The organism is Myroides sp. C15-4, from assembly GCF_050522745.1.
Lineage (GTDB): Bacteria > Bacteroidota > Bacteroidia > Flavobacteriales > Flavobacteriaceae > Flavobacterium.
The window spans coordinates 1-40796 of the sequence record NZ_JBMVQX010000036.1 but is presented as its reverse complement, the minus strand read 5'-3'; the positions used below and the strand labels follow the sequence as shown (position 1 = coordinate 40796).

Genomic DNA, 40796 nt, shown 5'->3' with positions numbered 1-40796 from the left:
GCGATGAGGGATTCGAACCCCCGACCCCCTCGGTGTAAACGAGGTGCTCTGAACCAGCTGAGCTAATCGCCCGAATTGACGTTAATCTAATATTGTGGGCGATGAGGGATTCGAACCCCCGACCCCCTCGGTGTAAACGAGGTGCTCTGAACCAGCTGAGCTAATCGCCCGAATTAACTTTTATTTAAAATATTGTGGGCGATGAGGGATTCGAACCCCCGACCCTCTCGGTGTAAACGAGATGCTCTGAACCAGCTGAGCTAATCGCCCTAATTAATATTTCTATAAATTCGGAATATTTTCAATATGTGTAAGAATGGTGGGCGATGAGGGATTCGAACCCCCGACCCTCTCGGTGTAAACGAGATGCTCTGAACCAGCTGAGCTAATCGCCCTTTCTTTATGAACGTGTAATCATGTGTTGATTACGGGTGCAAATATACGACGGGATTTTATGTTTGCAAGCTTTTTGGAACTTTTTTTTATAAAATTTCTGCTACAACAAAGGTACTTCCTCCTATATAAATCAAGTCTTCCGCCTTCGCTTCTCTCTTCGCTTTTGCATAAGCTTCTGGTATTGAATCACAAACAACACCATCTAATCCAAATTCCCTTGCTTTTTCTGCTAAAATCCTTGCATCAAGTCCACGAAAAATAGTTGGCTTCGCAAAGAAATATTTTGCTTCTTTTGGTAAAAGAGGAAGCACTCCTTGCAAATCTTTATCGTTTACGACCCCAAAAACAAGGTATAATTGATTGTATTTTTCTGTTTTCAATTGCTCCATGACAATCGACAGTCCATGTTCATTGTGTGCCGTATCTGCAATTACCTTCGGATTTTCTTGTAAAATTTGCCAACGTCCTTGCAAATTAGTAGTAGCTACGACCTGATTTAATCCCTTTTTTTCCTCTTCCTCAGTGATCACAAAATCTCTACGCAACAATTCGATCGTTTGACGAACGGTGCGTATATTCTTTTGCTGATAGCTTCCTTTTAAATCTGATGTATAGGCATTCGACGCATAGGTATCTTGAGCAAAATAAATCGGACTTCCCATTTGTTCTGCTTTGGATACAAATACCTGTTTGGTTTCGTCCACATACTCACCTACAACGACGGGTACTCCTTTTTTTATAATTCCCGCTTTCTCTCCCGCAATAGCCGCTAACGTATCACCTAAAAATGCAACGTGATCTTTTCCTATATTCGTAATCACGGATACCAAAGGCGTGATAATATTCGTTGCGTCTAATCGTCCTCCCATACCTACTTCGATCACGGCAATATCTACCTGCTCCTCTTTGAAATATGCAAAGGCCATGCCTACGGTCATTTCGAAAAAACTAAGCGACTCCCTTTCAAAAAATGCTCGATTTGCAGCAATAAAATCAACAACAAAGGCTTCTGTAATTTCTACTCCATTAATCTTAATACGCTCTCTAAAATCTTTTAAATGAGGGGAAGTGTACAATCCCACCTTATATCCTGCTTCTTGCAGAATGGATGCCAACATAGACGACGTTGATCCTTTTCCATTTGTTCCTGCTATATGCAAGGTTTTTAGTTGCTTTTCTGGATGATTCAAATGGGCACTTAGTTTCTCTATATTCGATAAATCTGCTTTATATGCCACAGCTCCTTGTTGTTGATACATGGGCAATTGTTCGAACATCCACGAAACGGTTTCTTGATAGGTCATAGGTCAAAAGAGGATCGCAATCCGGTATTGTTGTTACTACTTATTTTACTGTATGGTTGTTTTCTTGCTACAGCAGCACATTTTAGGTCCACTATACCAGTAAAACGCACCAAATATAGGGTGTTTTCAAAGTGTCACGCAAATGGATTAACAATAAAAAACAGAAAGAACACTTTTTCCCTATTCATTACTCCATTTTTTGTTTTATCATTTTTCTTACCACACTGGATCAAAAATAGTGTAGATTACTCCCGCACTGTGGTCATACTGTGCTCCTGTTACACTGGCTAAGGTATTGACTTCATCTCTCACTTTGAGCACGCCTAACAAAGCAAAAATCAACGCTTCTTTGTAATTCACTACTAAAGGATCAGGAACCACAAACACATAAGAAGAAGCGTAAAACGCAAGGCGACTCATAAGATACGTATTAAACGCGCCACCACCGGTCACCAATATCTTTGACTGCTTAGGCAATTGGATTCCCGCGGCAATCTGCATGGCAATATGTTCGACAAATGTGGCTAAATAATCTTCTGGACACAGGGGATACAAAGCCAAAAGCGGTTGAATATTACTTCCAACAAATTCCACTCCTAATGATTTTGGAGGCGTTTTCGCATAGTAGTCTAACGCATTTAGTGCCTCTAACAAAGGCTGACAAACGGTTCCCGTTTGCGCTTTTGTTCCCTCAGGATCATATAGGAGGCCCAATTTATTTGCTTGTTCATTTAGTAACACATTAACAGGACACAAATCGAAAGCAATGCGGTAATTCAGTGCATTTTCATAGGAAACATTGGCAAAACCACCCAAATTCAAACAAGCAGTATATTCGCTAAAAAGCAGGCGATCTCCAATGGGAACTAAAGGTGCTCCTTGGCCACCTAACAGCACGTCCTGCACGCGAAAATCACAAACTACCTTATGTTGAACTAAATCTGCCAAAAGAGATAAATTACCTATTTGAACCGTATAGCCCAAATCTGGACGGTGTAAGATTGTATGTCCATGCGAACAAACGAAATCAACCGTTTCTAAGGCATTTTCTTGAATAAAAGCAGTAATGATACTAGCTAAATGAACGGTATACTGTTCATCCAATTGATCTAACCCTTTTTTATTCAATCCAAGGGCTGATTTTAGTTTAGCTCTCCACTCAGCTGAATAGGCCACTGTTTGCCCTTTTACCAATTCAAAAGACCAAGTATTTTGTTTGACAGAGAGTGTAACATAAACCAGATCAACCCCATCTAAAGAAGTCCCGGACATGATTCCAATAACGTGATATTGACTATTTTTCATAGGTATAAATTTAAGCATAGAAATTGAATATTTGATAATATTCCGCTATATTTGAACTTATAAATTTCAAGATTACAAAGGATAAAATAAATACTCGATGGATTTTAAATTAACAGAAGAACAACTAATGATTCAACAGGCTGCTCGCGATTTCGCACAGACTGAATTATTACCTGGGGTTATTGAAAGAGATGAACACCAAATTTTCCCAACAGAACAAATAAAAAAATTAGGAGAACTTGGTTTCTTAGGTATGATGGTTGATCCAAAATACGGCGGAAGTGGCTTAGATAGTGTATCTTATGTATTAGCAATGGAAGAAATTGCTAAAGTTGATGCTTCAACAGCTGTCGTTTTATCTGTTAATAACTCTTTAGTTTGTGCAGGTTTAGAGAAATATGCCAATGAAGAGCAAAAGCAAAAGTACTTAACTCCAGTGGCATCTGGAGCGGCTATTGGTGCTTTTTGTTTATCTGAACCTGAAGCGGGATCTGATGCTACTTCTCAGAAGACAACAGCAGTTGACATGGGTGATTACTACTTGTTGAACGGTACAAAAAACTGGATCACCAATGGTAGTACTGCTTCTTTTTACATTGTTATTGCACAAACAAATCCAGAAAAGAAACACAAGGGAATTAATGCTTTCATCGTAGAAAAAGGGTTACCTGGATTTGATATTGGAGCAAAAGAACAAAAAATGGGAATCCGTGGTTCTGACACGCATACCTTACTTTTTACAGATGTCAAAGTACCAAAAGAAAACAGAATTGGAGCAGATGGATTTGGTTTTGCTTTTGCCATGAATGTTTTAAATGGCGGTCGTATCGGAATTGCATCACAAGCTTTAGGTATTGCTCAAGGAGCCTATGAGTTATCATTAAAATACGCCAAAGAACGCAAAGCATTTGGAACGGAAATTATCAACCACCAAGCGATTGCTTTCAAATTAGCTGATATGGCAACGAATATTTCCGCAGCTCGTATGTTGTGTTTAAAAGCGGCGGCTGAAAAAGATGCCGGACAAGACATCTCTATTTCTGGGGCTATGGCAAAATTATTTGCTTCTAAAACAGCGATGGATACAACAGTTGAAGCCGTACAGATTCACGGTGGTAATGGGTATGTAAGAGAATACCATGTAGAGCGTATGATGCGTGATGCAAAAATTACACAGATTTATGAAGGAACTTCTGAAATTCAAAAAATTGTTATTTCAAGAGGTATTTCGAGAGACTAACCTCAACAGTATATACAATAAAAGCGATCCTTGGATCGCTTTTATTTTTTTAGTAAACCTATCTATCAATTTATCTCTATCACCTTATTGTACTTGAATGGTAATTGGCAAAGTGAATTGAGATCGAACTGTGCGATTATCCTGACGAGCAGGTTTCCATTTAGGCATTGTTTTCAATACGCGAACCGCTTCTTTTCCTGCTCCATAACCAGGATCACGTAAAACTTTGATATCGGTAATACTTCCGTCTTTCTCAACAACAAAAGACAAGATTACTTGTACTTTACCTGCCGCATTAGGCAGGTGTATTTCACGGAATTTTGTAATAAAGCTCTTGCTAAAATTAGCCAATCCTTCCATTGGTGCGGCACTTTCTGTTGTCACGCGATAAATCGCATTTCCTCTATCAGCTTCTTCACCTTCACTTTCATCTAAAACATCAATGCGATCTCCCGCTTTTTCTTTGATTAAAACAGTTCCCTCCTCATTGCCTTTAATAGACTCACTGCCAATTAAGGCATCGATTAAATTTTCTTGTTTGGCCAGTTCCTCCGTAATTTCATCTGCTGCTGCTATTTCTAAGGTTGTAAATCGCTCGACATCTATACTAGAAGCAGGTGCACTAGCCTCCTCTGTTTTACGTTCATCTACTAGTGGTTTCACTTCTTCTTCCTCTATTTTTGGCAAATCAACATCGACAAGTTCCAGTGGCTCATCTATAAAACCAAACTCACAATACGTAATTTCTCCTCCAGCATATTCATTTTCTTCTTCAAAAAAAGAAGAAATAGCCGCTGGTGCCACAAATACCAAAGCAAATAAACACAATCCACTGCCTAAGGCAAAAAGAGTTGTTTTTGGGCTCTCTAAACGCAATTTGTAGGCGCCATATTGCTTATTTCTGCCTGCAAATACAATATCTAACCAATCTTTCTTAAATAAATCATTTTTTGCCATAACGTACAGTTTTAATTGATTAAACATAAAGATTGCCTAACTAAAAGGACAATCTAGCTCTTAAATAAAATCATCATTTCCATATTTATACTAAAGTTAACCATTTATACCGAATATCAAAATATAATCAACTTTTATTTACACATCCAATAAAAAAACAAACGAATAAAAAAATAATTATCAACCCTACCTCCTTATTTCTTGTGCTGTTTTATTTTCCTTTTTACAACCCAAGCGAAAACACACCAAGGACAACTAACATTTTGTACATTTGTAACTCAATTCAAACACTGTTACTGGATGAAACCCTCAAAATCGATTAAAATAAAAATCATATTCTTGTATATAATCCTACTAGGAGCTGTTTTCTTCTCGGGTTTTTACATCTATAAAGAGGCCAAAAAATTCACTTTACCTGAAGAGCAAGTAGTCAAAGAAAACAACAAAATTTTCCTTGTTAGTAGTACCTTAAACAACTTGTATTCTTCTGAGATTTACAGTCGAAATGCCATCGTTACGGGAAACAACAAAGACATCAAAAGCTACTATTCACATTTAGATACCTTAGTCAATCAAATTGAGCAAATCAAATTGACAACCACCGATAAGGCTATTCATCAAAAAATCGATTTGGTACAAGACTTACTGAAAAAGAAAAAAGTCAGTTTCAACAATATCATTAAAGCGCGAAAAGAAATCAATGAGGATCGCAACTACAGTGAGGCAATCGACAAGATTTACGACATACGCGATGAAATCCAAAAGAAAATTGAACCAATCGTCATTCAAACCAAAGAAAAGGAAAAGCGAAGTGGTTGGGCACGTCTATTTAAAGGAGACCATACGGATACCATTACCAAAACAATCAACTATCCCAATGTAACGGACTCAATCATTAGTGCGATGGAAAATATTATCTTACAAGCACAACAAAAAGTTAATCAACAACAAGCCAACTTATTAAAAGAAGAACAAAAACTAATTCTCGAGAACAAGAATATCACCAATGAATTGCGCAAGATCTTAGAGAGTATTGAGCATAATTTACTCTCACTCTCTTACCAAAACATCAACGAGTCCAAAGCGCGTATTAGCACTGCATCGACCAATATTGCTTACATTGGTGGATCAGCGCTTTTTGTCATTATTATTTTGGGCTGGATCATCATCAAAGACATCAACCAAACGCAAGAATACCGTGTAAAACTAGAGCAATTAAACCAAGAAAGAGAAGTTCTACTTCGCAGTAAAACCATGCTATTTGCTACGGTAACACACGATTTGCAAACCCCTCTAGGTAGTTTAATTGGTTTTTCTACTCTTTTAGAAAACACGGAACTAAACAAAAAACAGAAACAATACCTCAACAATATACAAAGCTCCACACAGTATATTGCCAACTTAATCAATGATTTAACTGACTTTTCTAAATTAGAAAACAATAAAATTAGCATTCAAGAAAAGGCATTTAATCCGAAAGAACTAATTGAGAGCATCTGTGCGCCTCTAGTTCCCAATGCAGACAATAAAAAAATCAAGCTGAAATGGACGGTAGATCAAGCCTTAGACAATTCTTTTATCTCTGATCCTTATCGCTTAAAACAAATTGTTACCAACCTCATTACCAATGCTATAAAATTCACACAACAAGGGGGTGTTTTCCTTGAAGCAATTAAATTAGACGATCAGATCGAAATCAAAGTTATCGACACAGGTATTGGTATTGAACAAAATCAAATTGAAAATATTTTTAAAGAATTTAGTCAGGCTAATGCAGGTATTGAAAAGCGTTTCGGAGGAACAGGGCTAGGATTAAATATTTCCAAACGCCTCATCAATCTATTGGGTGGTGATATTCGCGTAGAAAGCATCTTAGGAGAAGGCTCTATCTTTACCATTACTTTACCCCTTGAAAAAGCAGATGTACAAACCAATACCTATATATCTGCAAACCAAATTAAGGAGCAATTTACCATCTTAGCTCAAAATAAAATTCTCGTTGTAGATGACGATAAAATTCAGCTGCAATTGATGGAGGAACTACTTGCTCCTATTTTCAAAAAAATTGATATGCTCAACGATTCTTCTGAAATTGAAAGCACACTCGATCAGGAGCAATACGATATTATTCTCAGTGATATTCAAATGCCCAAAATGGATGGATTTGAAATGATTCACTTGTTAAAAAACAACAAAAAATACAAGCAAATTCCCGTTGTTGCCCTATCGGGTAAACGCGACCTTACAGTAGAAGACTTTACCCAAGCCGGCTTTGCCTCAGCACATCAAAAACCGATTCAACTGCAAGAATTGCTAATTCTCATTACACAGCTCTTACACCCTACTTATAAACTTGAATTGACAACTAAAAATGACGCAGCTGTTTTTACTGAGAAACCAAAACAACTGTATGACATTAATCAAATTAAACAATTCATCGGAGAGGATAGTGCAGCCTTGAGAAAATTCGTGGTCATTTTTGTAGATAGTACCCAAGAAAACATCCTAGATCTTAGCTATGCAACAGATGACTTTGACTATCAAACCGTTAGCAATATCGCACACAAAATGCTACCGATGTTTAAACAATTGCAAATTAATCACCTCGTTCCTGCACTAGAACAATTAGAAGATCAAACCATCGAGTTTCAATCCAAAGAGGATCTTGCACAGCATATTCAAATCCTCGCTGAACAAATACAAGAAATTGTTTCAGATCTACAAAAGAAGTATTTAGGATGATGCGGTTTGTTCGTCGCGCGGTTTGTTCGTCGCGCGATTTGTATGGTTTGTATGAAAACTAAACTGTAAACTGGTTAACCGTAAACTGTTAACAATAAAAAAAGGCGATGAAAAAAATTCATCGCCTTTTTTTATTATTTAATACTTGGAACGTCAACTAGTTCATTTGTTTCTGCTTGATAATCTACTGTATCAAATTCGAATCCGAACAAATTAAAGAAATCCCTTCTATACCCTTCTAAGTCTGAAATTTCATTGATATTATCGGAGTTGATTTCCTCCCATAATTTCGCTACTTCTGCTTGAACGTCTTCTCTCATTTCCCAGTCATCAACGCGGATACGTCCTTCTTGATCTAGGGCAACCGCTTGGCTAGCATACAAGCGATCGTTAAATAAGCGATACATTTGCTCGATACAGCCTTCGTGGATATTTTTTTCTTTCATCACTTTATACAAAAGCGAGATATACAAAGGCACTACAGGAATTGCAGAACTTGACTGCGTTACTAATGCTTTGTTTACTGATACGTAAGAAACTCCGTTCAAATCAGCAACTAGGTTATTAATAGTTGGTACAGTTGCTTCTAAATCATTTTTCGCCATTCCGATTGTACCATTTCGGTAAATAGGATAGGTCAATTCAGGTCCGATATACGAGTAGGCTACTGTTTTTACACCATCGGCTAAAACACCTGCCGCCTTTAGGTCTTCGATCCAAAACTTCCAATCTTCACCTCCCATTACAGCGACTGTATTATCGATATCGCTTTGTTCCGTTACAGGATCGATTGTAATAGTAGACACAACACCTGTATGGAAATCTACCGTTTTATTTGAAAAAGGCTCGTTGATTGGTTTTAATACTGAAGCATACGCTACACCCGTTTTAGGATGTGTACGTCTTGGTGATGCTAAGCTATACACAACTAGGTCAACTTGACCTAAATCTTGTTTAATTAGCGCTATGGTTTGTTTTTTAATTTCATCAGAATACGCATCTCCATTGATGCTTTTTGCATATAAACCAGCTTTTGCCGCTTCTTGCTCAAATGCTGCTGAATTATACCAACCTGCAGTTGCTGGACGACCTTCTGTTGCTGACTTTTCAAAGAATACTCCTATAGTAGCTGCATCAGAACCAAAAGCTGCAGAAATACGCGATGCCAATCCGAAACCTGTAGAAGCACCTATAACAAGTACTTTTTTCGGTCCATTCGCTATTTTGCCTTTAGATTTAACATATGCAATTTGTTGTTTAACATGCGCTGCACATCCTTCTGGATGAGAAGTTAAGCAGATAAATCCACGAGTTCTAGGTTGTATAATCATTATTTCTATTTTTTTACTTTACTACGCTTGTATGTTATTTTCTTTATTCATTGAAAGCTTCAATGCTTATACAAATATAAACAACTCTTTTTATATGCAAATGAAATAGTGATCAGAAATAAGTAATCCGAAGTGAGAACAAAAGAAATGAAAAAAAAATGAGCAAATAGCAAGAAGTAAAAAACACTTCTAGACTACTTACCCATCCACTGCAACTTGTTTATCTGTTTTCAAGGATATTCGTTATATATTCGGAAGGTGATACTCCTTCGTATTTCTTAAACGCGCGAAAGAAAGAGGTTCGAGAATTAAATCCGCATTCATCACCTAATTCGGACACCGATATATCAAAATCTTTTTTCTCTAATAACTCCTTTGCATGTTCGACACGCAATTTATTGATGTAAGCATTGAAATTCATCCCATAAGTTGTGGAGAAAAACTGAGACAAATGATGCTTAGCAATTTTACTTTCTTGTTCAAGATCATCCAAAGCAAAATTAACCTTTAAGAACGATTGTTTATCGTGAACAATTTGTTCTACCTTAACTTTATAAGCATGTAAAACCTCTTCAGCTAATTTTGATTTCTCGTATTTTAAAAGCGCTTGTTGTTCTTCTGCTGTTTTTCCTTCTTCAGCCGAAGTAATAGAAACCATTTTTACGTATTTCAATCGCGCGATATAGTAATTAAATATAACAACAGAGAAACACAATAAAGCTAAATAGGTAACTGAAAGGTCATAATAGAGAATATTATCGTAAAATACAATTCCTAATGACACCAACGCCATGAAGATCATAATCCACATCACACGCAAGATTAATAGGCGAATATTGCTATTCAACACTAGCTTGTTAATCTTAAAGTACCCAGTAAAAGCATAGCCGACATATTGGAATACTTCAATAAAGTAAAGGACCAATAAGTAGCGATACGCCTCAACTGAATTTATATCCAACTCTTGGCTTAGCATGAAAATATAAAATCCCAACAGTACCAACGTAGGAATAAAGTGCAACATAAAGGAATAGCGCTTCGTATGCTGCTCTACTTTGTGAACTTCATCCGATAATAAGACAAGACAACAATAAAATGTAGGTGCATAGACCGTATTAAAGGGCAATCCAAGATGGATTAACCGATATTCTGGCCATAACAATCGGCTACACAACGTAATAACTAGATGTAAAACAAAAAACAAAAGAAATACATTGAGTAATTGTTGTGTTCTAGTTGTAGTAGTCAGTTTATTATTAATAATAAACGAAATACTGCCAAAAATAATAGCTGCTGTTAATACGACTAAGTTAAAATAAAACTCCATAACCGCTCATTAAACGATTTGATTGCGATATACAGAAGGGGTTTTACCTACAAAAAGCTTAAAGTACTTGTTAAACGTTGATTTTGAACTAAAACCACATTCTTCCACAATAGCTTCTATGGTCAAATTATTACGCACTTGCAATAATTCTTTTGCATGTAAGATCCTATATTGCGCTACCATATGATAAAAAGAAGAATTCAATTGATGGTTAATCACAGTAGATACTTCTTGTTTATTCAAATTTACTGCATCTGCTAGATCTTCCAATGAAAACGAATTCGCTAAAAAGTCATCACTTGTTTCGAAAAACTCAATAATTACTCTTTCTTTATCTTCAAATTTCGTGTGCAGCGCATGAGTATCCGTTTTCGTTACAACAAATTCAGTTCCTTGATTAAGCAATACTTTGTTGCCTTCTTGGTAGTTGAACAAGCTAAATAAGCTAAACAAGAACAGCGATACAGCTAATCCTGTTTGGAAAAAGACATATTCTACGCCAAAATCAGCAAAGCTATAAGTCACAACAAAGAAAATTGCTCTTACAATTAAACCTGCGATAAGGAAGTTACAGAAAAAACCAATAAATCCTAATACACTTTGATTCGAATTAGAAGGTTGGATCGACTTCATTTCTTTGTACAACAACATTAAGTAGGTCAATACATAAGCAAAAACAAGCGATCCTATTAATTTGAATGCAAACAGGCTTGGTAATAGAATGATCAAAACGGCAAGACTGTAATGGAAGAAAAATTCTCCGACAGAAGGCTCGGCTTTATTTGCTGTTTTTCTTGTAAAGAAATACAATAATGGAATAGCCAAATGACTAAAATTGAGATTCACGCCTAAGCCAATTACTATAAGCTGAATCAGAGAGATAGCTAAAACGCTTTTAACGATGCTCTCGAAGTTAAAATGGCCTCTTAAAAAACCATCAAATGTTTTAATTAGTTTCATAATGTTAGTGGTGATGATGTATTAATATAATACCTCTACCCTCACATATTGCGTCGTGACTATACTGCATAGCTATATAGCACGATTCTCTATTAAGTGGGGACTTAAGATAATAGATGTTCGCCTATTACTACTTTTTTTACTTTCGTTTAAAGCGTGACAAAATTATTATTTATTTTTTAGATTAACATATTATTTAACACTACAAAATGAGATTTACACATTATACATCTAATCGCATTTAACTTTTTATTATACTTAATTTCTCAAGTAAAAATACCCAAAGTCAGCAAGCATTTTCACGTAATAACATTTATTACTCTATTAATTTATATCCATTTAATACAATAAACACAACCTTTTACTGAATTAATTGATTTATTCCCTCCTGCATTCTCCTCTTCGACTTTGTTTTTTTACGCAGTAGAAGCTTTAACTTACTTATGAACTATAAATGCATACAATAATCTCATTCTGTATATATCTAAGACCACCAACCCTGTAAAAGGTCACATTTTTTTTACTCTTTTATCTGATTTACCAAAAAAAACACAGGTCAATCACTACAAAAAATCATAAATAACATTCAAAACACAGCATTAAAAACAAAAAATATTTTTTTACTACACGTAATACGTTAAATTCAATGCAATATTCATAAATCAACTTTTTATTTAAAATCGTATCAAAAAGCGATTTTATTTCTAACATAATAACCTACTAGACTTATAATTCTCAAAACGAGAGTATATCAATAAAAAATAAGAATGAAAAGGGCGAATAGACAATTATAAAAAAAGCCCTAAATACAAATGTATTTAGGGCTTTTTTTATTTCGAGCACTAGTTTTATTCAGACGCTTCTGCTGCTTCCACTACTTCTTCTTTTGTATCATCTTGACTCAACACTTTTAAAGGATCATAACTTTTAACTTCCCAAGTAGGATCTGTTAAGTCCACATAAAAGTAATTAACGTTGTCATTTTTATCAAAAGCTCCATTCTTATTGATGTCTTCAATTGTTCTAAAATACAATCTATTTTGTACATCAATGACCGTCCAATCTAATAATTCCTGTAAATAAGGACTTAATTTTTTAAAATCCCTTCCACTGCCTTTACTTATATAAAGCGTTTTGATATCATTTGAATCAATCTTACCATCGCGATTGGTATCTGCATCAAACACATTATAAACCAAAATATTTCGCTTTAGTTTTTCGGCTATGGTATTCAAGTACACCACAGACTGAATCTGAATGGTCTTTGTGGTCAGTGGTTTGATATCCAAAGAATCTTTATGTTGAAACATTAGATTTTCTAAATACCCTGTAATTTCAAAAGGGACGAAATTGGAAACCGTATAGGAGAATTGACTCACCTTACTTGTACCGTATTTACTAGGGCTAGAATAGACCCTAACCTCTCCAACAGGGTGAATTAAATAGGGTGAATTACCGACAACCAAAGGCAAATCAGCAATTCTGATATCTTCTGTTTTTTCTTTTACTACTTCTTGTTCCGTAGTTTTTGCTTCATCTTTATAAATTACTTTGGGTTTCTCCTCTTGCCCTTTACAAGAAAAAAACAACACAACGGAAAAAGCACTTACGATTAAACCTAATTTTGTTTTCATTCTTTTCACTATTGATGATTCAAAGATACGTTTTTTACAAATGCACGACTAAAAAATTAAAACGTTAGCGTTATTTTCATATTAAACGTTCGATTGGTCATATAATTGGGAATAGCAAACTCTTTACTGCTATTCAAATCGCGAATCCACGTATTGGTAATTGCGTTTGCCACGTTGAATACATTGTAGATTTCTACTCCTAGTTGCAATTGTTCAATACCTTGAAGCCAACGCGTATTTTGTCCTACTTTTTCATCTTTGAATACGTAATTAAATCCAATATCGGCCCGTTTATAATCGCGTAATCTTCCTCTATATAAGTAAGGATCAACATAAGAAGGCGAACCTCCTGGCAGTCCTGTATTATAGACTGCATTGAGATACAACCTCAAATTGGGTATTGAAGGCATATAATCTTGAAACAGCAAGCCAAATTTTAATCGTTGATCTGTTGGTCGCGCGATATAGCCTTTGTCTTGGTAATTTTCTTCTGTTTTCATGAATCCTACGCTAATCCAAGATTCAGTACCGCCAATAAACTCTCCATATAAACGAACATCTGCACCGTAGACGTAAGCTTTAGCGTCGTTATTTGCCACATAACGCAAGCGTACATTGTCTAACGTATAGACATTTACATCGTGCAAATCTTTGTAATAGACTTCAGTTTGCATGCGGAAATTTTTATTCCACATAGTAAATCCATACTGATGACCTAATACGGCCACCCATGCTTTTTGTGCGTCTAAGTTGGGATTTAATTCCCCATCAAACCCGCGATATTCTCGATACGATGGTGGTTGTTGATACAGACCAAAAGCCAAACTAAAGAGCATGTCTTTTTGCCAGCCTTGTGGTTCTAATGCGATTTGCATTCTTGGACTTACTGCTATTTTCGCTTTACCTCCTTCCGACATCTTCCATCCTTGTACCCTCGCTCCCGCATTCAAGGTAATCTTCGTATCTTGACGGTACACGGCTTTATTCCATTCTGTATAAGCCATTATGCGGTTGATGTCCACAGTATGCTGGGTATGTAATGCTGCATACTCGTGTTTATTGGGTAAAACATACCCCAACGAATCCATCAGCTCCCACTCTGATAAGCGGTCTTTTATATTCTCTCGGACGTATTTCACGCCCCAATGCAAAGAGGTATTGGCCTCTCCTATGAGGTGTTTCCCTTTTACCTCAGCGCTTAAGGATAAGGCATCATAATTATTTCTGGCATGTGTATATTGAGAAGCTATTCCTTTTCGAATAGGCAACGGATTTTGCACCTCTGAACCAAACAGTGGGTCCGAATCGGTCTGCTGCTGATCAACCACCAGATAGGAGGCTTCTATATCGTAATATTCTTTTTCTTGGGTATGGTAAGCCGAAAAAACAGCTTCTATTTTATCTTGATCCGTTTTATACGTAGAAATTAACGCACCAAATAGTGAGCTGTACTTATCCTCTTCTTTACCGTTGTACAAAATGGATACCGTAGACGTATTGCTCATGCCTCCAAAAGCGACTGTAGCCTGATTGGGTTCATATTTGTAATGGTTGCCTGTTATATTTCCGATAAAACTAAATCCCCAATTATCATCTACTTTGTAGTTTACTGCGGTTTGGGCATCCATAAAGGAGGGCTTGTAATAGCCATCATCCTCTTTGCGGTTCATCAACAGGCGATTATTGTGATACCGCATTCCAATCATAGCCGTCAAGGCTTGATCTTTAGAAACTACATCTACTGTTGCACCAGCACCCAAAAAACTAGCTTGCAACTGCGCTTTATTTCGCGTTGGCTTACGATACTCTACTTCCAATACAGAGGATAACTTATCTCCATAGCGCGCTTTAAATCCTCCTGCAGAAAACGAAACATGTTCTACCATGGCTGGATTGATAAAACTCAACCCTTCTTGTTTCCCTGAGCGAATTAAGAATGGACGATACATTTCAACACCATTGACATAGATTAAATTTTCATCAAAACTTCCTCCTCTTACGGCGAATTGACTACTCAATTCATTGTTGGAATTCACCCCTGGTAAAGTGGACAATACCGTTTCTAACCGATTACTTCCCGAAACTACCTCACGGACTCCACTTAGCGAAACACTGGACAAATCCCGATCAAAACTGCCGTTATAATTTAAAATCTCCACGGTTTGCATGATATTATTATCTAGCATTTCCTCTGCTACTGCTTGCGTAATTACTCGTCCTTTCGCTCCCTCGCATTGTATGGTTATCTTTCGAAGTTCATTGGGAGATAAAACAAAAGTTTCTTGTATCTCACAAGGACTATTGATAAATTTTACTCGTATTTCTTCCTCAGCGGGAACTTCTACGTAAAACTCCCCCCTCGCATTGACTTTGAGCTTGTGAATCGCACCGCTTTTGAGCAATAGTAGTATCTCGGTCGCCTTCCCTCCCTTTTCTTGTACAATTTTTCCCTGTAGGATAGCTTTGTCCTGTGCCTGTGTACATAGTCCTAAGAAAAAGAGAACCAGTGTTATTCCCAATCGATTTATCATAGTTTACTTTCTAAAAAAATGCGTAGAAAAGCTAGCTTCATTGCCCATACTGTCTGTTACTTTAATCACAACATCATTGCGCCCAGAACTCACTACTCCATCGCTGAATAAATGTACTATTTTTTTTGTCTTATAATCGTAGTCTAAGAGCATCCACTTCCCGTTAATTGTTCCTTCTATGGTATTCACCCCGGATTCTGTATCTTGAACGAGGAAGGAAATTTCTTTTGCGTTACTCAACCAATCCCCCTCTTTGAAACTAGGTTGATAAATCTTCGGTGGTGTATGGTCAATACCATACGTATATTCGCCTAATTTTTTAGTGTAAATCGTCCACAACTTTCCTTTTTTATGTGTTTTGACATAGGATTTACTTCCATTGGGATTGCGTTGGGCCAAATAGCCTTTTTCCAATTCGGCATCTGTCAATCCAAAATGGCTAACATCCACTGTCAGCGTCATGTTTTTAAAGCCCGCAACTACGTCTTTATGCAAGGTGACCACCTTGTCTTTGGCGTTAAAATTAAATTTAAAATCTTGATAAAACGTATTCGCAGGAATCGTTAGCGTTGCAAAATCCTTTTCCATGATAAACTCTTTGGTTGAAAGGATGTCGTACTTATCACCTTCTGATACATCCATAGACTCGACACGAGCCACAAAATCATCCGCGTAAGTAACTGGAATTTCAATTGTGGTTTGATTGCCGTGATAATCAGAAGCTACTATTTTATAGGTATAGCTCATACCTGGTTTTACATCGAGTATTCCCTTTGTACTAGCATCTACTTTTAATACAGACAATGGAAATGGTTTTTCGAGAAACATTTTTTGTACTTTTTCCTTTGTTCTCTTGGAACGACCATAATCGACTACTGCATTAACAAAGCCCGATTCGCTGAAAGCAAAGGTATCAAACTGATAGCTAAAGCTCGGTTTCCCATTGACAAATGTTTCCACCTTATAAACGCCGTTTCGGTTGCTGTTATTGTTTGCCGTATCGTACATATCAATTCCAAAACTAATTTGTCCGCTTGCTGTAATTGGATCAGCGGTGAGAATCCCATTGATCATCTTATAAGGTAAAGCGACAGGGGCAATCGTTTTATTAATCACAGCCTCTTGAGAAATAGGATAAGCATAGAGTGCAGTAACGGTAGGTGCTTCCGTATCGGTGAGCATATCTTTCATTCCCCAACTCAATGGATTGACGATGGCTTGCGATTTAGTATCTCGGAATTCATAGTGTAAATGGGGGCCACCCGAACCACCCGTATTTCCAGTATAGGCAATAATATCTCCTTTTTTTACTGGAATTTCATTTCGCTTAGGGAATATTTCAATTTCGAAAACGCGTTGTTTATAATGCGTATCGAAGACGCGCTGAGCAATTGCCCCTTCATAGGCACTTAAATGCCCATAAACCGTTGTCATCCCATTGGGGTGATCGATATACAACGCCTTTCCATATCCCCAAGTAGACACTTTAATACGCGATACATAGCCGTCCGCAGGGGCATAAACAGGTAATCCAATGCGCTGTTGGGTTTTGATATCTAATCCCGCGTGAAAATGGGTTCCTCTGAGCTCTCCGAAATTCCCCGAGGCATTAATCGGTATATTCAAAGGATTGGCAAATTCTAAAGCTGGAGCTTGTCCAAAAGCAACGAGGGCAGAGAAAACAAAAATTCCAGTAAAACTCTTTTTCATTTTTTATAATTTATTGCTAAAATAAAGAATAATCTAAAAATGGCGAACCCTTTTTCACAAATCCTTTTCCGTGAAGTTTTTTCTCTTTTGCAAGGAAAATACCTATTTTTTCCTCCTTTACTTCCCTAAATACTATCTTCGATACTTTCCTCTACTTTTTATACAAACGACAAAAAAAAGAGAGGTTGAATTGGTAAATAATTCTACAAAAAGGCAGAGAATATTTTCATCACCTAGTTATTAATCAATTTCCTAGCAGTTCACGCGAACTTTTAGCAGAAAATATTTTAAAATCTAAATACAAATTGTAACTTTGTAAAAGAATAGTGAATATTTATTTTGCAACATGAGTGAACTAACGGACATAATTAATGCTTTGGAAGTAAAGTTTGCAAAACTTGTACAAAGGTTAGATCAGTTGGAAGCGGAGAATAATACCCTCAAACAACATTTGGTCGAGGCACAGCAAGAAATTCTACAAAATGAGACGCAATTAGACGACATTTACAAGAAATATGAATCTCTGCAGTTAGCCAATTCACTATTGGGCAGTGACGAAGGAAGAAAAGATACGAAACTCAAGATAAATTCATTGATAAGAGAGATTGACACTTGTATCGCTCAACTCAGTAAATAAAGCTAGCAATGAGTCAGAATGAACAACTAAAAATCAAGATATCGATAGCTGATCGAGTATACCCATTAACGGTGACTTATGCTCAGGAGGAGGCTTTGCGCTCAGCGTCAAAGAAAATTGACATCATGATCAATCAGTTTGAAGAGAGCTATGCGGTACGAGATAAGCAAGATGTTTTGGCGATGTGTGCGTTACAATTAGCATCACAGACGGAACAAAAGACAATTGACAAGTCGGAGAATTACAATAAAGCCGTTGATCGCTTGGTTCGATTAGACGAGGCTTTGGATCGTATTCTTTCTAAATAAAAACACGTTCTTATTTAAAGGAAAAACTAAGAAAAATACTGCTCACATTAGTAAACCGTTTTGATAAACTCAACACTAACAAATTAAAATGGGTGAATCATTGCTACTAAAGCACGCTGCATTTATGCAGATCCTTGAACAGCAAGCTAACCCAAAACTTGTTTAAATCAGAGTTTATGCAACTCTACTGATGTGGGCTTTTTTTATATAATTATAAAACACATATGGATATACTATTTATTGTTGTAGGAGTTTTAGTGGGAGCAAGCATTGGTTTTGCCATTGCAAAATACCTGGAGAAAAACCATGCTTCTTCTATATTACAAAATGCTAATAATGAAGCTAAAACCCTTATACGCGACGCAAAAACGGAAGGAGAATCAATCAAAAAAGAAAAGATTCTTCAAGCAAAGGAGAAATTTATTGAGCTAAAAGCGGAGCATGAGCAAGTGATTTTATCGCGTGATAAGAAGATGGCGGAGGCTGAAAAGCGAACAAGAGATAAAGAATCTCAAATTTCAAATGAGCTTTCAAAAGCGAAAAAAGCAGCGGAAGAAAGTGAAAAAATCATCAAAGATTACGATGCTAAATTAGAGCACGTTGAAAAGAAACAAGAAGAAGTTGATCGCTTGCACCGTACGCAGGTTGAGCAATTAGAGATTATATCAGGTTTAACTGCTGAAGAGGCAAAGAACCAAATCATTGAAAGTTTAAAAACAGAGGCGAAAGCGGATGCGATGTCGTATATTCAAGATACGATTGAAGAAGCAAAGCTAACGGCTCAACAAGAAGCGAAAAAGATCATCATCAATACAATTCAACGTGTAGGAACTGAAGAAGCAGTAGAAAACTGTGTGTCAGTATTCAACATTGAATCAGATGATGTAAAAGGTAGAATTATTGGTCGTGAAGGACGCAATATTAGAGCGATTGAAGCTGCTACAGGGGTTGAAATTATCGTAGATGATACACCAGAAGCTATCATTCTATCGTGTTTTGATCCTGTAAGACGTGAAATTGCTCGTCTATCACTACACCGTTTAGTTACGGATGGACGTATTCACCCTGCTCGTATTGAAGAAGTTGTGGCAAAAACAACCAAACAAATCGAGGAAGAGATCATCGAAATTGGAAAAAGAACCGTTATCGATTTGGGAATTCACGGCTTGCACCCTGAATTAATCAAAATCGTTGGACGTATGAAATACAGATCATCTTATGGTCAAAACTTATTACAACACTCCCGTGAAGTGGCTAAATTATGTGGTTTAATGGCCGCTGAATTAGGACTAAACGTAAAATTAGCAAAACGTGCTGGATTGTTACACGATATTGGTAAAGTACCTGAAACAGAAAGTGAATTACCACACGCGATCTTAGGAATGCAATGGGCAGAGAAATTTGGAGAAAAACCAGAAGTTTGCAATGCCATTGGAGCCCACCACGATGAAATCGAGATGACAACTTTAATTGCACCTATTATTCAAGTATGTGATGCTATTTCAGGAGCAAGACCAGGAGCAAGAAGACAAGTATTGGATTCTTATATCCAACGTCTAAAAGACCTTGAAGGAATTGCGAATGAATTTGGAGGGGTTAAAAACTCCTATGCAATTCAGGCTGGTAGAGAATTACGCGTAATCGTTGAAAGTGAAAAAGTATCCGATGAAATGGCAGCAACGCTTTCTTTTGATATCTCACAAAAAATTCAAACTGAAATGACGTATCCAGGTCAAGTTAAAATTACAGTTATTAGAGAAACAAGAGCTATTAACATAGCAAAATAAAATAGTTCAACTCCTAAAAAAAGCGAAAGAAGAATCTTTCGCTTTTTTTTATATCTACTCATCAACTCCTTATTCTCCTCTACTTCTAGGATGATAGGTATCCATGACATTTTTCAACTTCTCTCGACTGATATGCGTATAAATTTCGGTTGTTAAGATAGACTCATGGCCCAACATCAACTGAATCATGCGAATATCGGCTCCATTTTCGAGTAAATAGGTCGCAAAGGAATGGCGAAAACTGTGCGGACTAATGTTTTTTTGAATATTAGCGTCTTTGGCTGCTTGTTTGACAATGGTAAAGATCATGGCTCGTGTTAAACGAGCGCCTCTACGATTTAAAAATACAATATCGATATCTTCCTTTTTGACCTGCATATGATTGCGTATGCTGTTTCTATATAAGGTAATCCACTGCATTGTTTCTGGATCAATAGGCACAAAACGGTGCTTACTTCCCTTTCCAATCACCCGTATAAATCCCTCTTCAAAAAACAAATCACTTAGGCGAAGATTAACCAATTCGCTAACGCGTAATCCGCAACTATACAGGAGCTCAAGCATTACTTTGTTTCGATATCCTTCATTGGTCGAAAGATCTAAAGTTTCAATTAAGGCATCAATCTCTTCGACAGCTAATACTTCGGGTAATTTTCGTCCTAATTTGGGGATTTCTAATAAATCTGTTGGTGATTTTTCAATCTTTCCATCGATAATCAAAAAAGTAAAAAAACTTTTTAGTCCAGATATAATACGCGCTTGTGAGGTAGGCGCTAATACGGTCGAAAGTTGGTAGACAAACTCATTGATCAGTTCTGCCGTAACCGTTTGAGGGGTCGCCTCAATCTCATTATGAGCCAAAAAATGGACAAACTTCATCAAATCCAATTCATAGCTATCGATGGAATTTTCAGCCAAACCGCGTTCTAATTTCAAGTAGTGAATATACGCTTGAATGGTGTTTTGCCAAATTTTAGGTATCATTTCTCTCTTTATTCGTTTGATTCAAAGATAAAAAAAAGAGCTTCAAAACTGAAGCTCTTTCTTATACGTTATTAGGTACTGATTTTCGATTAGAATTTGTATACTAATCCGAATGTAGCGTTATCAAAGAAGTTATTGAAAACATTCAAGTTAGCATCTGTTTCAGAAATTGTTCCTTGTTTTTTACCATCAAGTTTGTGGTTGTGGTTTCCGTAAGAGAATACATTTCCTAAAGTGAAAGCAACTGCTAATTGATCTGTTAAGAAGTAGTTGAATCCTAAATCAATTCCAGCTTGAATACCTGTCAATTTGTTTTTAGTTGCAGATACTTCTTTTTGGTCGTATCCAACACCTACCTCAGCAAACGTTTTGAAACGGTTACCTAATTCTAAGAAGTAGTAACGTGCATAAACTCCAGCGTAAAGGTTTGTTGCCGTAGCACCATCAAAGAAATCTTCTTGGTTTTTACCAAATCCTAAAGCAGCTCCAATAGCTACTTTATCTGATAAAAAGTATCCTACTTTTGGATTGAACTTGTATGTAGTTGTTTTGTTTTTGTTTCCTGAATCTGAATCTTTATTCACTTTATCAGAGATTGTAAAGCTTCCTTCGATCATGAAGTTACCTTCTTGGAATCCAAATGTTGGTTTTTCTTTTTCTTGTGCGTTAGCTGTTAAACCAAATGCAGCAACAGCTGCTAACGATAGTACTAATTTTTTCATATCCATTAATTTTTTTACTATTAACTGGGACGAAATTACAGTATCTCTTCGCAATATGACGTTTATTTAATAAAAATATAACATTAAAGAAACCTTAGATATTTAATTTTTTAACATGACATTGTAAATCAATCAGTTATTACGTTATCAGTAATCGTTAAGATTTAGTTAATTCCTATAAAAAATGTAATACAAAATCTCTAAAATTCTTAACAGCCTCAAAATGAATGGAAACTAATTGCTTCATTCGCTCAAATATTAGTCCCCAATTGTCTAAACAACCTTAATATTAAATATATTTGTTCTACTGTACTACAAAATTCGATACATGAAAATATTAATTCTCAATGGTCCAAACCTAAATTTACTAGGTAAACGCGAACCATCTATTTATGGTAATACTAGTTTTGACGTCTATTTTGAGCAATTAAAAGATAAATTCCCAACGCTTGAACTGGTTTATTTTCAATCCAATAGTGAAGGAATTCTCATTGACAAATTACACGAGGTTGGTTTCAGCTATGCGGGTATTGTTTTTAATGCAGGTGCGTATACGCATACATCGATTGCCTTGGGTGACGCGATTGCTTCGATTACAACGCCAGTGATTGAGGTTCATATTTCCAATACACATGCACGGGAGTCTTTTCGCAAAGAATCTAAATTAGCAGCGGCTTGTCGTGGTGTTATATTGGGATTTGGTCTAAAAAGTTATGAATTAGCGCTTAGTGCTTTTCAAGATTAATGAATATACGTGTAAATAAAATCACTTTATATCTTTCACTCCTCTTCGTTCTACTAGCAGGAGGTTTTGGGTATGGACAAACCATTACGGGACGAATTACCACAGAAAACCACACACCAATTGGTCAAGTTTTGGTTTTTATTCCTGGCACAGTTCACCATACACAAACTGATGATGCTGGTTTTTTTACTATCAATTGGGATTCAAAAGAAACGCTTTACATCCAAAAAGAAGGCTATGAAAACCAAAAAATAAAATACAAGAATCAAACAGATGGATGGATTATTCCCTTAATTCCTTTGGATAGACGCAATATTCTCTATACAGAACAACAGGATCATTACGCGCCATATTTACTTTCTTTGGTTTATGCTCATTTTAAACAGCGTACCAATAACTACCAAGCTTCGTATTACGCCAAAGGGGATCTGCAATTAAACACCCAACGCGCTTCTTATTTAGGGCAAAAGCGAAAGGACTTAGATCCTGCCTTAGATATTGACAGCGAAGAGGCAGGTAACTTCATCTACCTCAGTGAAATGTCTTCAGACTTAGATTATCGCAATAAACTTCTGAGTAAAGAGACAGTTCATGCCTTACAGGAAAGAGGAAATTCGAAAGACCTTTTGTTTTTGACAGGAACGGACAATGACTTCAATATTTTTAGTGCTGAGGTATCTAAACGAATCAATGTAATTTCTCCCCTACTGCCTTTTGCTAATACGTACTATTTTTTTGATATTATCTCGGAGGACAAAATGGGGGATGAAACAGTATATCGCATTTACTTTACGCCCAAACGCGACCGCGAACCCATTATGGAAGGATATATTGAATTTACCAGTAAAAACTGGCAGGTACTATCTTTTTACGCGAAGATGAAGGGTAATAACGTCAATGTAAAGAATGTCAATAATTTGCAAATCAAGCAGACCTATACGCATTCCCCTTCGCTTGATGCACATGTAAAGGCTTCACAAACCCTTGTTTTTGATGGAAAATTCATCGTTTTTGATTTCATTGGCAAGTTTGAAAGCAGTTTTTCACACTATACGGAAAAACCAGCGCAATTGATGGAGAACAAAACCAATGAATATTTAACGTTTACCACAGATTACAACCTCAATGAAGAAGAGAAGTTAGCAGCTATTCGTCCTTTTACTTTACTGGAGAGTGAAAAAAAATACTTCGATCAAAAGTCAATATTCTTAACAGATGACACCAAAACCATCCTAGATTCTATTGATAAAAGAACGAATAACTTTACTGTATTCAAACTAATTAAGGGCTATAAATACGTCAACTCGTTTAAAAACACCACCTATAGTTATCACGGTTTACTGTCTACTTTTGCTTTCAATGCTGTACAGGGGTTTAATATTACCTCTGGTTTAGATTATACGAAATTGCGCGCTGATAATGCGGCAACTTCGTATGGTGTGAATGTTAGCTATGGATTTAGCGAAAATAAGTTTCGATTTTCTGGTTATGCTTCCCATGTATTTAATCAACAAAACTACAGTACGCTCCGCGTAGAGGCAGGCGAAGCAATTGAGCAATTCAATCAAGATGATCCGATTAAAAAGCCCATCAACTCATTTGCCTCTGCTTGGTTTGGGAAGAACTATGCTAAGTACTTTCAGAAAAAGTTTCTTGCGCTAAATTACAGCCAATACGCTTTTACTAACTTTAAGTTTGAAGCGCGATTAGAATATGCGTATCGAAAGAATTTATACAACAACATTCAAAATCCTCCGTTTGTACCTACCTTGGATTTTACGTCCAACAATCCACTAGACCCGACAGATTTTGAATCTCCATCGTTCCAAAATAACGAGGTTGTCAAGCTTCAAATGAATGTACAAGTGGTATTTGACCAAAAGACAATCAGTTATCCCAATAAAAAACAGTACATCCAACAGTCCAAATATCCTGTATTAGAGGTACATCTAGCGAAAGCGTTGAATACGACAAATCGACACTTTAGCTATACTTTTGGGTCTATTGCAACGAAATATCAAAACAACATAGGAACTATTGGGGAGTTGTACACCGGAATTTCGATCGGACAATTCTTTGAACAGAATAAAATTCCATTTACCGACTTCAAGCACTTTAATGGAAATCAAACCTTTATCGGTTCTTCTTCTATATACAATAAACAGTTTAACTTACTGCCTTACTACGAATATAGCACGAATAAATCCTATGTAGAATTTCACATGGAACACGATTTTCGCGGCTTTTTAATCAATAAAATCCCCCTTTTGAACAAAACAAGGTACTCTTTTATTGTAGGTTTTCACCTCCTGCACACCCCTGACCAACCCACTTATAAGGAATTTGGTATTGGTTTAAACAACTTTGGTTTTGGTAAGTTTAGGCCTTTTAGAATCGATTATTTCACTTCTTTTTCAGATCGAAAAACAACGCATGGCGTAGTTTTGGGCATAAAAATATTAGATTTAATTCAGAAATAACTTTTTGGGAGATGAGAGAATAGAAATGGTAAAATAAAAAAGCGAAAGATAAAATCTTTCGCTCTTTTATTTTATTTTCATTCAGCTTGGTCAATGTCCTCTTGTTATTACGATTTTCTCATTTCCCCTCTCTCGTTTCCAATAAACTAGTGGTATTTCTTTAGTGCTAATTTCACTTGTGTCCCCACTTGTACATCGACAGGGTGATTGAAATACAATTCTCTATTATTTTTAAAACGCGCGTGAACGAGGTATCCGTCTCCACAGAAATACGCTTGTTGAATTTCAACTTCCAATACTCCTTTTTGTTTGGAGATCATCAATTGATGTGGATAGATGAGTAAAACTTCATCTTCTTTTGTATCGGGTGTAAAATCGGAAATATACAGTTCATTTACTTCTCCAAATAACGTAGCGACGTATTTATCAGAAGGGTATTCGTATAGGTCTTGTGTATCTCCATAATCAACGACACGACCTTCTTTGAGGACGATGGTTTCATCTGCGAAACTCAATACATCCATACTATCGTGGGTTGCGACGATACACGTAATATTGTGTTCTTTTAAATAGGAAAATATTTTACGTCTCAAAACGCTTCGACGCGCATAATCAATATGGCTAAACGGTTCATCCAGCAGCAGCACCTCTGGAGCAACTGCAAGGACTCTAGCGATAGCTACGCGTTGCTGTTGTCCGCCACTCAACAGCTTAACCTTAACATCTGCGAATGCTGTCATTTCAATGAGGTCCAGTAATTCTGCAATTTTAGCTTTCTTTTTTTCGAGATTAAAATTCGATAGATATTTTCCAATATTTTCTGCCACTGTCGTATGTGGCATAAGATCGAAGTCTTGAGCGAGATAGCGCATATTGTCCATTCCAGGAACCAAATTATATGCTGGACCGAGAACTTGATTGTCTTTCCAAAAAATTTCTCCCTGATCTAGATCGTGTAATCCGTAGATTAATTTAAGGAGGGTGCTCTTTCCACATCCACTTTCACCTAGTAAAGCTACGTGTTTCCCTTTTTCAATAACTAAATCAATGGCGTCTATAACGGTATAATTGGCGGTATAACTAAACGATATATTTTTTAATAAAAGCATGTCGAGGTTTTAAAGTACAAAGATAAAAATATCTTATCATGCGCTCCACTAAATTCAAATAAAGACATAAAAAATAACCTATAAAAAAGGGATAAAACACAACTGTCTCATCCCTAATTTATTATATATGGATAACCCTCCAATAGTAAGTCAGCTAAGACGTTATTTTTATGGGCTATTACCTCTTCATTTATTCTTTTGAGGCTAAGTAACGCTCAGCATCTAATGCTGCGATACAACCTGATCCAGCAGCTGTAATCGCTTGTCTGTAATCTTTATCTTGCACATCTCCGCAAGCAAAAACCCCTTCAATATTGGTTTTACTTGTTTTTCCTGTAGTGATTAGATAGCCTGTTTCATCCATTGTTAATTGTCCTTGGAAGATATCTGTATTGGGTTTATGTCCAATTGCTACGAAAAATCCAGTTGCAGGGATATCAGTCTCCACTCCTGTTTCGTTGTTTTTCACTTTAATTCCCGTCACTACATTTCCATCACCTAATACTTCTACTGTACTAGTGTTCATTAGGATTTCAATATTTTCGGTATTGCGTACACGATCTTCCATAATTCTAGAAGATCTAAATTTATCGCTACGCACTAACATGGTAACTTTTTTACAAAGTTTAGAAAGATAATGTGCTTCTTCACAAGCGGAATCTCCAGCACCTACAATTACTACTTCTTGGTTTCTGTAAAAGAATCCATCACATACTGCACAGGCAGAAACACCGCCACCTAAACTTAGATAATGCTGTTCTGAAGGTAATCCTAGGTATTTTGCCGTTGCTCCTGTCGAGATAATTACTGTATCTGCGTGGACTTCTGTCGTTTCATTTACCCATACTTTTTTAATCGCTCCACTTAGGTCAACTTTTGTTACCCATCCATCTCTTACGTCGGTTCCAAAACGTTTCGCTTGAGCTTCAAGTTGCAACATCATTTCAGGGCCTGTAACACCGTCAGGATATCCAGGGAAGTTTTCTACATCGTTCGTTGTTGTTAACTGTCCACCCGGTTGTAATCCTTGGTATAAAATAGGTGCCATATTAGCTCTAGCGGCGTAAATCGCTGCTGTATACCCTGCAGGTCCTGATCCAATAATCAAACACTTTGTTCTTTCTATCGTTGACATAATACTTTTTTTAATAATTGTGAAAACAAAAATACCCTTTTTCCGTGCTTTTCAAAGCACTTTTGTAAAGAAATAACTTATTTCTGCATAGGAAAATTCTATTTCCTAAGCCCTATCTTGTCTATCGAATCATTTTCTTTGTTAGGTACAGAAAGGAGAACGAGTGGAAATTAGTCCTAGCGTTGATTGATCACCTCTTTTTCCATAAAGGAATCTTGTGTGCGTTTGAAGCTCTCATAGCTTCTAAAACCACAGGCTAAAATAATGTCTTCCTGTGTTTTCTTCTTAGAATCTAAAGTAGCTTGTATATTGCGGTATTCGAGATACCTACAATGATTAATATACTGTGAAAAATTCATTTTATAGGTTGTATTGATAAACTGGGACAAATAGCTTCTATTGGTCATAAGGTCATAGAGCAAATCTGTAATTTTCAGCTGGGGGTTCAAATACGGTTTTTTATCGGCGATATATTGTTCAAAGATATCTTTGTCAATGAACAATTCTTTTTCTTTTGTTTTTTTCAATTTATTTGCGGTTATGGTTTCTTCAAGTATATCTTCTGTGCCTAGGGCGAAGTTTTCACAAAAAACATTGTAGCAAAGACTAATGACAAAAAACATAAACAAACCGTTGGGCATGAGTTGACCTAAGAATAGATTATTCTTCACTACAGGGATCACGTAGAAAACGATAGATCCTGGCAACAACAAAAAACCAAGCACAAAAATGGGATATAACCACAACAAAGCGTCTTGTTCTTCATCAGAAGAGTAATTGCTAATAATTTTGCGGTATTGCATCAAGCGATACAGCGATAAAATAAGATACATGACATTGTACATGCTTGCTATTAGAATCTCTTTCTTGGTAATCAGAAAGGCGAGAAATCCATTTTCAGAGAATAAGAGCTCCAGATCTTCTCTGCCTTCATTGGATGGAAAGAAATAAACCAAAAGCCCAATAACAAAACAGGCAACATAGTTGAAATAATTAAATTTCTCAGCTTTCTTCAACCTTGTCAATACAAAGATGAAGTGATAAAATAGCAAGGACATCAATAGAGCCGTTTGAAAATTCAGTCCATTTATACACGATAAATGCACCAGACTAAAGGCTTCAAAAAAGGTTGTACTATAGAAAAAGATACTTATAGCATAAAAGGAAATCAAAATAATAATCACTTGTTTCACTACCAAGTCGGAGGTATTTTTTGCTAACTTCAATCCGAGTAAAACAAGGCATAAAAAAGTAGAAAAAACAGAAGCCGAAAAAGAGATCCCTATAAAAAAAAAGTCATAATCCATTTGTTGTAATCTCTTTAAAATCGCTGTCTTTTTTCTGCATTCTTTATTGCTCTCACATAATGTCTATAATCAGAGAAGCCTGCTTTAACGACTAAGTATTCGAGGCTACTATCTAGGTCTGTTTTTTGTAAGTACTCCACTTCTTTTAATCTCCAATAATTGATAAATTGACTGACATTACAATGATAGGTAACGTTAATAAATTTTGACATATAGGTTCGATTTACACCAAAATGATTCACCAATGTTTCTAGTCTAAAATTTTTGTCTGTATAGGGCTTGCTCTGTGTAAAATACGTTACAATTTCTTGTTGTGTTAATAGATTACTTGCACTTTCATTGGGATGAACAAACGTAGATTCCAATACATCCTTGTCTTGCGCCCCCATTTGATCTACGCTAATAATTTGTCCGGAAGACAACATAATATTGGTTTTATACTGTTGTGGAATTTTTATTTGCTTTTTTTCTTGTAATATATTGAACGTCACAACAATATGCTTAAAAGAAAACACGAAGACGAGCATAGCGTACACTAGTAAACTTCTATTATTCAATAAGATAAGAATAGAAAAAATGGTTTTTCCCAAGAGCAATAGGTGAATCCAGTTGAGTTGTTCCTTCCCAAACTTTGATTTTTCCTGATGATACTTATATACTCGGATCCAAAATAAAAAAGTATAATAGGTAATACAGACTCCCATACAAATGCTTAAACACTTTGATAAGAGAAACTGATGGTCTAATGTTTGAAATCCTTCTGTTTTGGATAGGACATACAAAAAAACATAGGCCATAATTCCCAAAAAAACGGCTTGCACATAATGAAAATAGTTAAATTTCTTTTTCATTGGTGTAAAGAAGCACACGAAGTGATAAAAAAAAACTTGAGATAAGGTAACAAGAAGAAACATAATAGGCAGTAAGCTGATTCTAATAATGAGTTGATTTTGCGTGAGATTATCGATAAACCACAGCACAATAAACACGCCATAATACCCGCCTAGCGTTTGTAAAATTGGCGTTTCTGTTACGGATAGGTTTTTGTAAAAAACGACTAGTAAAATACTTCCACACGTCATAGAAGAAATCATCGGAATGGAAATCAAAATATATTTCAGTAGCTCCATTACTGTCTATTTTTATGTTTCTTGCTTTCTTGTTTACCTTCTTTTTAGCTTTTAGTTTTTCAACTAGGTGAAGTTTTCCCAACTCTATTTAGCCTTGCCCTTTTATTAGCAAAGCAAGGAATCCTTCCATTTAAAGATTTCAATGACGTCTTGCGCGAGTACCTCTATACATTCTTGCTCGTCTTTTCTTACTTTAAACTTACTTTTATCTTTGCTAATTTCAATCAATTTAAAGTATTGAAATCCTTTATTTTGTACGAAAAAAACATATTTTTCTTGTTCAACAAGTAGCGAATGGTCTATTTTTTTGCAAAACGCATAAATTAATTGAGGCTGTTCTTTTTCTTTTACGAGCGTATATAACTGGATGATGATGTCAAAATTTGAACTTTTTGGCAGGTAAATTTGTTTGAGTTTTTGCTGTTTTGTTTTGATGCTCAAATAGTATTCCAAATAATCATCGATGTAGATAATCGGAACATTGATATAGTATTTTTCAATTGCTTTATTCGGATAGTTAGAGTAGAATAATTCATTCAAATCGATTTGATGCTGTTTACATACATCAATGATCTTAGCATAACAAAGTGTATTTCTCTTCTTCCAAGATGAAATAGTATTGGGTTTTAATTCAAAAATATGCGCCAATTGTTTGCTTGATTTGACGCCTAATAAAACTTTTAATTTAGTTAACACTTCTATTGAAGAACTAATGTTTTGATTTTCTTGTAGCACTTTATTTTTCATTATTTAGTTGTACATTTATTTATAATAACTTCCTGTTTTTTCAACTGTATCACCCTGGTAATTTTTTGATCGAGTAAACTTTTATTCCTTTTTTTTATACCTAATGCATGTGATTTTATATAAGGGAAGTCACTTCTATTTTTCTGTAACAAAAATTTATTCCGCTTCATCCGTTAAGTGAAATCAGTTTGTAGCATGAAGCGTGATAATCAACCTAAAATCACCTCAACTAAGTTGTGGATGTTTCTACTTTTCTCTAGAGGCAAAGAAATTACCCCCGTCTAAAATAAGATTGTAAAAGTGTAAAAATATGAGTGTAAAACTGTACATGTGTTTTTACATATCGTAAAATTTTTAATAAAAAACCAACAAGCACTTAAAATACACAGATTTACAAAAAAACATTTTCATAAAATACCACGGGTGTTTTTTTAAATAATTTCATTTTTACAGCCATTCATTTCTAAAAAAATGAATTAATTGTCTTTTTTGAGACTGAAGCAGTAGGTTCTATCCTTCTAAAATTTAGAAAAGCAAAGAGGATTGCCCAAAAAAAGTAGGCATTTGTGTTTCTTGTCCGTTTTTTTAATAGAAAAAACGAAACATCGATGGTATAAAAGTGGTATACCTTTTAGCCCTTACGCCAATCAAAACATATTCGACGCTTTATTTACTTGTTTTAATGGGTATTTTCACCACAGTAAAAAAGCTTTTGTTTTTACATGGTCTGCCCCCCCTTCTCTGTATTCATTTTTTTTATCTAACTGAAAGGAATAAAAAAAAGAAGAGTGTTCTCTTCTTTTTTTAAAAATTAGTATGCTGTAGATTGTACTATTTTTTTGCTGTAAGGGGATGAATACGCAAACACGTTATATTTTAAATTCTTTTAATTTCGGGGGAAAATTTATCTATAGTTAGCAAAATAAGAAGTTGATACAATGGTAGACCTCTACAACTTCTTTGGCATTAACCCAACTTAATTCTTCGGTTTCCTTGTGTAAATTAACTCTATTGTTTTTTTTATCTACTTCGATCACATTGTATTTTTGAAAACCTTTATTCTTTAGTAGAAACACATAGTTTTCATTCGTATTGATCTCTGTAAATTGCACTTTTTTACAAAATGCGTATACTAATTTGGCACTTACTTGATCCAGTACTGTTGTATACAGCTGTATAACAATATCAAAACTCACTTGTTTAGGCACATAGATTTGTTTTAATTTTTTGGGTTTTGCGTACATACTCAAATAGTACTCCAAATAATCTTCAATATAAATAATTGGAATATTTCGATAACTTTTATCAATGGACACATTTTGATAATCGCTAAAAAACAATTCATTTAAGTCAATATTAAAATGATGACAGACCTCAATAACCTTTGCATAGGACATTGTATTTCTCTTTTTCCAAGACGAAATAGTATTGGGTTTCAAATCAAAAATTTCAGCTAATTCTTTGGCTGTTCTTACCCCTAATAACACTTTTAATCTGGTTAAAACTTCGGAAGAAGAAGTTTGAATCACATTTTCTCGCCTAGCTATTTTTCTCATAGTATTCTTTTTTTTAAGCAATCCACTAAAAAGGAAAGGATTCAATTCTAGTAAATTAGATAGCTGTATTATTTAAATTAGTATTAGTATCGAGCTTGTGTAATTTTGTTCATAGATTGGATCAATTTTTATCTCTCATTTCTTTCTTTATTTAGTTATTATTTTCTCTTTATATGTTCTAGTCCTATAAGATCATTCAGTATTGTTTGTTTTGTCCTTCTTTTTTTTACTTTATTGCTACTAAATAATCCTTTGCTATATACAGGATTGGTGTTTATTATCTCGTACTTTCTGCTGCTAAAAAAAGAAGTTTGCCCATAAAAGAATGGGCAATACTTCTAGGAAACAACAGATTTACTGTTCACAACCTCTTCTATATTATTCCCCTTGTTAGACCTCCAAAATGGCCTCATGATATAACGTAAGAAAGAGTCTTATGAGCGGGTATTATATTTATTTTCACCTGTTTACACATATTTTAAACAACAATCAATGTCATGAACAGGTAAACACTACTACTTTGGCTCAATTCGCATCTAAAAAACAAGACAGTAATACGATGATTTTAAAAATAATTCTTACTCTATACAAATCAATTGGACTACATAAAAAAGTAGATCAACTTTTTTTATTCTTAATTCGTATTACTGTTTGTCTTTTACTATTCGTTTTCGGTCTCTTTCTTTTTACTTAATCTTGGCATTTTTTTAGGTATTCAAAAGGGGTACATCCCAGTACGTGTTTAAAACTTTTAAAAAAGGAAGTTTTTGAGTTAAATGCACTCTCAACGAATAAGTCATTTACACTTAGCTTATCCTTTTTATTGGAATTATTAATGTATTGAACGACATGGTCAATTCTCAATTTATTAATGTATTCTCTAAAATTCATTCGGTGAACAACGTTAAAATACTGCGCTAAATAATAGCGTGATATTTTAGTTTGGGTAGCGAGATCCGTCATTTTAAAATTGGCATCTAAAAAGGCTTTATTTTCGATAATGATGTCTTGAACTTTAATATTACAACGTTGTAAAACAATTTCGTTTAATTTCGTTTGTCCATACTTGGGTTGATTCAATTCGCTCTGTTCCATGGCGTAAACGTCCTCTCTTTCCCAATCTTCCTGATCTTGATCTTCTTGATCTTCTCCTTCAAGGATGTTGATGCTATTTTTTTCTTCCATATTTTTTCGCAAAAAAGCGAGCGACACATAAAACAACAAGAGAAATAGCAAGCCAGAAGATTTTACATCTTGAGAAATACTAAAAAAGAGCAAGACTAATACAAGACTTACGCTTAGGTGAATCCACCTTTCCACTTTCCTGCTTTTTTTATGCCTTACTTCTTTCTCACTACTTCTTGCTGTTACTTTCTTTCCTACAGTAATCCCGTAATACACAAAGGACAGCACTAATACTCCGCCCATTCCTTCAAATACATAGGGCAAATCAGCCTTCATAAAAATGATGAATAGTCCACAAATGAATACACACATCATAGTGTAAAAATCACCAGCGTATTTGCTGTATTTCATTTGTTGCTCGTTGAAGTACCATGTTGATACAATCAAATTGAGGTATGGACCATAAAATAAAAACATCAAGGCCCAGATTGGAAAGTGAACAACATGACCCACTAATAAATCTTCATAGATGACTAAAACCAGTTGGAAAAGAACAAAAAAACTAAACCAAGTCATTGTTTTATAAGCTATTCGCTTTGTATGGGATACTTGCTTAAAACAAGCGGTTAGTATTTCATAAAAAACAATGGGTAATAATAGAATAAGAAATAAATTTTGTAAGGGCATAATAATCAGAATTAAGGACAAATAAACTTTGCTTCTTAACTTATCTATCTAAGTTTATAAACATCATTACCTTATACTTCATTATCTCGCAAAGATTCACAACCAATTTTATGCTCCATCTTCAACACATTCGCTAGATAATTTCATATAAAATATACACGTCACAACAAGAAAAAGAAAGAAAGATTTTCAGAACCACTTCAAAATAATAGGAGTAAGTCAAACTCACCTATTTCTTAACAATAGACGACCAAAATTTGTGCCATGGCATTTAATATGCTGTGATAATTCGCACTCCATCTACTATTTATCATTGCTTCTTTTACTTTCATTTGGAAAAGAAAGCTCCTAGTCTAGGAGCTTTCTAAACTTCATCTGTCTATTTTACATCCAACAGCGCGATGATTTAAAAAAAATTGCTTTCTCTTTATACTATTTTTCTACTACAATAAATTCACTGCGTCGATTTTCTTGGTGTTCAGTATCACTACAACGAACACCATTACTACAGCGATTGATCAGTTGCGTTTCTCCATACCCTCGTCCTGTTAAGCGATGGGGGTCAATACCTTGCATAATAATCCATTGTATCGTGGACTTGGCACGGCGGTCGGATAAGCTCAAATTGTATGCATCTTTTCCTTTGCTATCCGTATGAGAACGAACGTCTACTTTTATCGTTGGGTATTTTCGCATCACTTCGACGATCTTCATCAGTTCAATCGAGGCATCATAGCGGATATCCGACTTGTCAAAATCAAAGTAAATCGGCGATAGATTTAATAATTTGGCTAAATCTGTATTGACTTCAATTGGAACTTCTGTTTGCTCTAAATTGATATCCACAGTCTTCGTTCCTGGTTTATTATCGGGATTAAAGGCTACTACTTCCGTGGTGTTGTAGGTATTTGCCTCTGCTTTGATGCGGTATTTAACGCCACAATCGAGAAGAGGTGTGATATAATATCCTTTGCTATTGGTGTGTAGGGTATCGGTTTTCAGATATAATCCATCCGAAATCACAACCCTTGCATAGGGAATGGGTGCTTTGGTTTGCTTGTCATACACCGTTCCTTCTAGATTTTGCTTACACGGTTTTTCAACCCAAAAAAAGATATCATCTGAACCTTTTCCTCCTGGGCGATTTGAACTGACAAATCCTTTGTTTTCCTTAACATCGATGTAAAAGCCAAAATCATCTAAAGGGCTGTTGATCGGTTCTCCCCTATTCACTACGGGACCGTAGCTTCCATCGGGGTAAATACGAGTGGAAAAAACATCTAATCCTCCCAAACCAGGATGGCCATCTGAGGAAAAATACAGCTGGTTATCTGAAGAAACAAAAGGAAAACTCTCTCGCCCTTCGGTGTTAATCGTTTTTCCGAGGTTTTCAACAGGACCATAGCTGCCATTCTCATACAAAGCCACGCGATACAAATCCGATTGTCCTAAGCTCCCCTTGCGATCTGAGGCGAAATATAACCACTTCCCATCAGGAGTTAAAGCAGGATGGGCGGTATTAAAATCATCCGAATTAATTGGCAATTCTTCTACCTGTCCCCACTGCCCATCCTCTTGCTTTATTGCTTTATATATTTTTAATAAGGACGTATTTGCTTTGTTTTGCTTACTCTTTCCATTGCTCTTGGCGTTGTTGCGCGTAAAATACATCGTTTTACTATCTTGTGTAAACACAGCTGTCGCTTCATTAATACTCGTATTGTCCAGGGGCAAACGAACAGGTTCTCCAAACCCATCTTTGCTTATTTGCGAGCTATACAAGCTCGTATAGCTCTCATTGGTCCAGCTGTGAATCGCACTTCCTTTCGCTGTACCCGTTGCACGAGCTGAAGTAAAGACAAAAGCATTCCCCACAATAGCTCCTCCGTAATCCGAATATTCACTATTTATTCCCAACGCTTTGATGTCATAGCGATCCGAATTACGACCAATCTGAGTCAAGTAATCGCGATTCGTATTGTGCAAATTGGCCCGAGAGTCACTCCCTTCTAACTTGTAAAACTGATCCATCAAATCCTGTGATTTCTCGTAATCCTTTTGGCTTTTCAGCGTCTGAGCATAGCGATAGTAATATTCAGAGGGCAATAGTGGAATACTTTTATCTGCATAATCTCCTTCAAAAAGTTCACGATACCATCTATGGGCTTCAGCTAACTTTCCGTTGAAGTAATACGAATCGGCCAAATTTTGCAATACCGATGTGTTGATGTAGCCTTGATTGGCCAAGCCTTCGTAAATTTCAATCGCATTGGCATAGGCCAAGCGATCAAAATTTTGATCTGCTTGCTTTTCCTTTCCTATTTGGCCATAACTTACTGTCACTACTGTCAATAACACAGTTGTAGCAAGTCCAAATTGTCGTACGTGTTTTTTCATACTAACCTATTTTAGAAGAACCTTGGAGCAGTTACGCGTTTCAAGCTGTTAAACAAAGTAAAGCGAAGAAAAATCTCATGAGAACCGGAGTTGTAACGAGCCAACTTCGTTGTATCAGCATCGTAACTGTAACCAATTAAGAGATTTTCTAACGCTTGAAAACCAACTAAGCCACTAACCGATGCATCCCAGCGGTAAGCCGCTCCAAAGGTAAACTTCTCTCTAAACATAAAATTCGCACTTAAATCAACCTGAAGCGGCGCTCCTGCTACCATCTTGACCATAGCCGCTGGTTTAAATTTCAAATTGTAATTCAAATCAAATACATAGCCTCCTGTTGCATACAAATGCATGCGCTGGCGAAGGGTATTGACTGCGTTGTCGTCATAGCGCGATTGGGTAAACAGATGCGGAGCAGATAGGCCTACATAGGCCTTCTCGGAGTATAAAAACGCACCTACACCCAAATTTGCACTAAAGGAATTGTCTACATTATTGGCAACTACAGGATCGCGCTCTTCGTATATACTCAGCTTATTGTAATCAACATTCAATAAACCTCCTGAGCCCTTTAGTCCAAAAGCGAGTTTATATTCGCTATTCAGATCAATCCCATAGGATAGATCCACGGCTAACGTATTTTCATCCATTGCACCCAAGCGATCGTTGGTAAAGTTTACTCCCAAGCCCAAGCCTGAACGGCCCAATGGGGTATCCACAGCTAAGGTGGCTGTTTTAGGAGCTCCATCCAATCCCACCCATTGGGTGCGATACAACCCAAAAAGGTTTAACCCTTGTTCACTACCTGCATAAGCGGGATTAATATAGGTATGGTTGTACATATAGTTGGTGTATTGCGGATCTTGTTGACCCTGCATCTGAGTAGAGGCGCAACCTAGTAGTACTAGACCAATCCCTTTATATATTTTCTTTTTTTTCACTTCGATTTACTTTAATTAGTTGCTAAATGTGAGTACGCTCATTTTTTAATTGCATGAGCCTCATTACTCCCCCTGCATTGGGATCGCATAGATTATCGTTGCTGAAATTGCTGCTGTAATAAATCAAGCCTGCAGTTTGAACCCCATTGCTAAGTAAAGTGTCAAATTCGTAGGTGGTACTCTCTACCACATCTTTACTAAGGATCAAGGTACTGTGATTGACTAATTTTTTTTGATAAGGAGCCCGCCCAAAACTGGGCAAGACTCCAACCAAAAAACACACAAATACTTGAACGTATTTTTTCATAGCATTATTTTTTTTTCAACGGTGTGCAACACTCAATCTCATCCTGTAACGTCCACTATATTTAGATCTTGATCTATGGATCACCCTCTCTTTTCATCGGTTAGCCCTTCTTCCTCATTTCTGAAACAAGACGTCCGATTAAATCATCCGAACATGCAGGTATTCCAACATGTGAATGAATAAAATTTCGCTCAGCCTCATCTTGTATTTCGACAGATTCATCCAGTCTCATTGTTCCTATCTCCACTTGAGCGTGCAAGGCAGTAATGGTCAATAATTTTCTTTTCATATTTGTCGATAGAATTTGATTTTTTCTTGTTTTCCTTTTGAGTACAAGTTTTTTTTTATTCTTTTCCCATTGCTTTCTATTGTTCTATACTACAAAATCGCATCGGGTACAATCCTAAACAATGGTTGTGAATACCTATTCATACATATCGATATTCAAAACTATGCAACAAAAAAGTTAAAAAAAGAATCAAAAAAACATTAAAACATCAAAAAAAACACAATGATACATGATTTAACTTTTGTTAAAAAAAATACAAAAAACACTTTATTAAAAAAGAGCTTATCTTCGACATACACGACAAAAAAACAATTCGTACAAAAGCTACTCATCACTTTGATCCCCTAGTATTTTCTATTTTTTGCTTTAACCTAAAGCAGTTGAGAAAAAAGAAAAGAGTCCATTCTTTTTTTTCTTTACTTCCAAGTATTCTTCGTTATTCAATCCCTCTTTTATCCCCTGTTTCATTATCTAATCCCTAAATCCCCTTCTTTTTTTAAATCAGCAGGCAGTATCATCTTCAATTCTCCTGTTCTTGCGACTCATTTTCTCGCTTTCTACTACGTATTGTCCTTGTATTTTATTTTTTATGTACTACTCCATGCTAAAAGTCCCCCTTAATATGTGTGGTTCTAGCGTTGTGGTTTTAATTCCCTCTATTCACGCCAAAAAGAAACCGCTATATCTGATTATCGACTCTATTCAATAGGAAGAAGACAACTAAAAAGAAGTAGAATTGGCATGATTTACTTTTTTCCTTCCTTTTATAGCCAACAGTTTACTGATTTAAAAATCTGTGGTATAGGGTCTTGATCAGCAGAATAATTCAACCATTCACCTGGTTGAGATACATAAAAAAAAGGGAGACTAACTGCGTCTCCCTTCAATACTGCTGTATGTTTTACATCGCACAGCACGATTATATATAAAAAAAGTAATTCGCTTTGGTTTTATCTTGCAACTACAATAAACTCACTGCGTCGATTTTCTTGGTGTTCGGCTTCACTACAGCGAACACCATTGCTACAGCGGTTGATGAGTTGTGTTTCTCCATATCCACGTCCAGTTAGACGATCTGGAGCAATACCTTGTTTAATAATCCATTGAATCGTAGACTTGGCTCGACGATCCGATAGGCTCAAATTATAAGCATCCTTTCCTTTACTATCCGTATGCGAACGCACGTCTACTTTTAATGTTGGATACTTTTGCATCACTTCCACAATCTTCATCAGTTCAATCGAAGCATCATAACGGATAACCGATTTATCAAAATCAAAGTAAATTGGCGATAGGTTTAACAATTTTGCTAAGTCTGTGTTGACCTCAATTGGGGGTTCTTGTTTTTCCAAGCCAATATCCATCGTTTTTAATCCAGGTTTACTATCGGGATTAAATGCGATAGCTATTGTATTATACGAATCGGTCTCTGCTTTTATGTGATATTTAACGCCACAATTCAACAGGGGAATTGTGTAATATCCATTACTGTTGGTACGCAGCGTATCCCCATGCTGATTCAGTTCAGTTGAAATCACAACCGTAGCATAGGGAATGGGGGCTTTGGTTTGCTTGTCATACACTATCCCCTCAAGGGTTTGCTGACATATTTTTTCTGTCCAGGTATAGATATTATCTTTTCCCTTACCGCCTAGGCGATTTGAACTAACAAACCCCTTGTTCTGTTCAGCTTCCACATAAAAACTAAAATCATCTAAAGGGCTGTTGATTGGCTCCCCCATATTCACTACAGGCCCAAAACTACCGTCAGCATTTAGTTTAGAAACGAAAACATCCAATCCTCCTAAGCCTGGATGACCATCTGAGGAAAAATACAGCTGGTTATCTGAGGAAATAAAAGGAAAGCTCTCTCGTCCTTCCGTATTGATTACGTCTCCTAGGCTTTCAACAGAGCCATAGTGCCTATTTTCAAATAATGCCACGCGATACAAATCGGATTGTCCTTTACCTCCTTTGCGATCTGAGGCGAAATACAACCACTTACCGTCAGGGGTTAATGCAGGATGTCCCGTACTAAAATCATCCGAATTAATCGGCAATTCTTCCACCTGTCCCCACGTTCCATCCACTTGCTTTACTGCTTTGTAAATTTTAAGTAAGGAAGTATGGTCTTTATTTTCTTTGCTTTTTCCATTATTCTTAGCATTGTTTCGCGTAAAGTACATCGTTTTACCATCTTGGGTAAACACGGGCGTTGCCTCATTAACTGCTGTATTGGCCATTGGCAGGCGAACGGGTTCGCCATATCCATTTCTGCTTACCTGCGAACTATACAAACTCGTGTAGCTTTCATTGGTCCAGCTATGAATCGCACTTCCTTTCGCTGTGGCAGTTGCACGAGCCGAAGTAAAAACAAAAGCATTACCTACAAGAGTACCTCCATAATCGGAGTATGGGCTATTTAACTCCAACGCTTTGATGTCATAGCGATCCGAGTTATTGGCTATTTGCGCAATGTAATTTCGATTCTCATGGTACAAAACAGCACGAGAATCTCCTTGTTCTAAGGTATAAAAGAAATCCATCACCTCTTGCGCTTGCTCATATTCTTGTTGACTTTTCAATGTTTGAGCGTAGCGGTAATAGTATTCAGAGGGCAAGCCAGCGAGATCCTTGTCTTTGTAATCCCCTTCAAAGAGTTCGTAATACCATTGATGCGCCTCGGCTAACTTGCCGTTGAAGTAATACGAATCGGCTAAATTTCGCAACACTGAGGTATTCATATACCCTTGATTAACTAAGCCATCATAAATTTCAATCGCATTAGCATAGGCCAAGCGATCAAAATTTTGATCTGCTCGCTTTTTCTTCCCTGTTTGACCATAGCCTACTGTCACTGCGGTCAATAACACAGCTGCTACAAGTCCTACTTGTTGTAGTTTTTTTTTCATATCAAACTAGTTTAGAAGAACCTTGGAGCGGTTACGCGCTTCAAGCTGTTAGAC

Annotated in this window: 30 protein-coding genes, 3 tRNA genes and 1 other RNA gene; 8 read left to right on the top strand and 26 right to left on the bottom strand. The window is 36.2% G+C overall.

Annotated elements, in window-relative coordinates; translation table 11 throughout:
• Positions 1 to 95: 95 nt before the first annotated feature.
• The 5 genes from ACPDHL_RS13855 to ACPDHL_RS13835 all read right to left on the bottom strand — a co-directional run bounded on the left by ACPDHL_RS13855 (position 96) and on the right by ACPDHL_RS13835 (position 3005).
• A tRNA-Val gene (locus ACPDHL_RS13855) sits at positions 96 to 170 on the bottom strand.
• A gap of 25 nt (positions 171 to 195) precedes the next feature.
• Positions 196 to 270 (bottom strand) — tRNA-Val (locus ACPDHL_RS13850).
• Between the two features lie 47 nt (positions 271 to 317).
• Positions 318 to 395, bottom strand: a tRNA-Val gene (locus ACPDHL_RS13845).
• Between the two features lie 87 nt (positions 396 to 482).
• A complete protein-coding gene (locus ACPDHL_RS13840; RefSeq protein WP_430533344.1) occupies positions 483 to 1700 on the bottom strand; it encodes a bifunctional folylpolyglutamate synthase/dihydrofolate synthase in 1218 nt (405 codons plus the stop codon).
• A gap of 216 nt (positions 1701 to 1916) precedes the next feature.
• On the bottom strand, positions 1917 to 3005 hold the full coding sequence (locus tag ACPDHL_RS13835) for an anhydro-N-acetylmuramic acid kinase (RefSeq protein ID WP_430533343.1): 1089 nt from the start codon (positions 3003 to 3005) through the stop codon (positions 1917 to 1919).
• Between the two features lie 97 nt (positions 3006 to 3102).
• Between ACPDHL_RS13835 and ACPDHL_RS13830 the strand changes: the two genes are divergently transcribed.
• A complete protein-coding gene (locus tag ACPDHL_RS13830; protein ID WP_430533342.1) occupies positions 3103 to 4245 on the top strand; it encodes an acyl-CoA dehydrogenase family protein in 1143 nt (380 codons plus the stop codon).
• An 84-nt stretch (positions 4246 to 4329) separates the two neighbouring features.
• Here ACPDHL_RS13830 and ACPDHL_RS13825 read toward each other — a convergent pair whose 3' ends face one another.
• Complete coding sequence (locus ACPDHL_RS13825) at positions 4330 to 5202, bottom strand: energy transducer TonB (protein ID WP_430533341.1); 873 nt, start codon at positions 5200 to 5202, stop codon at positions 4330 to 4332.
• A 300-nt stretch (positions 5203 to 5502) separates the two neighbouring features.
• On the opposite strand from ACPDHL_RS13825, the gene ACPDHL_RS13820 reads away from it, so the two are divergent.
• A complete protein-coding gene (locus tag ACPDHL_RS13820) occupies positions 5503 to 7944 on the top strand; it encodes an ATP-binding protein (RefSeq protein WP_430533340.1) in 2442 nt (813 codons plus the stop codon).
• A 134-nt stretch (positions 7945 to 8078) separates the two neighbouring features.
• On the opposite strand, the gene fabV is transcribed toward ACPDHL_RS13820, so the two are convergent.
• The 6 genes from fabV to ACPDHL_RS13790 all read right to left on the bottom strand — a co-directional run bounded on the left by fabV (position 8079) and on the right by ACPDHL_RS13790 (position 17437).
• Positions 8079 to 9275, bottom strand: coding sequence for an enoyl-ACP reductase FabV (gene fabV, locus ACPDHL_RS13815; protein ID WP_430533339.1), 1197 nt, complete (start codon positions 9273 to 9275; stop codon positions 8079 to 8081).
• A gap of 220 nt (positions 9276 to 9495) precedes the next feature.
• Positions 9496 to 10602, bottom strand: a complete 1107-nt coding sequence (locus ACPDHL_RS13810; RefSeq protein ID WP_430533338.1) for a helix-turn-helix transcriptional regulator — start codon at positions 10600 to 10602, stop codon at positions 9496 to 9498.
• A gap of 9 nt (positions 10603 to 10611) precedes the next feature.
• Complete coding sequence (locus ACPDHL_RS13805) at positions 10612 to 11562, bottom strand: helix-turn-helix domain-containing protein (RefSeq protein WP_430533337.1); 951 nt, start codon at positions 11560 to 11562, stop codon at positions 10612 to 10614.
• 848 nt (positions 11563 to 12410) lie between these two features.
• Positions 12411 to 13196, bottom strand: coding sequence for a hypothetical protein (locus ACPDHL_RS13800; RefSeq protein WP_430533336.1), 786 nt, complete (start codon positions 13194 to 13196; stop codon positions 12411 to 12413).
• Between the two features lie 56 nt (positions 13197 to 13252).
• On the bottom strand, positions 13253 to 15727 hold the full coding sequence (locus tag ACPDHL_RS13795; RefSeq protein ID WP_430533335.1) for a TonB-dependent receptor plug domain-containing protein: 2475 nt from the start codon (positions 15725 to 15727) through the stop codon (positions 13253 to 13255).
• 3 nt (positions 15728 to 15730) lie between these two features.
• The gene (locus ACPDHL_RS13790) at positions 15731 to 17437 is read right to left on the bottom strand and encodes a M23 family metallopeptidase (RefSeq protein ID WP_430533334.1); all 1707 of its coding nucleotides are present in this window, start codon (positions 17435 to 17437) and stop codon (positions 15731 to 15733) included.
• A gap of 346 nt (positions 17438 to 17783) precedes the next feature.
• On the opposite strand from ACPDHL_RS13790, the gene ACPDHL_RS13785 reads away from it, so the two are divergent.
• From ACPDHL_RS13785 to rny, 4 genes are all read left to right on the top strand, one after another.
• Complete coding sequence (locus ACPDHL_RS13785; RefSeq protein ID WP_430533333.1) at positions 17784 to 18074, top strand: hypothetical protein; 291 nt, start codon at positions 17784 to 17786, stop codon at positions 18072 to 18074.
• Positions 18075 to 18082: 8 nt separating this feature from the next.
• A complete protein-coding gene (locus ACPDHL_RS13780; protein WP_002990886.1) occupies positions 18083 to 18382 on the top strand; it encodes a cell division protein ZapA in 300 nt (99 codons plus the stop codon).
• Positions 18383 to 18449: 67 nt separating this feature from the next.
• Positions 18450 to 18558, top strand: a non-coding RNA gene (gene ssrS / locus ACPDHL_RS13775) — 6S RNA.
• 48 nt (positions 18559 to 18606) lie between these two features.
• The gene (gene rny, locus ACPDHL_RS13770; protein WP_430533332.1) at positions 18607 to 20169 is read left to right on the top strand and encodes a ribonuclease Y; all 1563 of its coding nucleotides are present in this window, start codon (positions 18607 to 18609) and stop codon (positions 20167 to 20169) included.
• A gap of 69 nt (positions 20170 to 20238) precedes the next feature.
• On the opposite strand, the gene xerD is transcribed toward rny, so the two are convergent.
• Entirely contained in the window at positions 20239 to 21153 is a 915-nt protein-coding gene (gene xerD, locus ACPDHL_RS13765) for a site-specific tyrosine recombinase XerD (RefSeq protein WP_430533331.1), read from the bottom strand.
• Positions 21154 to 21242: 89 nt separating this feature from the next.
• The gene (locus tag ACPDHL_RS13760) at positions 21243 to 21875 is read right to left on the bottom strand and encodes an outer membrane beta-barrel protein (protein ID WP_430533330.1); all 633 of its coding nucleotides are present in this window, start codon (positions 21873 to 21875) and stop codon (positions 21243 to 21245) included.
• 328 nt (positions 21876 to 22203) lie between these two features.
• Here ACPDHL_RS13760 and aroQ point away from each other — a divergent pair, with 328 nt between their 5' ends.
• A complete protein-coding gene (aroQ, locus tag ACPDHL_RS13755) occupies positions 22204 to 22620 on the top strand; it encodes a type II 3-dehydroquinate dehydratase (protein WP_430533329.1) in 417 nt (138 codons plus the stop codon).
• Complete coding sequence (locus ACPDHL_RS13750; protein ID WP_430533328.1) at positions 22620 to 25100, top strand: DUF5686 family protein; 2481 nt, start codon at positions 22620 to 22622, stop codon at positions 25098 to 25100. Before aroQ ends, ACPDHL_RS13750 begins: the two co-directional genes overlap by 1 nt.
• 146 nt (positions 25101 to 25246) lie before the next feature.
• On the opposite strand, the gene ACPDHL_RS13745 is transcribed toward ACPDHL_RS13750, so the two are convergent.
• From ACPDHL_RS13745 to ACPDHL_RS13690, 12 genes are all read right to left on the bottom strand, one after another.
• On the bottom strand, positions 25247 to 26209 hold the full coding sequence (locus tag ACPDHL_RS13745; RefSeq protein WP_430533327.1) for an ABC transporter ATP-binding protein: 963 nt from the start codon (positions 26207 to 26209) through the stop codon (positions 25247 to 25249).
• A gap of 190 nt (positions 26210 to 26399) precedes the next feature.
• Positions 26400 to 27344, bottom strand: coding sequence for a thioredoxin-disulfide reductase (trxB, locus tag ACPDHL_RS13740; RefSeq protein WP_430533326.1), 945 nt, complete (start codon positions 27342 to 27344; stop codon positions 26400 to 26402).
• 176 nt (positions 27345 to 27520) lie between these two features.
• Complete coding sequence (locus tag ACPDHL_RS13735) at positions 27521 to 28651, bottom strand: hypothetical protein (RefSeq protein ID WP_430533325.1); 1131 nt, start codon at positions 28649 to 28651, stop codon at positions 27521 to 27523.
• 14 nt (positions 28652 to 28665) lie between these two features.
• On the bottom strand, positions 28666 to 29781 hold the full coding sequence (locus ACPDHL_RS13730) for an AraC family transcriptional regulator (RefSeq protein WP_430533324.1): 1116 nt from the start codon (positions 29779 to 29781) through the stop codon (positions 28666 to 28668).
• 105 nt (positions 29782 to 29886) lie between these two features.
• A complete protein-coding gene (locus tag ACPDHL_RS13725; RefSeq protein ID WP_430533323.1) occupies positions 29887 to 30528 on the bottom strand; it encodes a helix-turn-helix domain-containing protein in 642 nt (213 codons plus the stop codon).
• Between the two features lie 914 nt (positions 30529 to 31442).
• Positions 31443 to 32084 (bottom strand): helix-turn-helix domain-containing protein, encoded by a 642-nt coding sequence (locus tag ACPDHL_RS13720; RefSeq protein WP_430533322.1) that lies wholly within the window; start codon positions 32082 to 32084, stop codon positions 31443 to 31445.
• Between the two features lie 690 nt (positions 32085 to 32774).
• Positions 32775 to 33896 carry a helix-turn-helix domain-containing protein gene (locus tag ACPDHL_RS13715; protein ID WP_430533321.1) on the bottom strand — a complete coding sequence of 374 codons (1122 nt, stop codon included), beginning with the start codon at positions 33894 to 33896 and terminating at the stop codon, positions 32775 to 32777.
• Positions 33897 to 34328: 432 nt separating this feature from the next.
• Entirely contained in the window at positions 34329 to 36293 is a 1965-nt protein-coding gene (locus ACPDHL_RS13710; protein WP_430533320.1) for an OmpA family protein, read from the bottom strand.
• An 11-nt stretch (positions 36294 to 36304) separates the two neighbouring features.
• Positions 36305 to 37234 carry a PorP/SprF family type IX secretion system membrane protein gene (locus tag ACPDHL_RS13705; protein ID WP_430533319.1) on the bottom strand — a complete coding sequence of 310 codons (930 nt, stop codon included), beginning with the start codon at positions 37232 to 37234 and terminating at the stop codon, positions 36305 to 36307.
• Positions 37235 to 37256: 22 nt separating this feature from the next.
• On the bottom strand, positions 37257 to 37541 hold the full coding sequence (locus ACPDHL_RS13700; protein ID WP_430533318.1) for a hypothetical protein: 285 nt from the start codon (positions 37539 to 37541) through the stop codon (positions 37257 to 37259).
• Between the two features lie 100 nt (positions 37542 to 37641).
• On the bottom strand, positions 37642 to 37830 hold the full coding sequence (locus ACPDHL_RS13695; protein ID WP_430533317.1) for a hypothetical protein: 189 nt from the start codon (positions 37828 to 37830) through the stop codon (positions 37642 to 37644).
• 950 nt (positions 37831 to 38780) lie between these two features.
• The gene (locus ACPDHL_RS13690) at positions 38781 to 40742 is read right to left on the bottom strand and encodes an OmpA family protein (RefSeq protein WP_430533316.1); all 1962 of its coding nucleotides are present in this window, start codon (positions 40740 to 40742) and stop codon (positions 38781 to 38783) included.
• Between the last annotated feature and the right edge of the window lie 54 nt (positions 40743 to 40796).

What these genes read in the sequence shown, in the direction of transcription:
- ACPDHL_RS13760 (WP_430533330.1), bottom strand. Translation starts at nt 21,875, where the DNA reads ATGAAAAAATTAGTACTATCGTTAGCAGCTGTTGCTGCATTTGGTTTA.
- rny (WP_430533332.1), top strand. Translation starts at nt 18,607, where the DNA reads ATGGATATACTATTTATTGTTGTAGGAGTTTTAGTGGGAGCAAGCATT.
- ACPDHL_RS13830 (WP_430533342.1), top strand. Translation starts at nt 3,103, where the DNA reads ATGGATTTTAAATTAACAGAAGAACAACTAATGATTCAACAGGCTGCT.
- ACPDHL_RS13695 (WP_430533317.1), bottom strand. Translation starts at nt 37,830, where the DNA reads ATGAAAAGAAAATTATTGACCATTACTGCCTTGCACGCTCAAGTGGAG.
- ACPDHL_RS13840 (WP_430533344.1), bottom strand. Translation starts at nt 1,700, where the DNA reads ATGACCTATCAAGAAACCGTTTCGTGGATGTTCGAACAATTGCCCATG.
- ACPDHL_RS13710 (WP_430533320.1), bottom strand. Translation starts at nt 36,293, where the DNA reads ATGAAAAAACACGTACGACAATTTGGACTTGCTACAACTGTGTTATTG.
- ACPDHL_RS13820 (WP_430533340.1), top strand. Translation starts at nt 5,503, where the DNA reads ATGAAACCCTCAAAATCGATTAAAATAAAAATCATATTCTTGTATATA.
- ACPDHL_RS13750 (WP_430533328.1), top strand. Translation starts at nt 22,620, where the DNA reads ATGAATATACGTGTAAATAAAATCACTTTATATCTTTCACTCCTCTTC.
- ACPDHL_RS13835 (WP_430533343.1), bottom strand. Translation starts at nt 3,005, where the DNA reads ATGAAAAATAGTCAATATCACGTTATTGGAATCATGTCCGGGACTTCT.
- ACPDHL_RS13745 (WP_430533327.1), bottom strand. Translation starts at nt 26,209, where the DNA reads ATGCTTTTATTAAAAAATATATCGTTTAGTTATACCGCCAATTATACC.
- ACPDHL_RS13735 (WP_430533325.1), bottom strand. Translation starts at nt 28,651, where the DNA reads ATGGATTATGACTTTTTTTTTATAGGGATCTCTTTTTCGGCTTCTGTT.
- ACPDHL_RS13795 (WP_430533335.1), bottom strand. Translation starts at nt 15,727, where the DNA reads ATGATAAATCGATTGGGAATAACACTGGTTCTCTTTTTCTTAGGACTA.
- ACPDHL_RS13715 (WP_430533321.1), bottom strand. Translation starts at nt 33,896, where the DNA reads ATGCCCTTACAAAATTTATTTCTTATTCTATTATTACCCATTGTTTTT.
- ACPDHL_RS13805 (WP_430533337.1), bottom strand. Translation starts at nt 11,562, where the DNA reads ATGAAACTAATTAAAACATTTGATGGTTTTTTAAGAGGCCATTTTAAC.
- ACPDHL_RS13810 (WP_430533338.1), bottom strand. Translation starts at nt 10,602, where the DNA reads ATGGAGTTTTATTTTAACTTAGTCGTATTAACAGCAGCTATTATTTTT.
- fabV (WP_430533339.1), bottom strand. Translation starts at nt 9,275, where the DNA reads ATGATTATACAACCTAGAACTCGTGGATTTATCTGCTTAACTTCTCAT.
- ACPDHL_RS13690 (WP_430533316.1), bottom strand. Translation starts at nt 40,742, where the DNA reads ATGAAAAAAAAACTACAACAAGTAGGACTTGTAGCAGCTGTGTTATTG.
- ACPDHL_RS13730 (WP_430533324.1), bottom strand. Translation starts at nt 29,781, where the DNA reads ATGGAGCTACTGAAATATATTTTGATTTCCATTCCGATGATTTCTTCT.
- aroQ (WP_430533329.1), top strand. Translation starts at nt 22,204, where the DNA reads ATGAAAATATTAATTCTCAATGGTCCAAACCTAAATTTACTAGGTAAA.
- ACPDHL_RS13780 (WP_002990886.1), top strand. Translation starts at nt 18,083, where the DNA reads ATGAGTCAGAATGAACAACTAAAAATCAAGATATCGATAGCTGATCGA.
- ACPDHL_RS13725 (WP_430533323.1), bottom strand. Translation starts at nt 30,528, where the DNA reads ATGAAAAATAAAGTGCTACAAGAAAATCAAAACATTAGTTCTTCAATA.
- ACPDHL_RS13720 (WP_430533322.1), bottom strand. Translation starts at nt 32,084, where the DNA reads ATGAGAAAAATAGCTAGGCGAGAAAATGTGATTCAAACTTCTTCTTCC.
- ACPDHL_RS13785 (WP_430533333.1), top strand. Translation starts at nt 17,784, where the DNA reads ATGAGTGAACTAACGGACATAATTAATGCTTTGGAAGTAAAGTTTGCA.
- xerD (WP_430533331.1), bottom strand. Translation starts at nt 21,153, where the DNA reads ATGATACCTAAAATTTGGCAAAACACCATTCAAGCGTATATTCACTAC.
- ACPDHL_RS13800 (WP_430533336.1), bottom strand. Translation starts at nt 13,196, where the DNA reads ATGAAAACAAAATTAGGTTTAATCGTAAGTGCTTTTTCCGTTGTGTTG.
- ACPDHL_RS13790 (WP_430533334.1), bottom strand. Translation starts at nt 17,437, where the DNA reads ATGAAAAAGAGTTTTACTGGAATTTTTGTTTTCTCTGCCCTCGTTGCT.
- ACPDHL_RS13825 (WP_430533341.1), bottom strand. Translation starts at nt 5,202, where the DNA reads ATGGCAAAAAATGATTTATTTAAGAAAGATTGGTTAGATATTGTATTT.
- trxB (WP_430533326.1), bottom strand. Translation starts at nt 27,344, where the DNA reads ATGTCAACGATAGAAAGAACAAAGTGTTTGATTATTGGATCAGGACCT.
- ACPDHL_RS13700 (WP_430533318.1), bottom strand. Translation starts at nt 37,541, where the DNA reads ATGAAAAAATACGTTCAAGTATTTGTGTGTTTTTTGGTTGGAGTCTTG.